Below are 43,637 nucleotides of genomic sequence, written 5' to 3' on the forward strand. Positions count from 1 at the left end.
GCAAGGAAACGGTAGCTTCGGTGAGAGCCGCCGCGCGGGCCGAAGAACTCGGCAAGCAGGACTATGTCGTGCTGGCGCTGAAGGCGCATTCGCTGGCGCCGGCGCTCCAGGAAATCGCGCCGTTGCTGGGCGAGGGGACGGCGGTCGTCACCATGCAGAACGGCGTGCCCTGGTGGTATTTTTACAAGGCTGGCGGCGCGCTCGAGGGCGCGCGGCTCGATGCGGTCGATCCCGACGGCAAGATCTGGGAAGCCATCGGGCCGGAACGCGTCATCGGCTCGGTCGTCTATCCGGCCGTCGAGGTCGACGCGCCGGGCCTGATCCGCCATGTCGAGGGCACGCGCTTTTCGCTCGGCGAGCCTTCGGGCGAAAAGAGCGAGCGCGTCATCGCCCTTGCGCGCGAAATGGTCAAGGCCGGGCTGCAGGCGCCGGTCCGCGAGGACATCCGCTCGGAAATCTGGGTAAAGCTCTGGGGCAATCTCTCCTTCAACCCGATCTCGGCGCTGACCGGCAGCACGCTTGCGGCCATCGTCGCCGATGAAGGCACGCGGGCCGTCGCCCGTTCTATGATGATCGAGGCGCAGGCGATCGGCGAGAGCCTCGGCGTGCGTTTTCCTGTTTCCGTCGACCGGCGCATCAAGGGCGCCGGCGATGTCGGCGAGCACAAGACCTCGATGCTGCAGGATCTCGAACGCGGCCGTCCGATGGAGATCGACGCGCTGGTGAGCGCCGTGCAGGAGCTCGGCCGCCTCACCGGACAGCCGACGCCGACCATCGACAGCGTGCTGGCGCTCGTGCGGCGCCTGGCGATCCAACGCGGCTGTTATCGGGAAGGTTGATCGCAACCGTCGATCCATCCTGACACGAAGTGTCAGCTACCAGCGGGCTGGCGGTGGCGGGCCAGCGGGCGGCACCCTACTTGAAGTCTCGTCTCGAACGGGAGGAAGTCATGACCACTGCGGATATTGCCAAGGATTTCACCGAGCTCCTCAAGCGGGGCGACAGCCACAGCGCTGCCGCGAAGTACAATGCCGACGACATCGTCAGCTACGAAGCGATGGAAGGCCCGATGGCCGTTTGCAACGGCAAGGAAGCCGTGAAGCAGAAGGGCGAATGGTGGGAAGCGAACCATGAGGTTCACGGCGGCTCGGTCGAGGGCCCCTATGTCAATGGCGACCAGTTCGCCTTGCGCTTCAGCTTCGACGTTACGCCCAAATCTACCGGCGAACGCGTCAAAATGGATGAGGTTGGCCTCTATACGGTCAAGAACGGCAAGATCAGCGAAGAGCGCTTCTATTATTGAGGCCGATTGGCCTGAGGCATCTCGCTTCTTTGCCGCATGATTCGAACATCAGAGATGGCGACCGGGCCGATATTCCGGCCGCCATGCCAGCTTTTCAAATCGTCTTCACATAGTCCGCCAGCTGGTCGGCCACCGTGCCCCAGCCGTCGAAGAACCCCATCTCTTCATGGCTGTTGCGCGTCGCCTCGTCGCGGTGGATGGCGGTGGCGGTGTAGCGCGTGCCTTTGCCTTCGGGCGAGAGAGCGATGACCGCGGTGATGAAGGGTTCGCCGGACGGCCGGTAGCCCGGCAGCAGCGCGTCGGTCCACACCAGGCGCTCGTTCGGCACGATTTCCAGATAGCAGCAATGGCGGTCGCTCACCTCCTTGCCGTCGGGCGACTGCATGCGCGTGCGGAACAGGCCGCCCGGCCTGAGATCGATCTCGCAGTCGGTGATGATCCACGGCTTCGGCGTGAACCATTGCTTGACATGCTCCGGCGTCGTCCAGGCGCGCCACAGCAACTCGCGCGGCGCATCCAGGAAGCGCTCCAGCGTCAGGTCCAGCTTCGGATTAGGCTTGAACGGATAGCTCACTTTTCTGTCTCCTTGAGGTTCATCACATAGGCGTCGAACTGGTCGAGCCGGCTCTCCCACAGAGCGCGCTGTTCGGCGAGCCAGTTCTCGGCAAGCTTCAGCGGCTCGGGCGAGAGCCGGTAGGTCCTGACGCGACCGGCCTTTTCAGACTGCACCAGCCCGCAGCCTTCCAGCACCTTCAGGTGCTCGACGAAGGAGGGCAGGGCCATCTCGAAGGGCTCGGCCAGCTCGCTGACCGAGGCCGGGCTTCTGTTCAGCCGCTCCACCACACGGCGCCGCGTCGGGTCGGCGAGCGCGCGGAAGATGCCGTCTATGGGCGGGGCGCTTGCGGTCTGCAGGGTCATCATTGGCCACTGACTCCTTGGGGCTTAGGATAATACTTAGGAAAAAACCTTAGTATTGGCAAGCGCCAAAATCCGTGGTGCCGCAATGCGCTGGCAAAGCGGGCACGGCGAGCCTAGGGTTCGGCCAAATTCGCAATCCATCCGCCCGAGGTCTGAATTGACGATCACCATGTACGGCATCACCACCTGCGACACGATCAAGAAGGCGCGCGTCTGGCTGGAGAGCCATGGCGTCCCGTATCGCTTCCACGACTACCGGGCCGAAGGCATCGAGGCGGAGAGGCTGAACGGCTGGGTCGGCAAGGTCGGCTGGGAAAAGCTGCTCAACAAGGGGAGCACGACGTTTCGCGAGTTGCCGGAGAAGGACAAGGGAGCGCTCGATGAGAAGAAGGCGAAGAAGCTGATGCTCGCCAAGCCGACCATGATCAAGCGGCCGGTTCTGGAAGTGGGTGAGCGCATCTTGGTTGGGTTTAAGGCGGAGGCATATGAGGAGACGGTGAGCGGGAAATAGGAGGCAAGCTTCCTACGCCGCGTTCCTTCGCGCCCCCCTCTGTCCTGCCGGACATCTCCCCCTCAAGGGGGGAGATTGGCAGCTTCGGCGATCTGCTCATTCCTTCGACGATGGCGATTGGCGAAAGCCGTCGCGACATCTGATCTCCCCCCAGGAGGGGGAGATGTCCGGCAGGACAGAGGGGGGCGCTGTCCCGCCGGCATCTCAAAGTTTACGAACGGCCGCGGCAAACGGGAGTGTGCTCGCTCAACCCTTCTCCCGCAAATACCCCATTAGCGCCACCGCATTGTTGTGCGCCTCATCATGCGCGCCATAGAGCAGCGTCACCTTGCCCTCGCGCAGCAAGCCACGCAGTTGCGCCACCGCCTCCTTGTTCCGCTCTAACTCAACGCGGTACCGCTTCTGGAACTCCGCCCAGCGCTCGGGATCATGCTCGAACCATTTGCGCAGCTCGTCGCTCGGCGCGATTTCCTTCAGCCAAATGGTGAGAGCGGCGTCCTTCTTGGCAACGCCGCGCGGCCAGATGCGGTCGACCAGCACGCGCTGGCCGTCTGTCTTCTCAGGCGCCTCGTAGACGCGCTTCACCGCTAAGTCGAAGGCCACTATGCCTCCTTTGGCTGAACCTGTTAGGCCCATTCGCCCTTGCGCATCACCGGCACGCGGCTGCCGTCCTTGGCCACACCGTCGATGTCGATCCTGTCGGAGCCGATCATCCAGTCGATGTGGATAAAGCTCTTGTTGCCGCCGCGCTGCGCAATCTCGTCTTGGCTGAGCGAGGCGCCGTTGACGAAGCACTTCGAATAGCACTGTCCGAGCGCGATATGGCAGGCGGCATTCTCGTCGAACAGCGTGTTGAAGAACAACAGCCCGCTCTTCGAGATCGGCGAGGAATGCGGCACCAGCGCCACCTCGCCGAGGCGTCTCGCGCCCTCGTCGGTGTCGAGCACCTTCTTCAACACGTCCTCACCCTTCGAGGCCTTGGCCTCGACGATCCGCCCGCCCTCGAAGCGCACCGAGATCTCGTCGATCAGCGTGCCCTGGTAGGAGAGCGGCTTGGTCGAGGAGACATGGCCTTCGACCCGCCAGGCATGCGGCGTGGTGAAGACTTCCTCGGTCGGGATGTTCGGGTTGCAGGTGACGCCGTTCTTCGCCGTCGACGCCCCGCCCATCCACTCATGGCCCTCCGCCAGTCCGACGGTCAGGTCGGTGCTGGGACCGGTGAAATGCAGGGAATGGAAATTGTGCTCGTTCAGCCATTTCGTGCGCTCGGCCAGCGCCGCGTTATGCGCCTTCCAGTTGCCGATCGGATCCTCGACATCGACCCGCGAGGCCGAGAAGATGGCGTCCGCGAGCTTCGCCACCGCGACGTCGTCGGACTCGCCCGGAAACACTTGGCGAGCCCAGGCGAGATCGGGATAGGCGACGATGTTCCAATTGATGTCGAAGCCGGTGATCTTCTCCAGCGCTGGCTGGTAGGCCATCGAGTTCGCCTTGTTGGCGCGCGCCACTTTGGCAGGGTTCTGCGCCGATAAGAGCGACGGATCTTCGCCGCGCACCGCAAGCCGCGCGGCGTTGTTGGCGAAGGCTTTCGCCATGCCTTCATAGAGCCAGCCGGCGGCGCGGTCGAAGCCGGCGTCGGCGCCATAGCGGAAGCGCGCCAGTGTGATCTCGTCGTCGTTGAAGATCGGCGTCACCAGCCCGGCGCCGGCCTTGTAGGCATGCTCGACGATGCGCCGGGTCAACGGCAGCGCCGCGATCGACGAGGTCAGCACCAGATCCTGTCCCGGCTGCAGCTGCAGCCCGACCTTGACGGCCACCTCTGCCAGCCTGTCGAGCTTCACCGGGTCGATTGTTGCCGAGACGCCGCGCGAATGTGTGGTCATGATCCTGCCTGCCATTATGTTGGGGTCTGGTTCTTACATAGACCGCTGCGGCTGGCCTTTCCACCGCCATCGACTGGGCCTGTTTTCAGGCCGCGCTGTCCAACGCCCGGAATTGCGCCATGGTCGCCTCGATCTCCTCGCGGATCCAGACCTTGAAATCGCGCACCTTGCGACTTTCGCTCTTCGCCTGCGATGTCACCAGCCAATAGCCAAGCCCGCTCTGCGCCCGCACGCTGAAAGGCGCGACCAGCCGACCGTCGGCCAAAGCATCTGCGGTGAGCAATTGCCAGGCAAGCATCACGCCATGGCCGGCGATTGCGGACTCCAGGCAAAGCATCGGATCGGTAAAACGCGCCCCCTTGAGGAAGGTGACAGGCTTCACCCCCGCCGCCTCGAACCAGCTGTCCCAGCTGATCATCGACCGTTCGTCGGTGATGGCGCAGGTCTGCGCCAGATCCTCGATCGACCTGAGCTTGGCCGCGATCGACGGTGCGCAGACTGGAAACATTTCCTGTGCCAGCAGCAGTTCCGCGCGCACATCCGGCCATTTGCCATCGCCCATCCGTATGCCGACATCGATGTCGGAATGATCGAGATCGGCGATCCGGCCCGATGCGTCGATGCGCAGCAGCACGTTGGGGTGACGGGCGAAATGCCGCGACAGCCTTGGCAGCAGCCATTTCGAGGCGAAGGCCGGCGCCACCGACACCACCAGCGTGCACTCGCTTGCCTCGCCGGCCAGCGCCACCGCTTGCGCGAGCTCACGGAAACCTGCGCTCAGCCGCGCCGTGAAGGCGGTGCCGAATTCCGTCAGGACCAGTCCGCCGGGCGTGCGTTCGAACAGCGCCTGTCCCAATTGCTTTTCCGTGCGTTTGATCTGTTGGCTGACCGCGCTGACCGAGACATTGAGCTCGGCGGCCGCGGTGGCGAGCGAGCCCAACCGGGCGACGGTTTCGACGGCACGCAGGCCGTTCAAATGGACGCGGTTCAGCAAAGCCATTCAGTTTTTCTAAACCGGTGGGGCCGAAATCTCAATTGAAACTTGGCAAGAAAAGGCTGATTTTAGCCGGGCGAGGTAGAGCTTGGAGGCAAATCCAATGAAGATTTTATCTTTGCTGAAGAGGCTTTCCAACACCGAGCCCAAACAGGGCCGGTATGGCGAGGACGAGATCGCCCGCTGGGTCGTCGACCCGCTGTCGCACCCCGTGCTCGACACCATGTCGGAGCGCGAGCTCGGCGACATGCCGTTCCGGCTGACGGCTGGTCGCACGGCATACGAGACGGCGGGAGCGGGCTGCCGCTGAATCGCCGACGGCACCGATAATTCCCGCAGAAGCGGATGGTGCCAAATATCGTCGTTGGAAGTTTCAAACTTCAAGAGCTAAGGCGTTCGACGCGGAGGGCGCCACCGAACTGGCCCAACGCAAGCGCGTTGTTTCGCCTGCGCACACATCTATGTTGCGCTGCAATGAACGCCGCGTCGCCGTCCCCTTTGCGTCTTGCCGTCGCCGGCATGGTGGCGCTCGCCGTTGCCATGGGCATTGGCCGCTTCGTCTACACGCCGATCCTGCCCGGCATGATGGAGGAGCTGCATCTGACGCCGGCCGATGCCGGGTGGATCGCCTCCGCCAACTATTTCGGCTATCTCATCGGCGCGCTTGCAGCTGCCGGCGGCTGGGCGCACGGCCGCGAGCGCCTGCTGATGTTTTCCAGCCTCGCCGCCAGCGCAGTGCTTGCGGCTTCGATGGGTCTGAACGAGACGATGGCGGCATTCATCGTCATCCGCTTCCTTGCCGGGCTCGCCAGCGCCTTCGTCATGGTGTTCATGTCGTCGATCGTCTTCAGCCATCTTGCCGCGTCCGGCCGTGGCCACCTGCAGGCGCTGCATTTCGGCGGGGTCGGCCTGGGCATCGCGGCTTCCTCGGCGCTGTTGGCCATTCTCGTTACCGAACATGCCGGCTGGGCCGCCGGATGGCTTTGGTCGGGAGCGCTTTCGGCGGCTGGCCTGCTCGTCGTCGCGCTGCTCGCAGGGTCGGCCACGCCGGCCAACGGCGTCGACGGTCCCGAGCCGGCCTTGCCGAAGGACAGGTCGCTGACGAAGATGATCCTTGCCTACGGGCTGTTCGGCTTCGGCTATGTAGTGACGGCCACTTTCCTGGTCGCCATCGTTCGCCAGGGCGGCGGCGGACGCGTCTTCGAGGCCACCGTCTGGATGGTCGCCGGCCTTGCCGGCTTTCCGTCGACCTGGTTCTGGCAGAAGCTCGCCGGCAAGATCGGGCTTTACACCGCTTATGTCGTGAGCTGCCTGGTCGAGGTGGTCGGGGTCACCGCCAGCGTCGTCGTGAAAGGTTTCACCGGGCCGCTGCTCGCCGGCGTCCTGCTCGGCGGCACCTTCATCGCCATCACGGCGCTTGGCCTGCAGGCGGCGAGGCAGCTTGCGCCGCAGGCGCCGCGCCGCATCTTCGCGGTGATGACCGCCGCCTTCGGCCTCGGCCAGATCATCGGTCCGATCGCCGCCGGCCTGCTCGCCCAGGCGTCGGGCAATTACGTGCTCGCCTCGGCCATGGCGGCGGCCGCATTGCTGGTTTCCGGCGTCATTGCCTGGTCGGCTGCACCAAAATCGCCATGATTTGTGGTCTTGCTCTGTGCCGGGCACCGGGCAGGGCATTTTCTTTCCCACTAATGTGTGACCTTATGCCCGCCAAACAGCAACGCCGCTGATTTGCGGTCAGACCGAGGAAACCCGTCACAGTGTTCGTATCCTTCTTCCCGCAGCCGAAGCTTTTCTTCACCTCGGCCGCCGTCTGGAGCCTTGCGGGGATCCTGTTTTGGTTCTTCGGCGGCGAGCAGCTGGGCGCTTTGATCGGCTTGCCGCCGGCAGTGGCGGGTGCCCCGCCGATTATCGGCATCGCGGTGCTTTGGTCGAAGCCGTTCCTGTGGTTCTACATCTACTTTGCGGCCTGCGTGGCGATCTTCTACGCGTTCTGGAGCTGGTATGCCCCACATCCGTGGCAGAACTGGTCGATCCTGATGACGGCCGTCATCCTGTTCTTCATCTATTTCAACGTGCAGGTCAGCGTCGCCGTCAATGCCTGGTACGGCCCGTTCTTCGACTATGTTCAGGGTTTGATGTCGGGCACGGGACAGTCGACCGATAGCGAGTTTTATATCGGATTGGCCGACTTCTCGTGGCTGGCGCTGGTCGGCATGAATGTGCAGGTGGTCAACGCCTTCATCGTCAGCCACTGGATTTTCCGCTGGCGCACGGCGATGAACAACTATTTCATCGAGAATTGGAGCCGCCTGCGCCATATCGAGGGCGCCTCGCAACGCATCCAGGAAGACACGATGCGCTTTTCGCAGATCATGGAGGATCTGGGATCGAGCTTCGTCCAATCGATCATGACTCTGATCGCGTTCCTGCCGGTGATGATTCAGCTGCAGGCGCACATCAGCGAACTGCCCATCGTCGGTGCCATACCGCAGCCGCTTGTCGTCGCAGCGCTTGCCTGGTGCCTGTTTGGAACGGTCTCGGTGATGGTTGCGGGTCTGAAACTGCCGGGCCTGCAGTTCCGCAACCAGCGTGTCGAGGCTGCCTATCGCAAGGAACTCGTCTATGGCGAAGACCACGCCGACCGGGCTCAGCCGGCGACCACGGCCGAGCTGTTCGCCAATGTCCGCCACAACTATTTCAGGCTATACTTCCACTACATCTATTTCAACGTCGTCCGTTACACCTACCTGCAGGCCGACAACATCTTCTCGCTGCTGATCCTCGGACCCTCGCTGGTTGCGCACAAGATAACCTTCGGCGCGCTGAACCAGATCTCGAACGCCTTCGGCAAGGTGACCGGGTCGCTGCAGTTCCTGCTCACCTCGTGGTCGACCATCGTCGAGCTGCAATCCGTGCATAAACGACTGCGCGCCTTCGAGGCGACGCTGCAGGGCGAGCCGCTGCCCGATATCGACCAGCGTTATCTGGCAAGACAGGGCGCCGAGGATCCGGCCTGATCAAGGTGTCGGCGGCTCAACCGCCTACGGCGACCTGTCTGTCGCCGGCGCGTTGCCGCGCGACATAATCGCGGAAGCTGATGCACTCGACATCGGCCTTCCCGCAGACCTCGCCGGCAAAGCGCTCGAGCGCATTCCAGTAGGCGCCGTCGTTCATCTGGGTGAAGTGGAAGCCGAGTTCCAGCGGCAGGCGCTTGCCGTTGTACTGCGCATCGAAGGCGGTGCGGAACGTATGGTAGGCGCGGTCGGCAAACTCGTCCGCCTTGGCCGGCATTTCGAAGCCGCCGGAATGGCGGACATAGAGGTTGTAGTCCATGGCGACCACAGGCTTCGCTTTCGGCCCTTCCGGTATCAGCGGCAGCGCAAAATGCATGACGCCGTTCTTCGTCGGCGGCAGGGCAGGGCCGTTCGAGACACCGCTCGCGTCGTAGTGGAAGCCGGCTTCCGGCAGCGCTTCGTAAAGCGCCTTGTCGGTCGACAGATACGGCGCGCGAAAACCGGTCACGGCATGGCGCGCGAACGCGCGCCAGCCGGACGGCTCGGGTGAAATGCCGTTGATCGCATAGGCGTTTTCGAGGATGTGCCGGAAGGCGCCGAACTCGGCCAGCCAGTCGGCCTTGCTCCAGTCCTTGCCGTCGAAATGGCCGCAGGCATGGCTGCCGATGTCGTGGCCTTCGCTTGCCGCTAGCCCGATCTGCTCCAGCCGGTCCGTCACCTCCTGCTTCGAGGCGGCGAAGCCGATATTGGATTTGCCGGCACCCTTGCCGGGCGCGACGTATTGTCCGCGCGTCTCCGGCGAGAGCAGGAAGACGCAGGACAGAAAATAAGTGAAATGCGCGCCGGTGCGCTTCGCCAGCGCGCGGCTGCGTTCCCACTGCGAGATCTCGCGCGCGCTGTCGAAGGAGATCAGCACGATCTGCTTTGGCTTCGCCGATATGGGCTGCGGCGATTTGGGCGGATCGGCGAAAGCCGCGGCGACGGAGGTTGCAAGCGAAGCGAGACCGAGCGCAAGGACGCGGAACGGATGTGGCACTGGCAGCCTTTCACGGTGATCTTTCGGACTATTGCAAAGCCGGCTATCGGCCAAATGTGGCACCGGTGCGTTCCGGCTGTCTTGATGTCTTGCCCGGACTGTCCCGCCGATTTTCCGCCCGGACCCCTTCCATGCCGACAAAATTTCGCTAAAACGCGGGGCTCAAGAAGCGCCCCGGCCGGGGCTGCAGTGGTTTTTGATTGATGTCGGACGACAGTTTTATCCGCGAAGTAAACGAAGAGATTCGTCGCGAGCAGGCGCAGGCGCTGTGGGACCGTTTTGGCCCGGCGCTGCTCGGCCTGGCGATCCTGGTGGTGGTCGGCACGGCCGCCGTCGTCGGCTACCGCTATTGGGACGAGACCCGCGCCAATCGCTCGGGCGATGCGTTCTCGCAGGCGCTCAAGCTTGCCAATGACGGCAAGAACGACGAGGCGATCGCCGCTCTGGACCAATTGGAAAAGGATGGCTACGGCGCCTATCCGCTGCTCGCCCGCATGCGCGCCGCGACCGTCAAGGCCGACAAGGGCGACGTCGACGCCGCCGTCAAGGATTTCGACGAGGTTGCCGCCGACACTGCCATTCCGACCGGCATCCGCGACATGGCCCGCCTGAGGGCGGCGCTGTTGCTGGTCGATCACGGCTCCTTCGCCGATGTCTCCAGCCGTGTCGAGGCGCTGACCGCCGACACCAACCCGCTGCGCAGCTCGGCGCGCGAGGCGCTCGGCCTTGCCGCCTGGAAGGAAGGCAAGTCGGCGGATGCGCTGAAACTGTTCGACCAGATCTCTTCGGATGACGGCGCCCCGCGCAATGTGCGCCAGCGGGCGACACTGATGTCCGAACTGATCCGCGGGTCGGGCAACGCTTCGTGACCCCGGATGTCGTTCAAAGTCGCCATCATCGGCCGGCCTAACGTCGGCAAATCGACTCTTTTCAATCGGCTGGTGGGAAAGAAGCTGGCGCTTGTCGACGACACGCCGGGGGTGACGCGCGACCGTCGCGTCCACGCCGCCAAGCTCTATGATCTCCATTTCGATGTCATCGACACCGCCGGCTTCGAGGATGCGGCGGCTTCCACGCTGCCCGGCCGCATGCGCCAGCAGACCGAGATCGCGATCCGCGAGGCCGACCTGATCTTCTTCACCATCGACGCCAAGTCGGGCCTGATGCCGGATGACCGGACCTTTGCCGAGGTGGTGCGCAAGTCCGGCAAGCCGGTGGTGGTGGTCGCCAACAAGGCGGAAGCCCGCGGTGCTCAGGGCGGCATGCTGGAAGCCTGGGAGCTCGGCCTCGGCGAGCCGATCCCGGTCTCGGCCGAGCATGGCCAGGGCATGCCCGATCTGCGCGACGCGGTGATCGCGGCCATTGGCGAGGAGCGCGCCTTCGGCGAGGACGAGGAAGAGCCGAGCGACGAGATCGCCGTCAGCGAGGTGCTGATCGGCGAGGACATCGCCGATCCAGATGCCGACCCTGCCTATGACGACACCAAGCCGCTGCGCATCGCCGTCGTCGGCCGCCCCAATGCCGGCAAGTCGACGCTGATCAATGCGCTGATCGGCGAGGAGCGGCTGCTGACCGGTCCGGAAGCCGGCATCACCCGGGATTCTATCTCGGTCGACTGGGACTGGCGCGGCCGCCGGATAAAACTCTTCGACACCGCCGGCATGCGGCGCAAGTCGAAGGTCCAGGAAAAGCTCGAGAAGCTTTCGGTGCAGGACGGGTTGCGCGCCATCCGCTTCGCCGAGATCGTCATCATCGTGCTCGACGCCACTATCCCCTTCGAGAAGCAGGATCTGCAGCTCGCCGACCTGATCATCCGCGAGGGCCGCGCGCCGGTGATCGCCTTCAACAAATGGGACCTGATCGACAACCCGCAGGAGCTGCTGGCCGAGCTGCGCGAGAAGACCGAACGCCTGCTGCCGCAGGTGCGCGGCATCCAGGCGGTGACGGTCTCGGCCGAGACCGGGCGCGGCCTCGACCGGCTGATGGATGCCGTCACCAAGACGCACAAGGTCTGGAACAGCCGCGTCTCGACTGGCAAGCTCAACCGCTGGCTGGAGGGCATCCTTGCGCATCACCCGCCGCCCGCCGTCGCCGGCCGCCGGCTGAAGATCAAATATGTCACGCAGGCAAAAACCCGCCCGCCGGGCTTCGTAGTCTCATGCTCGCGACCCGACGTGATGCCGCAATCCTATGTCCGCTACCTGTCGAACAGCCTGCGCGAAGCCTTCGATCTGCCCGGCGTGCCGATCCGCATGGCGCTGCGCACCTCGGACAATCCTTTCGCGGGTCGCGCGAAGAAGCGCTGACCTCTGGGGGAGCAGCGTCAACGCTGATCCTTCGTCATCCACGGGTCTACGCTCCGCTTCGCATCGCTCCGCCCGTGGATGACGAACACTGTGGGTGCTAAGCGACCTCTCGCAGCGCTTGATCCGCCTGCGCGCTCTTAGGCAGCGCCTCGAAAGCCGACTGCAGCAGAATCTCCGCCAGCCGCGCCGCCACCGGATCGAGCTCGGCATCCCTCTGGTGTAGATGCAGCGCCATCTTCGGCAGGGCGGGCAGCCCGAGCACCCCAGGCGCGAGCGCCCTGACATTGGCGGGCAGGCCGATATCCGTGCGGATCGTCAACCCAAGGCCAGCCGCCACCGCCGCCCAGATGCCGCCAAGGCTGGGACTCGAAAACGCCATGCGCCAGGCGAGGCCGGCGCGGTCGAGCGTCTCGGTCGCCACGGTTCTGAGCAGGCAGGGCGCCTCGAACACCACCAGCGGCAGCGCCTCGCCGTCGTGGGCACCTGCTGCAACCGGTTTCGCCGGGCCGATCCAGCGCGCCTGCACATCGGCGACATGCCGGCTGTAGGGCAGCGTCGTGCCGTCGTGCCAGGCGAGCGCGATGTCGAGGCTGCCTGAAAGGACGCGCTCGGCAAGCTCGTGGCTGCGTCCGATCCGCGCTTCGATCCGAACTTTTGGATGCGCGCGGGCGAAGCGGCCGAGCACTTCCGGCAGCACGGCTTCGCCGAAATCCTCCTGCAGGCCGAGCCGCACCCAGCCTTCCAGCTCGACGTCACGGATGGCGGAGGCCGCCTCGTCGTTGAGCTCGATCAAGCGCCGCGCATGGCCGAGCATGGTCTCGCCGGCTTCGGTGAGCGCCAGGCCGCGCCCCGCCTTACGGAAGATCGGCGTCGCCGCCTGTTCCTCCAGCTTCTTCAGCTGCGCGCTGACGGCGGAGGTCGAGCGGCCGAGCCGCTCCGCCGCCTTGGCGAAGCTGCCTAGTTCCATGCCGGTGACGAAGGTCCTGAGGACGTCGAGGTCGAATGTGACGCGTCGCATGAGACTGTCCTTATTTTCAGGATTATCGATCAAAAACTTCCTGATTTTTTGGATGAAGCTATGGCGCTACATCCATCCCGTCAAGGCCGGTCGACCGGCATCACGGGAATGGAATCATGTCAGCAATCGTCACCCGCAACGACTGCCAACCGCCTGCGCGAGATACCGGAGTTTCGACCGGCCGGCGCTTCGGGCCCAATCATCGCTGGAAAGTGCTGGGCATCGGTGTCGCCGCCAATGCCGGCTTCTCCGCGACCTTTTCCGGCATACCGGCAACCGCGGTGGCGATGCGCCAGGGCTATCATCTCGGCAATGCCGAACTCGGCCTGGCGCTCGGTCTTCTCGGCCTCGGTGTGGCGCTCAGCGAGCTGCCCTGGGGCGTGCTCACCGACCGCTGGGGCGACCGCCGTGTGCTTCTGACCGGGCTCGGCGCCACGGCGGCATGGCTGTTCATACTGGCGATGCTCGTCGTGCCGACGAAAACAGCCGTTCCGGGCGTCATGCTGCTTTCGGCGAGCCTGCTCGTTGCCGGCCTGCTCGGCGGCAGCGTCAACGGCTCGAGCGGCCGCGCCATCATGGGCTGGTTCGGCGAAGGCGAGCGCGGCTTTGCCATGAGCATCAGGCAAACGGCGGTGCCGCTCGGCGGCGGGCTTGGCGCGCTTGTCCTGCCTTCGCTGGCGCTCACCCTGGGCTTTGCCGCGGTGTTCGGCCTGCTGGCGGCTCTATCCGCGCTCTCGGCTTTCTTTGCCTGGCGCTGGCTGCACGAGCCGCCGACGCAAGGCGACGCTCACGCCAACGCCGCAGCGAGCGGTCCGGCGCCGCTGCTCAACATCGAGGTCTGGCGCATCTCGACAGCCATCGGCCTGCTCTGCTTCCCGCAGGTGGCGGTGCTCACCTTCGCTTCCGTCTTCCTGCACGACTTCGCCGCCATGGGAACCTGGGTGACCAGCGCCAGCCTTGCCGCCGTGCAGACCGGCGCCATGGCGATGCGCGTCTGGAGCGGCCGCTTCACCGACCGCCACGGCAACCGCCGCCCGTTCCTGAGGCTCTGCGCCGCGCTCAGCGCGCTGGCCTTCCTGGTCCTCTGGCTGTTGGCGATCGCGGCGGCCGGGCAGCCGGCGCTGATGGTGTTCCTGCCCGTCATGGTGGTCGTGGCCGGCATCTCAGTTTCGGCCTGGCATGGCGTTGCCTATACCGAGCTTGCCACGCTCGCCGGCGCCGGACATGTCGGCACCGCGCTCAGCCTCGCCAACACCCTTGTCTTCGTCGGCTTCTGCCTGGTGCCGATCGCCATTCCTTGGCTCTTGATTGTCTTCGCATGGCCGGGCGTGTGGCTGGCGGCCGCGATTTGCGCGGCGATCGCCTGGCCGATCTTCCTGCGCCCTGCCTGATTCAACCAGCCTGATTCTTGGCCGGCTTGCCTTCAACATGAAAAAAACACGATCGATGCCGTTAACCCCGCATCAAGGTTAATGGTTCATTTTGGCTCTCCGGGGTCAGTAGCGTTTCTGGAGAGTTCCGTGCATCGACGCGTTTTAAAGCGGCTCGTCGCCGCCGCCGTTGCGAATAAACCTTCCTTCCTTACTCCCTTGGTTCTGGGGCTCGGGTTCTGGGTCGGCTTTCCGTCAGTCGTCGCCTATCAGGACATGGCGAGCCTCGTTTCCGGGCTGGAGTCGCCCAGCCATCGCTGGAACGCCTATGTCGAAAAATCCGTCGCGGGTTCGGTGCATGCCGCCGAGATGCCGTTCGTCGATTCGGCCGCCACGGGCTCGATCTCCGGTTCCGGCGTGGCATTGCCTGGCGTCGGCACGGTGGCGTTTCGAGGCAAGGGCAACGTCGCCGGCGCCACGCCCGACGAGGACCGCGTCGTACGCGCCGACAAGAAGGGCCGCCTTGTCCAGGTGTCGCCAGTGGCCCCGCCGAAGAATTTCAGCGCCGGCTCGATCTTCGAGCGCACCTCCTCGCTGCTCCGTCCCGCGATGGACAGCAACCTGAAGCTCACTTTCGCCAAGCCTGAGATCAAGGGCAAGGAAGTCCAGATCGCCCAGGCCTTCCATATCCGCGAGGACAAGAAGCCGGATCCCGGCCTGCCGGCGGCTCTCGTCGCTCTCGTCAACAACGACAAGCCGGATATCCTTGCCACCGCCTATGCCCAGTCGGCACCGGACTATGCCAAGGCCTCGCCCTTCGAGGCGCTGCTACAGGACGATCCGAACGACGGACGCTTCATCCCGCCGATGGGCAAGGGTGACCACGCGTGGATGCAGAACCCGCTGCCGGCGGCCGTCTTCTCCAAGCCGGAACAGGAATGCCTCGCCAAGGGCATCTATTTCGAGGCGCGGAGCGAGCCTGTGCGCGGCCAAGCGGCGGTGGCGCAGGTGATCCTCAACCGCGTCCGCAACCCGGCCTATCCGAAGACGATCTGCGGCGTCGTCTACCAGAACGACAACTGGTTCAACCGCTGCCAGTTCTCCTTCGCCTGCGACGGCAGGAAGAAGCGCATCACCGACCCTGCCTCCTATAAGACCGCGCAAGAAGTCGCCATGGCGGTGACTGCCGGCAAGATCTTCATTCCCGAGGTCGGCTCCTCGACGCATTACTACGCCAACTACGTCCATCCCGGCTGGGCGCGCGCCATGCAGCGCATGACCAGGATCGGCCTGCATATCTTCTACCGCACCTATGGCGGCGGCTGGAGCTGAGCCGTTTAACCGGTGCCTCCGTCAACACCCTTTATCGCTCGCCGCGCGCACCAATCGGCGCGGCTTGCCGCGCGGATTCGCGCCGAGTCCCCGCGCGGGCATAACGGGCACGATGTCGCACCTGAATAAGTCATTGATTCAAAAAGCAAAAATACAGCACTTCGAAGTTCGGCCCGTGGCTTGACGGGCGCGGACCCTCTAACTATGTTGCCGGCGACTTTAGAAGCGGACGGACGGTGACAGTCTGCCCGGGCAGGGGGGTTGCGATGGCCAACAAAAACGGGCCAGACGGAACCGGAGAAACCGGCCGCGGCAAACAGCATGACGCCGCCATCCGCGACGACGAACTTGAGCGCCGCCGGCGCGAGCTTGAAGCATCGCTTGCGACAAGACGCACGGACCGGCTCGAGGGGAAAGACGAAGCGAAAGCTGCGACCGGTTACGGTCAGGCACTGAAGCTGTCCAGCGAGTTCATCGCAGGGATAGTAGTTGGTGTCGGCTTGGGCTGGATCATCGACCGCGTGGCGGGAACCGCGCCATGGGGTCTGATCGTCGGCCTGCTGCTGGGCTTTGGCGCCGGTATACTCAATGTCCTGCGTTCGGCGGGACTTGCGTCGGAATTCGGCCAGGGCGACAAGCCGCGCGAGCCGAAGGAATGAGATGAGGCGCCGAAAGGCGCGAAAGCGAACTTAAGAAGCCGGTTGTGGCTTTGACGGGGATTAAAAGTGGCTGCTGCTGACAAGGTCGATCCGATCCACCAGTTCCAGATCCATCCGATCATCCCGATTCACATCGGCGGCTACGACATCTCTTTCACCAATTCCTCTCTGTTCATGGTCGCGACGATCATCGTCGCTTCCGCCTTCCTCTACATGAGCACCGCCAGCCGCAGCCTCATTCCGGGCCGCCTGCAGTCGATCTCTGAAATGGCGTACGAGTTCGTCGGCAACATGCTGCGCGACGCGGCGGGCAAGCAGGGGATGCAGTTCTTCCCGCTGGTGTTCTCGCTGTTCATGTTCGTGCTGGTCGCCAACCTCATCGGCCTGTTCCCCTATTTCTTCACCGTCACCAGCCACATCATCGTCACCTTCACGCTGGCGATCCTGGTCATCGGTACCGTCATCGTCTACGGCTTCGCCCAGCACGGCCTCGGCTTCCTCAAGCTGTTCGTGCCGCATGGCGTGCCCGGCTACCTTCTGCCGCTGGTGGTAGCGATCGAAATCATTTCATTCGTCTCGCGTCCCGTCAGCCTCTCGGTTCGTCTTTTCGCCAACATGCTGGCCGGCCACATCACGCTGAAGGTGTTTTCGGGCTTCGTCGTCAGCCTCAGCGCGCTGGGCGCCGTCGGCGTCGCCGGCTCGGTTCTGCCTTTGGCCATGGCCGTCGCGCTGACGGCGCTGGAACTGCTGGTCGCCTTCCTGCAGGCCTACGTCTTCGCGGTGCTGACCTGCATGTATCTGAACGACGCTCTGCACCCGAGTCACTGATCGATTTTCACCGGCGCCCCGGCGCCAGCATACCCAACATACCAACCGCAACGATTACGAAAAACCACAGGAGTTTTGAAATGGACGCAACTGCAGCAGCTGCTATCGGTGCTGGTATCGCCTGCATCGGCATGGGCGGCGCCGGCATCGGCCTCGGCAACATCTTCGGCAGCTACCTCTCGGGCGCGCTCCGCAACCCGTCGGCCGCTGACGGCCAGTTCGGCCGCCTGATCTTCGGCTTCGCCGTGACCGAAGCTCTGGGCATCTTCTCGCTCCTCATCGCGCTGCTCCTGGTCTTCAAGTAAGAAGCACGCGCTGACGAAAGGGGCCGCATGGTGCGGCCCCACCGTATGGACAGGGGAATGAGATGTTCGTGACATCTGCCTTTGCGCAAGAGTCCGCGCCGGCTGCGGCCGAGGGCGATACGCATGCCGGCACCGCCGTGCCTGCCGAGGCGCATGAAACGTTCCCGCCGTTCAATGCCGAGACCTTCCCGTCGCAGATCCTGTGGCTGGTCATCACCTTCGGGCTCTTCTATCTGTTCCTGAAGCGGGTTGTGATGCCGCGCGTCGGCGGTATCATCGATGTCCGCAACGACCGCATCACCCAGGATCTGGACCACGCCGCCAGGCTGAAGGGTGAGGCCGATGCGGCCGTTGCCGCCTATGAGCAGGAGCTGGCGGAAGCCAAGGCCAACGCCAACAAGATCGGCCAGCAGGCGAACGACGCCGCCAAGAGCGAAGCCGAAAGCACGCGCAAGAAGCTCGAGGCGGAACTCGAGAAGAAGCTCGGCGAGGCCGAGGCGAGCATCGCCTCGATCAAGGCCAAGGCCATGAAGGAAGTCGGCACGATCGCCGAGGACACCACGTCGGCCATCGTCGAGGCGCTGGTCGGCGGCAAGACCGACAAGGCCGAGATTTCGGCCGCGGTCAAATCCGCGACCCGGTGAGGAGGGCATCATGGACGCCACATCACTCGCGACGCTCTGGGCAACGATTGCCCTGATCATCTTCCTCGGCGCCGTCATCTATCTGAAGGTGCCGGGCATGCTCGCCAAGTCGCTCGACACCCGTGCGGCCAAGATCAGCAGCGAGCTGGAGGAAGCGCGCCGCCTGCGCGAGGAGGCCCAGCAGCTGCTCGGCCAATACCAGCAGAAGCGCAACGAAGCCGAGAAGGAGGCCGCCGACATCGTGGCCGCCGCCAAACGCGAGGCTGAGCTGCTCGCTTCGGAAGCGCACAAGAAGACCGAGGACTATGTTGCCCGGCGCACCGCTTTGGCCGAACAGAAGATCAGCCAGGCCGAGCGCGAAGCCATCGGCGAGGTGCGCGCCAGTGCCGTCGACATCGCCGTCGAGGCCGCCCGCGCGCTGCTTGCCGCCAAGGTCGATGCCAAGGCAGGCGCCGATCTGTTCAAGTCCGCGCTGCAGGACGTGAAGGCCAAGCTGAACTGAGCGAGTTTCGCGATTGCGAAATCCAAAAGCCGCCTGGGCAACCCGGCGGCTTTTTTGTTGTTGCGCGGATAATCTCCCCCCTCGAGGGGGAGATGTCGCCGAAGGCGACAGAGGGGGTCGTTGCGCGTAGAGCTCGACGCTTTGTGCAACTAAAGAGGGCGTCGGCGCTTCACGCGCGGCGACCCCCTCTGCCTGCCGGCCATCTCCCCCTCAAGGGGGGAGATTATTCCAGCTCGATCAGGCTTTCCTCTTCCTCGACAACTTCGACCCCACCCAACCTGAACGGTGCAAACGAGGCGCGGTGCAATCGTGCCACCGGGCCATGCGCCTCGATCGCGGTGCGGTGCCGGACCGTCGCATAGCCCATATGCACCTCGAAGCCGTAGTGCGCGTGATGGCCGCCGCAGCCGCACATCATGCGGTCGCGCATCACCTTGGCGACGATCGAGGCGGCGGCGATCGACTGCGAGCGCTGGTCGCCCTTGATCAGCGCGCGGCCTTCGCAGGCGAGACCGGGCGGCACGTCGCGGCCGTCGGCCAAAGCCAGTTTCGGCTGCAGCGACAGGCCGGCGGCGGCGCGGCGCATCGCTTCCAGGCTGGCTTTCAAGATGTTGCTGTTGTCTATGCCTTCGGCGCTGATCGAGGCCATCGAGACGCTGAGCGCCGAGCTGAGGATCTTGAGGAACAGCGCTTCGCGCTGCAGGTGGGTGAGGCGCTTGGAATCGTCGAGGCCCTCCGGAATGTTGGCGGGATCAAGCACTACCGCGGCTGCCACAACCGGACCGGCGAGCGGCCCGCGGCCTGCCTCATCCATGCCGGCGACCGGCCACAGCCCGTCGGCCATCGCCTTCGTCTCAACGGAGAAGTCGGGCTTCTCGACTATTTCAAAGAGAAGCGGAGAATCGGAACGCGCGCGAGCCATGGTGCGGCGAGGTTCGCATCGGCTCCGATTCTCCGCAAGTCCCTCCGGGTCGGATGGGGCGTCGGACCAGGGAGGGCACCGTCTCACGGCCGGGGGGACAAGGGCCGGACGGGATTCTTGAGAGCGGATCGCAATCCGGGCGGAAAACCGTGTCTCCCGAATTGCTTAGCGCCGGCCTCCTATGGCCGGCACAGTTATCAAAGCAGCATCAGCTGCTCGCCGGCGCCGGAGCCTGCGACGAATTGGTCGGTCCGAAGCTGCCGCCGCTCGACGTTGAGTCCGAGCCGCTTGGCGGCGATCTCGAAGCGCCGGCCGATCTGCCAGGCATAAGGACCGGCGCCCTTCATGCGCTTGCCCCATTCCGAATCGTAGTCCTTGCCGTCGCGCATCGAACGGATCAGCGACATCACATGCCGGTAGCGGTCCGGATAATGCCGCAAGAGCCAGTCCTTGAAGATCGGCGCCACTTCCAGCGGTAGCCGCAGCACGACATAGCCTGCTTCCCTGGCGCCGGCGGCGCGTGCCGAATCGAGGATGCGCTCCATCTCCGGATCGTTGAGGCCCGGAATGATCGGCGCCACCATCACCGAGGCAGGGATGCCGGCATCCGAAAGCTGCCTTATCGCTTCCAGCCGCTTCGTCGGCGTCGACGCGCGGGGTTCCATCGTTCTCGCCAGCATGCGGTCGAGCGTCGTCACCGACAGCGCCACCTTGGCAAGGCCGCGCTCGGCCATGCGCGACAGGATGTCGATGTCGCGCGTCACCAGCGCCGACTTGGTGACGATGCCGACCGGATGGCCGCGCGCCTCCAGCACCTCCAGGATCTCGCGCATGATCCGGTACTGCTTGTCGATTGGCTGGTAGGGATCGGTGTTGGTGCCGATGGCGATGGTGCGCGGCTGGTAGCCGGGCTTCGACAATTCCCTGTCCAGCATGCGTGCTGCGTCCGGCTTGGCGAACAGCTTCGATTCGAAATCGAGCCCCGGCGACAGCCCCATGAAGGAGTGCGTCGGCCTGGCGAAGCAGTAGACGCAGCCATGCTCGCAGCCACGGTAGGGATTGATCGAGCGGTCGAAGGAAATGTCCGGCGACTCGTTGCGGGTGATGATGGTGCGCGGCTTTTCGACCTGCACTTCTGTCTTGAACGGCGGCAGCTCTTCCAGCGAGTTCCAGCCGTCGTCGAACACATGCCGGCTGACCGGCTCGAAGCGGCCCGACGGATTGATGCCGGCGGAGCGTCCACGGTTGCGGTCCGGCCGCACGCGCATGCCGCTCTGTTCGATCATGGCATTCGCCATCTCGGCTCTGCCTGCTCCGAAGGCGGCAATGTCGGCGCGGACGATCTGTTCCATTTTCGCCCTCTCCCAGGGACTGTCGGCAGGCTGTCGAATCGCTCTGTTCATGAAACTATTCCTATTTTGTCGATGAGAACAAAGCAAGAACTTTTTCGGTTCGGACGCGCATCTGGCACATCGCTTGGCTTTCCGCTATTCGGCTAGGGATGCTCAGCGTTCTCATCGAAACCCGGAACGACGAAGAGGGCCTTGCCCGCACGCTCGCCTCGCTGATCGGCGGCGCAGTCGAAGGCGTGGTGCGCGACGTCATCGTCTGCGACACCGGTTCGACCGACCTGACTCATTACGTCGCCGAGCATGCCGGCTGCCACTATATGGCCGGCGGCATCTCCGACGGCATTGGCCAGGCCAAGGGCGACTGGCTGCTGCTGCTCGAGCCGGGCGCGCGGCTGGCCGAAGGCTGGATCGAGGAGGTCGCCGCCCACACGGCCAGGCAGACGATGCCGGCGCGTTTTTCCCGCGCGCGCGCCAATCGCGCGCCGTTCCTGGCCCGGGTCTTTTCAGGCAACCGGGCGCTGGCCGAAGGCCTCGTCATCAGCAAGCGCCAGGCCGCGGCGCTCGCGAAAAGCGCGCGCAGCGCCGAAGCCCTGGCGCGCGGCCTGGCCACCAGAAGGTTGAATGCCGAGATCTGGGTCGCGCCGCCGAAGTGATGCCTGCGCCCGCAAGAGGAAAAGCCGGGCAGCTAAATCAGCCGTCGCTTTATTGTGCATTGCACAAAATCGAAGGTGAGGTTAGCATTCTTCCCATGCGGGACAATCGGGATTGGGTAGTGCCGAAGCGATAGGCAACTGTCGTTTCGTCAGACGCATGCATATGAGGACCCGATGAATCTTACTCCCCCAGACAATTCCGGCGCGGCCAGCCTGGAGGCCATCGCCCGCGACGGCAGCCTGTTCAAGCGCATCGCCGTGCGCATCCCGACCTATCTGAAGGACCTGCGCGAAAACCCGGCCTGGCTGCCGATGTTCGTGCTGGCGCGCACCATGCCGGGGCGCCGCATGCATTGGCTGGGTGCCAAGCGAGCCCGTCCACTCGATGATGCGGGAAAGACGATGTTCACCGGCATCGAGCGCAAGGCCGTAGTCGAGGCTTTGCGCTCCGATGGGTTGTTTTCAGGCTTCATGCTGCCGAAAGAAATCCATGAGGAGATAGCCGCTTTCGCGCAGGGCACGCCCTGTTTCGGCAATTTCGACCGCCGCCTCGAATTTGTGCCGGGCGAGCATGACGAGGCGGAAAAGCGATTCGGCCGCTCGCTGCTCAGCGGCCACTATTTCGAGCGCATCCTGGATTGTCCGGCGGCCCTTGCCATCCAGAAGGATCCGCTGCTGCTCGACGTCGCCCGGCATTATCTCGGCGGCCAGGCGAAGCTGATCACGACGCGCGTCTGGTGGAGCTTCCCGACCGGCAAGGCTTCCGACGTCGACAAGAACCTCGCCTCGCTCGGCAAATACCATTTCGACCTCGACGACTGGCGCATGCTGAAGTTCTTCTTCTATCTGAAGCCCTGCGATGCCGGCACCGGCCCGCATGTCTATATCCGCGGCAGCCACAGGCGCCGCGCTCTCAAGCACCAACTGACGCTTCTGGTAGGCCACGCCGCGGATGAGGTGCTGGACGTCTACGGCCAGGAAAGCCCTGTGACGCTGACGGGCGAGGCGGGCCTCGGCTTCGTCGAGGACCCGTTCGGCTTCCATATGGGAACCGTGCCGGCGCACACGCCGCGCCTGATGATGGAAATCGGCTTCGGCGTGTCGCGGCCGTCGCGCCGTCGCTTCCACGGCGAGCCCGTCATCCGCTGAGCAAGGCCGCTCAGATCCCCTTGATCTCGACCGGCATCCAGGCGGTGCGGCGTCTGGCCAGACGTTGCTCCCGGCTTTCGGCGTCGTAGCGGACCGGGATCGGTTCGCGGGAGAATTGCCCGCGATCGTCGAGCGCGTTGACGATGACGATCGCCCTGGCCTCGGCGCCGTCGCCGGCGATCGCGGCGACATAGACGCCGCACTCGCGGCAGAGGAGATAGTCGGCGGTGCGCAGTCCGAAGCGATAGACCTGCAGCTTTGCTCTGTTCTCGACTGAAATGGCCAGACGGCCGTTCGGATCGGCGGCAGCGCGCGAGCCGTGCCGGGTGCAAAACGAGCACTGGCAGGCACGGATTTCCATGCTGGCAGGATCGAGCGTTGTGGAGAAGCTCAGGCGGATGTTGCCGCAATGGCATCCGCCGCTGTGAACGGTCACGGCATCGTCCCTTGTTGGCTAGAGCAGTTCACCGTTTCATGGAAACGCCGAACTGCTCTAACTATTTGTTTCTAAAGCATGTCTCCCGAAAGTGGGCCCGGTTTCGGGACGAAGACATGCTTAAAATCAAGAACCTAAAGCAGGTCGCGTGAATCCTTTTTCACGCGACCTGCTTTAGGCAATTCCGGACGGAAAACCGTTTCACACTTTTCCTGGAATTGCTTCAGCACAAGGTACTTTGCCGGCGTCGGCTTCGGAATGGCGCCTCGAAGGCGAGGGCGCCATTCCGCCTGCAAACCGAATGCCGATCACGTGCTGTGCCTATGCTTTACGAGGCAGGCTTGCCGCCGCGCCTGAGATGCTCGTCGAGGCGCGGCATGATCTCGACGAAGTTGCAGGGCATGTGCCGGTAGTCGAGCTGTGCCTTGATGATGCCGTCCCAGGCATCCTTGCAGGCGCCGGGCGAGCCCGGCAGCACGAAGACGAAGGTGGCATTCACGACGCCGCCGGTCGCCCGGCTCTGGATCGTCGAGGTGCCGATCTTGTCGTAGGAGATGCGGTGGAAGACTTCCGAAAACCCGTCCATGCGTTTTTCGAAAATCGGCTCCAGCGCCTCCGGCGTCACGTCGCGGCCGGTGAATCCGGTTCCGCCGGTGGTGATGACGACATCCACCGCTTGATCCTTCGACCAGCCGAGCACTTTCTCGCGGATCTTTTCGCGGTCGTCGGTGACGATATCGCGAGCGGCCAAAATATGGCCGGCTTCCGCGATCCGGTCGGCCAGCGTCTGGCCGGATTTGTCGTCGGCGAGGCCGCGCGTGTCGGAAACCGTCAGCACCGCGATGCGCACCGGAATGAAGGGACGGCTCTCGTTGGCCATTAATCAGCCTCCATGCTGCGCGTCGCGGCGACGAACCAGTCGGGATGGCGGCCGCGGATGTCGATTGCCGCGCGCTTGGCGACATTGCCGGTCTCGAACAGGCCGAAGCAGGTGGCGCCGGAGCCGGACATGCGGGCGAAGGCAGCGTCTGCCTTTTTGAGCGCCGCAAGCGCTTCGCCGACGGCCGGCTGGATGGCGCGCGCGGCAGGTTCGAGATCGTTGCGGGTCGTATCGAGCCAATTGCGGATGGTGTGGAAATCCAGACGGCTGGGCAGGGGCGGCAATGCCTCATTGTCACGCCTGGAAAGCGCCTTGAATACGTCTGGCGTCGAAACCGCCACACCCGGATTGACCAGAACCAGGGCCAGCGCGGGAAAGCCTGCCAGCGGCGATAATTCATCGCCAATGCCGCGCGCAATCAGCGGCTTTGCCTTGAGGCACATCGGCAGGTCGGCGCCGAGCGTCAGCCCGATCCGCGCCAGTCCGGCCTCCTCGATGTCGAGCCCCCAGAGGCGCGAAAGGCCGTTGAGCGCGGCCGCCGCGTCGCCCGAGCCGCCGCCGACGCCGGAAGCGATCGGCAGGTTCTTTTCCAGCCGGACGGCGACGGGCGGTGTCCGCTGCGCGCCGGCTTCCCGTCGCAGGGCCTCGCGCGCCTTGACGACCAGATTGTCGCCATCGAGCGGCACGCCGGCGGCGAAGGGGCCCGACACCGAGAACTCGTCGCGCTCCGCCAACTCGATCTGCAGCCGGTCGCCAAAACGGCTGAACACGGCAAGGCTGTCGATGAGATGATAGCCGTCGGCGCGCCGTCCGGTGACATGCAGCGCCAAATTGATCTTGGCAGGCGCAAGCCATGTCCGGGACCTGGCCTCGGACTCCAGAATGTCGGCTGCTGGCGAGATGGCTTCAGTCCTTGGCCAGACGGTATTCGCCGGTCTTCGGATCCTTGACCAGCGTGCCCATCGTGCCGTTGGCCGCCTGTTTCTCGGTCCGCCGGATCTTGGCCGTCACGCGCTCGGCCTCTCGCACGAAAGCGCGGTAGCCGAAATAAGCGGCGGCGCCGACGACGGCAAAGAAAATGATCTGCGGCATCCTAAAACTCCTCCCGCATTTCTCGCGGCAAGGCCGGCCGTACAGGTCGGTCAAGCGATTATGCTAGACGCTTTCAGCACTTTTTCAAAGCCCGAAGCGCGCCCACAGCGCGCGCTCTTCCGCCGCATCGATGATGCCGCTGGCCGCCGCCGCGGCGATGTCGGGCGCCGAAAAGCGCGAGCCGAACAGGCCGAAACGGCCGAAAAGCCCGCGCGGCGCGGTGATCAGCTTGAGCTGCGTCTTTTCGCCGAAACGGGTCTTGAGCACGCTGCGCATGTCGCCCAGCGCATCGACGAGGCCGAGTTCCAGGCCCTTCTTGGCAGTCCAGAACAGGCCGGTGAACAGATCCGGATCGTCCTTGAGCTTGGTGCCGCGCCGCTCCTTGACCAGATCGATGAAGGTCTCGTGCACTTCGAGCTGCAGCGCCTTCAGCCGCTCGACGTCTTCCTTCTTCTCCGGCCTGAACGGGTCGAGCACGGCCTTGTTCTGGCCGGCGGTGTGGACGCGCCGCTCGATGCCGATCTTCTTCAACAGTTCCGGGAAACCGAACGAGGCCGAAACGACGCCGATCGAGCCGACGATCGAAGAGGGGTCGGCGAAGATCTCGTCGCCGGCGATCGCGATCATGTAGCCGCCGGAGGCCGCCACGTCCTCGACGAAGACCAGCACCTTCTTGTTCTTTTCCACGGCCAGATCGCGGATGCGCTTGAAGATCAGCCGCGACTGCACCGGCGAGCCGCCGGGCGAGTTGATCGAAATCGCAATCGCCGGCGCGTCGAAGCCGAACGCCTTTTCGATAACGCCGGCCGTCGAAGCGAGCGACAGGCTCGGCCGGAACTGGCCGCCGCCGGGCAGGATGGTGCCATGCAGCCGGATAACGGGAATGGTGACGACTGTCGAGCGCCAGGATTTCGGCAGCAGGCGGTTGAAGAGGCGTTTCACGAAAGCTTGTCTCCGGAAGAGGTGCAAGGAGCAAGGTGAGGCCTCATCCTTGCCCTCGGCATGTAGGAATTCCACAGCCAACGGCAATGCCGTATCGCCGGCCTTTGATCAATCGCCGAACAGCGACGCCAGCCCATTGTTGATCATCTCGGTCCGCTCGGTCGGCCCGTTGCCCGATGGGCCATGCAAGGTGAGCGGCGGCCGGATCGACAGCTTGCCGCGCACGCCGAGCACCGCCCTGACGATGATGCGGATCGCCGCCGCGTCCGGGCGCGGGTGCACGCACAGCATCTCGGCATCGCCGAAGCGGCCTTCGATCGCATCGAGGATCGCGACAAGCTGCTCGGGCCGGGCGATCACCGCAAGCCCGCCGCGCGGTTTGACGACGGCGGCAGCGCTCCTGATCCAGCGCTCGAACAGCCCGTCCTCCGCGACATGCGCCTCCCTGCGCAACGCGTTCGGCGTCGAGCGATCCTCGGTGGCGTTGAAGGGCGGATTCATGATGACGAAGTCGAAGGAATTGTCGGCAAGTCCGGCCTCGGCCCGCGCGCGACCGGCAAGCGTGACGTCGGCCTTAAGCGCCGAGGCGCGGCCGCCCAGATGCGCATTGCCCGGATGCGCAAGCGTGGCGGCGGCAAACGCCGCCATCTCGGCGGAGCGCTCGACCAGCACTGCCTGCACCTCAGGGCAGCGCGACAAAACGGCGAGCGCCGCAGCGCCTGCGCCGGCGCCGAAATCGGCGAGCCGGCCGGAAAAGTCGGATGGAACGGCAGCGGCCAGCATCATGGCGTCCATGCCGGCGCGATGGCCTTGCCGTGGCTGCACCAGCCAGAAGCGCCCGCGATGGAAGGCATCGACCGTGTGGGCCGGCGTGTCCGGGGCAAGGGCGGTTGAAGCTGCCATTATTTCCGGCGGATTTCGTTCTCGATGCCCGCATCCTTCAGGATGCGGCGCGCCGCGTCGGCTTTGTCGGCGTCGACCATGATGCGTCTCGGCAGGATGCCGATCGATCCGTCGAGCACGCTCATGTTCTGGTCGGCGACGAAGCAGGCGATGCCGGCGTCGCGCATCAGCGATTCGACGAAGGAGATAAGGACGGCGTCGTTGGTGCGGACGAGTTCAATCATGGGAATGAAAATCGCAGGTTGCGGCGTTCATGTAAACGTTGAGGCAAGTCCGTTCCAGTCAAGCCGCGCCAATTCGCCTCTTGCCGTGCCCGGTTGTACCGACCTAGAGTCCCACCGGGACCAGGGTGTTGTCGTGCGCGTCAATAGACGGGAGTGATCGTGGTGGGTGTCGTTCTGAATATCGAAGGCAAGCGGGAACCCGCTTCCATCAAGGATCTCATCGACCTGACGGCAGCCGACATGGGACGCGTCAACGAGCTGATCCTGTCCAAGGCCGGCTCCGACGTCGAGATGATCCCGGAGGTCGCCAACCACCTGATCTCGTCCGGCGGCAAGCGGCTGCGGCCGATGCTGACGCTCGCCGCCGCCCAGATGTTCGGCTATGCGGGCGAGGGCCACGTCAAGCTCGCGACCGCGGTCGAGTTCATGCACACCGCGACGCTGCTCCATGACGACGTCGTCGACGAGAGCGCGCTTCGCCGCGGCAAGAAGACGGCGCGCATGATCTGGGGCAACCAGGCAAGCGTGCTGGTCGGCGATTTCCTGCTCGGCCAGGCTTTTCGCATGATGGTTGAGGTCGGCTCGCTGGAGGCTTTGGACATCCTGTCGAGCGCCGCCTCCATCATCGCCGAGGGCGAGGTGATGCAGCTTGCCGCCGCCAAGAACCTGGAGACCACCGAGGACGAGCATTTCGCCGTCATAAAGGCCAAGACCGCCGCCTTGTTCTCGGCCGCCGCCGAGGTCGGCCCGGTGATCGCCCGGGCCTCCCGCACCGACCGCGTCGCGCTGCGTTCCTACGGCATGAATCTCGGCCTTGCCTTCCAGCTCATCGACGATGCGCTCGACTATGGCGGCTCCAGCCAGGACCTTGGCAAGAATGTCGGCGACGATTTTCGCGAGGGCAAGGTGACGCTGCCGGTGATCCTCGCCTATCGGCGCGGCACCAAGGCCGAGCGCACCTTCTGGAAGCGCGCCATTGAGGACAATGTCGCCGACGATGCCGGGCTCGAAAAGGCGATCGGCCTGATGACCCGCCACGGCGCCATCGCCGACACGATCGGCCGCGCCCGCCACTTCGGCGAGATCGCCCGCGACGCGCTGGCGCCGCTGGAGGCGACGCCGCAGAAGTCGGCGCTGATCGACGTCATCGATTTCTGCATCAGCCGCGTCAACTGAGCCGCCTCGCCCCGGTGCCGGCTACTTCGTTTTTGCCGGCAGGACCATTGCGGCAAGCAGACTGATCACGATGCCCGCGGCCGCGAGCCAGAAGGCAAGCTGTATACCCTCGGTTATGGCGGTTTTCAGCGCATCGCCCGTCGGCCCGTCAATGTAGCTGTTGGCGACCGCGATCAATGCCGCCATGCCGATCGCGTTGCCGATGTTGAGCGTCGTGCAGGCCATCCCCGAGGCAACGCCCTGTTCGTCATGCGCGACTCCCGAAGCGGCCGCAATCCACATCGCGGTCCAGACGATGCCCTGTCCAATGCCGGAGATGATCAGGCCGGGAACGATGGCGGCAAAACTGCTCTCCGCTGATGCGCCAAAAACCATCAGGACTGTGCCGGCTGCGCCGATGATCATGCCGGCGACCAGGGTCGAACGCGTGGAAAAGCGCGTCGCTAGGCGCTCACCGAGCTGGGTGCCGGTGGCGATGGCGATCGATGGCACGAGGAATGCCAGACCGGTCTGCAGGGCGGTGAAGCCATGCACGGTCTGCAACAGGACGGTGAGGAAATAAGGCAGGGCTCCGAACGTTCCCATGTAGAGAAAGGTGATCGTCATGCCGGCGACAAGACTGCGCTTGCGGAACAGCCGCAAGGGCATCAGAGGGTCGGTGCTCCTCGCCTCGAGCACGATGAAGACGATCAGGAACAGGGCTGCCAGCGCGGCGCTGGCAAGGATCGCCGGTGAGGTCCAGCCATAATCAGGTCCCTGGACAAGGGTGAAGACTAGCAGTGTGGCGCCGGCGGTGACGGTCAGTGCGCCGGGCAGGTCGAAATTGCGATGCGCGTGCCGCTTCGGATCACGCGGAATGATGGCAAAGGCTGCAACGATGGCGAGTCCCGCCAGCGCCACATTGACATAGAACACGGCCGGCCAGCCAAAGGCGCTGGTGAGGAAGCCCCCTGCCAGCGAGCCAAGTGTCAAGCCGCTAGCCCCTGCACCACCCCAGACCGCGAGCGCGCGGTTGCGCTCGCGGCCTTCGGCGAACAGGCGATTGATCAGCGACAATGTCGCCGGAAACAGGAAGGCCGCTCCGATGCCTTGCACGGCACGGGCGCCGATGATCACCGCCGGTGACCACGCAAAGCCGCCAATCAAGGACGAAAGCGCATAGAGCCAGAGCGCGAAGATGAAGACGCGGCGTTGGCCGACAAGGTCGGCGGCACGGCCGCCAAACAGCAGGAAGCCGCCGGTGAAGACGGTGTAGGCGCTCACCGCCCATTGCAGTGTCTGGCCGGAAAAGCCGAGGCCGGAGCCGATCTCCGGCAGTGCCACGAAGACGATGTTGAGGTCGAGCGCGATGATAAGCTGTGCGAAGGCGAGCAACGCCAGCGTGATGCCGCGTCTGGTGCCGGTCACTCCAGTCGCCACGACATTGAGTGGTGCGCCTTGGTCCAGTGTACTCATGTCAGTCTCCGGGTTCGCGATTCTTTATCGATCAACAAAGAATTGGGATTTGCAATCCGGAGTCAAGCGGATTATTTGTTGATCGATAAAAAATGGAGGGTCCTATGGCGGGCAGACCAAGGGAGTTCGATCGCGACAAGGCGCTGGAGAAGGCGCAGGACGCCTTCTGGACACGCGGTTATGAAGGGACTTCGATGGCCGATCTCGTCTCGGCGCTGGGCATCGCATCGGCGCGCATCTATGCGGCTTTCGGTTCGAAGGAGGATTTGTTTCGGGAAGCGGTCGGGCTCTACGAGGCCAATGAAGGCGGCTTCGCCACCCGTGCACTGGCCGAAGAGCCGACCGCCCGGCGCGTCATCGAACGAATGCTGCGCGAGGCGGTCGAGACCTATACGAGGCCCGGGCGGCCTCAGGGCTGCATGGTTGTATCGGCCGCCACCAATTGCGCCGTCGAGAATGATCGCGTGCTGGAGTGGCTGGCGCAGCACCGCCGCGCACGCACGGTGTCGATCGTCAAGCGGTTGAGTGAGGCTGTCCGGGATGGCGAGTTGAAGCCGGATGCGGATGCCGATGCGCTCGGCGACTACTACGCCACGCTCATGCACGGCCTGTCCGTGCAGGCACGCGATGGCGTGCCGAAAAAGCGCCTGCACGATCTCATTACCGTGGCCATGCAGGCGCTTGATGCAAGACTTGCAGGTCCCTGAACTTCACCGGCTTTTCGACAAGCAGTTGTAAAACCCGATCCCGCTATCTCGACAAACGGCCGCTCTGCAAATTATCTATAAAATATGACCAACACAGAGGACACGATCGCCGTCCGCATCAGCAAGGAACTGGCGGACCGCATCATTTCGGGCGTCATCGAGCCCGGATCGCGGCTGCGCCAGGACCATGTCGCGGAGGAATTCGGGACCAGCCACGTCCCGGTGCGCGAGGCTTTCCGCCGCCTCGAGGCGCAAGGCCTGGCGATCAGCGAGCCGCGCCGCGGCGTGCGCGTTGCCGCTTTCGACCTCGGCGAGGTCAGGGAAGTGGCCGAGATGCGCGCGGCGCTCGAGGTGCTGGCGCTGCGTCACGCCGCGCCGCATCTGACGCCGGCGATCCTCCATCAGGCCGAGGAAGCGACCAAGGCGGGCGACAAATCCCGCGACGTCCGTTCCTGGGAAGAGGCCAATCGTACCTTCCACCGCTTGATCTTGGCGCCCTGCAACATGCCGCGCCTGCTTTCCACCATCGACGATCTGCATGCCGCAAGCGCCCGCTTCCTGTTCGCGGCCTGGCGTTCCGAATGGGAAACCCGAACCGACCAGGATCACCGGGCAATTCTCAGCGCTCTCCGGCAAGGCAATACTGAATCGGCCGCCGCCACGCTTGGCCGGCATGTGCAATGGATCGGCCAGAAACCGGTCAAGACCGCCTCCGGCAGGACCCGCGACGCCTTCGCCATCGTCGGCTAACGCAGTTCCAGGAAAAGTGTGAAACGGTTTTCCGTCCGGAATTGCGTCAAAACAAAGAGATAGAGCGGTTCGCCGTTTCCGCGAAACGGTGAAACGCTCTAGAGAGAACGCAGATACAGCTGCGCTTCTGCGCTCCATCGAAGCCAAATGTCGGTTTTGGGCACCCTAACGACCCTTGAATGGCTCAGCCTCATCGCACGTCGATCTATGTTTCCGAGAGGGATCGCTTGCCATCTCTGCCAAAATATGGATTCGATAATAGATCGAATGCAGAAATTATCTATAATTTCAAACCAGCTAGGGACATCACCGTGACAAACATCGTCGTTTCGACCCGCAAGCCCTCCTTCAGCCCGCTAAGACTGGATAGTCGCTCCGTCGCCTGGAAGGCCGGCGCCGTCATTCTCGGCTCGCTGTTCCTGGCGCTGTCGTCCTATATCGAGGTGCCGATGGTGCCTGTGCCGGTGACCATGCAGACCTTCGCCGTGACGCTGGTCGGCGCGCTTTACGGCTGGCGGTTCGGCGCGCTCACCATCGCGGCATGGCTCGTCGAGGGCGCGGCCGGCTTCCCGGTTCTGGCGGGCGGCGCCGCCGGCGTGCAGCATTTCGTCGGTCCGACCGGCGGCTATCTCTTCTCCTTCCCGATCGTCGGCGCTGTCGTCGGCTGGCTGGCCGAGCGCGGCTGGAACGGCAATCGGGTAATGCTCGCCTTCGCCGCCATGCTCATCGGCAATCTTCTGTGCCTGGTTCTCGGCACGGCCTGGCTTGCCATCATGATCGGCGCCGAGAAGGCGATCACCTTCGGCTTCCTGCCCTTCATCGTCGGCGGCCTGCTGAAGTCGGCGCTCGGCGCCGCGACGCTGAAGCTCTTTTCCACCTATCGGGCCGAACCGCGCGAGCGCTCGTCCGGGACGCGATGACCGTCAGTCTGCGCGCCCATCATCTGCTCTGCCTGCTGACCTATGTCGGCAAGGGTTACTCGTACGCTTTCACCGCCAATTACGACAAGGTGGTGAGGCGGCTGGGCGAGGGCGAGGCGGTCCTGATTGTTTCCGGGCCGGACGACATCTGCGCCCCGATGCTCGACGAGCCCGAGCCCCACTGCTTGGGCGAGGGCGCGGCCGAGCGGGACGGGCTTGCCGCGCGCGATGTCGGCGCTCTCCTCGGCCGGCCGATCCAGGCCGGCGACCGGCTTATGCTGGATGCCTCCAGCCTGGCAAGGATGCGCAAGGCGTTTTCCTCCGGCCTGACGCGCCAGGCGTGCTCAGGCTGCGAATGGTCCGACCTGTGCAGCGCGGTTGCCGGCGGCGGATTTCACGACACGCGCCTTTAGGCAACCCCCTGTCGGTTGCGCCGGACTTTTTGCCCGCGCGGCATCGTTTTTTAAGCCGGATGATTGCATTGTGATTCGCGCCGGATTGAAGCCTGTCCCCAAAAAGGCCATGCTTTGTCTGGAAAAGGTCAAGTCTGTGGGCGGTCCGCCGAGGGCGGGATCCCGTCTGGCTGAAAGGGATAAGATGCAGCAAAGACGTGCGCGCTGGCTGACAAGGCTGGCATTTTTGACGGGTGTGGCGCTTTCGGTGCTGCCTGCCCATGCCAAGGAAAACGCCCAACCGATCCAGATCAGGTCCTTCTCGGGCGCCTATCTCGCTGCCCACATCGCCGAAAGCGACAACGATCTCGACAATGCCATCGCCTACTACAAGCAGGCGCTGGCCTTTGCCCCCAACGACACCGAACTGCAGCAGAGCCTGATGCTGGCGCTGGTCGCGCAAGGCCGCTTCGAGGAATCGCTGGTCTATGCCGACAAGCTCAAGGAAGTGCCTGATGTCGAGCGCTTCTCGCGCCTGGCGCTTGCCGTCGATTCCTTTCACAAGAAGGACTACGCCAAGGCCCAGTACTGGCTGAAGCTCTCGCTCGAATCCGATCTCGACCGGCTGCTCTCCGGCGTCATGGACGGCTGGGCCAAGGAAGGCGCGGGCGATGCCTCCGAGGCCATGGCTTCGATCGACAAGCTCAAGGGGCCGGACTGGTTCGGCCTGTTCAAGTCCTACCACCGAGCGCTGATCGCCGACGCCGCCGGCCTCACCGACAAGGCCGATGAAATCTACGCCGCCACTCTGGCCGATACCGCCGCAGGCAGCTCCGCGCCCGAGACATGGATGCGCAACGCCCAGGCCTATGCCTCCTTCCTCGCCCGCAAGGGCGACAAGTCGAAGGCGCTTGCCGTGCTCAACCAGGCCGAAGCCTTCGCGCCGGGCAAGCTGGAAATCACCACGCTGCGCGACCGGATCAACAAGGGCGACAAGATCGAGCCCCTGGTCGCCACTCCGGCGGACGGCGCCTCGGAAATCCTGCTCGACCTCGCCACCGCGCTCAATCGTGGCGGCGGCGAGCCTTTCGTCCGGCTCTATCTGCAATATGCGCTGGCGCTGAAGCCGGACAGCGACGCCGCCCTCGTGCAGCTTGCCGCCGTCGCCGAGCAGCTGAAGGACGGTGAAGGCGCGATCGCGCTCTATCGCCGCATTCCGAACGCCTCGCCATTGAAAGAGCTTTCGGAGCTGCAGCTTGGCCTGAACCTTGCCGACATCGACCGCCACGATGAAGCCATCGCGCACCTCAAGGGCTATGTCGATGCGCATCCGACCGACATGCGCGGCTATCTGGCGCTCGGCGGCGTCTACTCCTCCAAGGAGGATTTCCGTTCGGCCGCCAATCTCTACGACAAGGCCGTCGCGGAGCTAAAGACGCCGACCGCCGCCAACTGGAACATCTTCTACCAGCGCGGCATCGCGTATGAGCGGGTAAAGGAATGGCCGAAGGCCGAGCCCAATTTCCGCAAGGCGCTGGAGCTGCAGCCCGAGCAGCCTCAGGTTCTGAATTATCTCGGCTATTCCTGGGTCGACATGAACATGAACCTCAAGGAAGGCCTGGCGATGATCCAGAAGGCCGTGGATCTGCGGCCGAGCGACGGCTACATCGTCGATTCGCTGGGCTGGGCCTACTACCGCCTCGGCCGCTACGACGACGCCGTGCGCGAAATGGAGCGCGCCGTGTCGCTGAAGCCGGAAGATCCGGTCCTCAACGATCATCTGGGCGATGCCTACTGGCGCGTCGGCCGCAAGCTGGAAGCGACCTTCCAGTGGACCCAGGCGCGCGACCTGAAGCCGGACCCGGACGTGCTTGCCACCCTGCAGCAGAAGCTGCTCAAGGGCCTGCCGCCGATCGAATCCAACACGGCGCAGGAAACCCCGAAGGTGAAGCCGGTCCCGCCGACAGCGCCGCCGAAGGGCTGAGATTTCGCAATCATCCATTTTTTTGCGGGGCCCGAGGGCCCCGCAATTCTTTCAGCAGCTCTGTCAGAACAGCTTTCGGTAGACGACGAACCCCGAGCGCTCGCCGATCTTGTCGTAGAGCTGCATGGCGGTGTGGTTGGTTTCGTGCGTCAGCCAGTAGACGCGGCCCGCGCCCGCAGCCCTGGCGCGCTCATAGACGCCTTCGATAAGCGCCCTGCCGACGCCCTGGCCACGCGCGGCCTCCGATGTGAAAAGGTCCTGCAGGTAGCAGTTGGGCGCGATCGCCGTGGTCGAGCGATGATAGAGATAGTGGACGAGGCCGAGAAGCCTGCCGTCGCGCTCGGCCACCAGCGCATGCACCGGCTCATAGGCATCGAAGAAGCGCGACCAGGTCATCCCGGTGATCTCGCCGGCAAGGGCTGTCGCGCCCGAACGGCCGTAGAAGGCGTTGTAGCCGTCCCAGAGCGGCAGCCACTGTTCGTAGTCCTGCCGGGTGACGGGACGGACGGTGAGTTGACCGGGCATGGCGGGACCTTTGTCGTTGCGGCTTATCCGAGCAAACGGCGAGCGCGATCGCCCGGCAATGGGCCAGCCGGCCGCAAAGCGTTCAACCTCTCGGAGCTGTGGCGCAAGGCGCTGCCTTGACGCTCGCCGGCCCGGCAACTAGGGAATGCCCAATCCCAGCGCTTTCCGAGGCCGCCGTGACCATCGAGATTCCTGCCCACATGCATCCCAGCCGCTCCTTCCAGGGGCTGATCCTGACCCTGCACAATTACTGGGCGGCTTATGGCTGCGTCATTCTGCAGCCCTACGACATGGAGGTCGGCGCCGGCACCTTCCATCCGGCGACCACCTTGCGCGCGCTCGGTCCGCGTCGCTGGAACGCGGCTTACGTGCAGCCGTCGCGGCGCCCGAAGGACGGCCGTTATGGCGAGAACCCGAACCGTCTGCAGCATTACTATCAATACCAGGTGATCCTGAAGCCGAACCCGCCGAACCTGCAGGAGCTTTATCTCGGCTCGCTCGAGGCGATCGGCGTCGATCCGCTGCTGCATGACATCCGCTTCGTCGAGGACGACTGGGAAAGCCCGACGCTCGGCGCCTGGGGCCTCGGCTGGGAGTGCTGGTGCGACGGCATGGAGGTCTCGCAGTTCACCTATTTCCAGCAGGTCTGCGGCATCGAATGCGCGCCGGTGGCGGGCGAGCTCACTTACGGGCTCGAGCGCCTCGCCATGTATGTGCAGGGCGTCGACAATGTCTACGATTTGAACTTCAACGGCCGCGAGGGCGCCGAGAAGGTCACCTATGGCGACGTCTTCCTGCAGGCCGAGCAGGAATATTCGCGCCACAATTTCGAATTCGCCAACACGGCGATGCTGCTTCGGCATTTCGAGGATGCCGAGGACGAGTGCAAGGCGCTGCTCAACGCCGGTGTGCCGGCGTCGAACGACAATCTGGCGGCGCACCGTATGGTCTTCCCGGCCTATGACCAGTGCATCAAGGCAAGCCACGTCTTCAACCTGCTCGACGCGCGCGGCGTGATCTCCGTCACCGAGCGCCAGAGCTACATCCTGCGCGTGCGCAACCTGGCCAAGGCTTGCGGGGAGGCGTTCCTGAAGACGAAGGCGGGCGGCCTGGCGGCTTAGCTCAAAACAACTTTTGCGATCTCAACGGTTGCGACCGGCAAAGCACTTTGGCTGATGGCGCCATCGATGGTGCGCAGCGCCTGTCTCACCCCTGGCATCGTGATCGTGCCATGCGCCTGGGCGGCGAAGCAGGCGCTCAGCGCCAGGATCTGCAGGGTTCTCGATGCCGTCTTCATCGTCGTTCAGCCAATAGTTCTCTGCCTGAGCGTGGGTCGCTTCAGCGCTGCGTTCGGTTCATGGGAATTTCTGCTCCAAGGACGGACGGGTATGACCCGTCCCGACAGCCGGCTGAAAAATTTCCGGAAATCGATCGAAGAGGCGATCTGCCTGCGGGGTGACAGCGGCCAGTCGAGTTGCTATTTCCCGCGCATTCGTGACACCGGCGCTACGCGCCGACCCTCCCCATGATGGGGAGGGTAGGGAGCCAACCTATGCCCGACTTGCTTCTCGAACTTCGCTCCGAGGAAATCCCCGCGCGCATGCAGCGCAAGGCTGCCGGCGATCTTCGCAAGATGCTTACCGACGGCCTGGTCGAAGCGGGTTTGACCTATGAGGCGGCGCGCGAATACTGGACGCCGCGGCGCCTGGCGCTCGACATCCGCGGGCTGACCGCGCGCTCCAAGGATATTCGCGAGGAGATCAAGGGTCCCTCGACCACGGCGCCCGAGCAGGCGGTGCAGGGATTCCTGCGCAAGGCCGGCCTTTCATCGATCGCCGAGGCGCATGTTCATTCCGATCCGAAGAAAGGCGACTTCTACGTCGCCCATATCTCGAAGCCGGGCAGGGCGGCGGAAGAAATCATTGCCGAACTGGTGCCGGGCATCATCAAAAACTTTCCCTGGCCGAAGTCGATGCGCTGGGGACCGGCCTCGGCCAAGCCCGGCTCGCTGCGCTGGGTGCGGCCGCTGCAGTCGATCGTCTGCACCTTCGGCCCGGAGACCGAGGAGCCGGTGGTGGTCGATTTCGAGATCGACGGCATTCGCTCCGGCAACGTCACCTACGGCCACCGCTTCCACGCGCCAGGCCCGATCACCGTGCGCCGCTTCGACGACTACACGGCCAAGCTCGAGGCGGCCAAGGTCGTGCTCGATGCCGACCGGCGCAAGGAGATCATCCTCGCCGACGCCCGCAACATCGCCTTTGCCAATGGCCTCGACCTCGTCGAGGACGAAGGCCTGCTCGAAGAAGTCTCCGGCCTGGTCGAATGGCCGGTCGTGCTGTTGGGCGAGTTCGAACAGGATTTCCTCACCATTCCGGCCGAGGTCATCCGCCTCACCATCCGCGCCAACCAGAAGTGCTTTGTCACCCGGCCGCATGGCGCGGCCGAGGACCTCTCCAACCGCTTCGTCCTGGTCGCAAACATCGAGGCGTCGGATGGCGGTAAGGAAATCGCATACGGCAACGGCAAGGTGGTGCGGGCTCGCCTTTCCGACGCGCTCTATTTCTGGAAGACCGACCAGGGCGACCTGCCGGACCTCGACCAGCTCGTGGAATCGGCTGCAAACTTCGATCTGAACCTGAAGAAGCCGCTCGATCAGCGCATGGCGCGGCTCGATCATCTCAATGTCACCTTCCATGCCAAGCTTGGCACGCAGGGCGGAAGGGTCGCGCGCATCAAGCGCCTGGCCGAGGAACTGGCGCCGGTCGTCGGCGCCGATCCCGCGCTCGTCACCCGCGCCGCGGTGCTCGCCAAGGCCGATCTGCAGACCGAAGTGGTCGGCGAGTTCCCGGAGCTGCAGGGCGCCATGGGCCGCAAATATGCACTGCTGCAGGGCGAGCATCCGTCCGTGGCAGCTGCCGCCGAGGAGCACTACAAGCCGCAAGGCCCGTCCGACCGGGTGCCGACCGACCCGGTGTCGGTTGCCGTCGCGCTCGCCGACAAGCTCGACACGCTCACCGGCTTCTGGGCGATTGACGAGAAGCCAACTGGCAGCAAGGACCCGTTCGCGCTCCGGCGGGCGGCGCTTGGCGTGGTCAGGATTTTGGTCGAGAACCGCATTCGCCTGGGGCTGACCTCGATCTTCGCCAAGGCTTTTGCTAATTTCGCCGGCGGGGCCGGCCAGATCTCGGATCTGCTCGCCTTCTTCCACGACCGTCTGAAAGTCTATCTCCGCGACCAGGGCGCACGTTACGATCTGATCGATGCCGTCATCACGCCGCGGTCCGACGACCTTCTGCAGATCGTTCGCCGCGTCGAGGCGCTGGGCTCCTTGCTCGACACCGAGAATGGCAAGAACCTGCTCGCCGGCACCAAGCGCGCCGCTAACATCCTGGCCGCCGAGGAAAAGAAGAAAACGCTGGTCGCCGAAACTGTTGAGCCGGCGCTGTTCCGCGAAGACGCGGAAAAGAAGCTGTTTGTTGCGGTGAATCAGGCCGAGAAGGAAGCCGGCCAAGCGATTCAAAACGAAGATTTTTCCACCGCCATGCTGACGCTTAGCGTGTTGCGTGAGCCGGTTGATTCATTCTTTGAAGGCGTTCTCGTGAATGATGAGGACCAGGCGGTGCGCGCCAACCGCCTGGCGCTGCTCGCCCGCATCCGCGCCGCCACCGACCAGGTCGCCGATTTTTCAAAAATCGTCGGCTGACGACGCAAAAATCGCAAGCTCCGAAGCTGCCTGCGCCTCATAAGACGCGGGCGTGCTTCGACAATTTCATGGCCCAAATTTAATGCGCCGGAGCCGGCTTACAGTCATATGGCGATGACCTCCACGTGGGAGAACCAATGCATGTCGCCCAGAAGTGTGCAGCGGTTCTGGGACAACGACATGCATCAAGCAAAAGAGTCCCTAACCACGGAGGCATGCCATGAATTCCGTTCACGATATCGAATTGACTGAAGAAACCTCGGCCGCCGCCGAGGCCATCGAAACCGCTTCCGACAACATCCTCGACCATGCCGCCGCCGCGGCGATCGAAGCCGCCGAACCGTCTGAAGACGACGAGGAAGAGGCCGAAGAAGCCGACGGCGACGACGAAGACGCCGATGAGGAAGACACTGCCTCGGACGAACACGAGGATGGCGAGGACGGCGACGAAGACGAAGATGATCAAGACGCCGACGAAGCCAAGGCATCGGCCGACGACAAGGATGAAGACGGCGAGGACGACGAGTCCGACGATGACGACAAGGAAGAAGCGGCCTGAGCCGTTTTTCGCCGCTTGAAGAGAAAGAGGGGCGACGCGGCAGGCGTCGCCCCTTTTCTGTCAGTCCTCACGCCGCTGCGGCGGTAGCCTACATTGCCTTGCTGAAGCGCGGCAATATCGGGGCTTCTTGCGGTTGAGCTTGTGGCTGAGCTTGCGGCTGCGCCTGGTCGTCCGACGCATCCGCCGTCGCGGCGGCCTTGTTGTCGGTCGCTTTGGCGTCGCCGTTGGGGGCAGCCGCGGCTGTGCCGTCGGGAGGTGTGGCCGCAGCAGGCGCGGTGCCGTTTGCCGGTGTCGCGGCCGCGGGCGCGGTGGACTTGGCCGAGGCGGTCGCCGCTGGCGTCGCGGGGGCACCGCCGACGATGCCGCCGCGAATGATCATCGGCGCCTGCGCGTGTCTCTGCCCCGATTTCTCCGGGATCGCGGCCACCTTCTCATCGGTGACGGCTGGCACCGGTTCGCCGAGCGCCACCACGGATGGCGTGGAAGCCGCGGAGACCCTGCCTGGCTCGATCGCGGCCGGCCTGACTACGGATGGCGTCGATGTCGAAACGCCAAGCACCACGATGGACGAAGCCTGCGCCAGACCGGCCGTCGCCAAAAGGCCGATACCGACCGCTGCTAGAGCAATTCCAGGAAAAGTGCGTAGCGGTTTTCCGTCTGGAATTGCGTAAAAACAAAGAGATAGAGCGGTTTGGCGTTTCCGTGAAACGGTGAACCGCTCTAAAGCAATTCCAGGAAATGTGTGTAACGGTTGGGCTCGACGACTTCGCCGTAGCCTTCCATACGGAATTGCGTCATAGCAAAGCATACGCATCACGATAACTCCCCGTGCCCAACAACCGGAAATCCGCAGCCTAGTGATGGCGAATTGATGCCGGCTTGCGTCGAAACTTAACATTTTAGGGATTGATAAATCGCCAATACCCGCCCTTGCCCCTCGTTCCATGCCGTATTACGGGACCCGCGTGTTCAGGAACGGTGGTGAATTTGGCTGAGATACTTGCCGTCGGCGAGGCAATGGAGCGGGCGCTGGCGCTGCTCGAATGCGGCGATGTCGTCGCCATCCCGACCGAGACCGTCTACGGGCTGGCGGGCGACGCCACCAACGGCGTTGCCGTGGCGCGTATCTTCGAGGCCAAAGGCCGCCCGCGCTTCAACCCGCTGATCGCCCATGTCGCCGACCTCGCCATGGCAGGCCGCATGGCCGACTTCGATCCGCTGTCGACAAGGCTGGCCGAGGCCTTCTGGCCCGGTCCGCTGACGCTGGTGCTGCCGCAGCGCGCGGAAAGCGGCATCCATCCGCTGGTCACTGCGGGGCTGGACACCATCGCGCTGCGCATGCCGAGAGGCTTCGGCGGCGAGCTGATCGCGAGGCTCGGCCGGCCGCTGGCCGCCCCCAGCGCCAATTCCTCCGGCAGGCTCAGCGCCACGACGGCCGAAGCCGTGGCAGTCGATCTCGGCGACAGGATCAAGCTGGTGGTCGATGGCGGCGCGACGCCGGTCGGTCTGGAATCGACTATCATCAAGATCGAGGACGGCAAGCTGAGGCTGCTCAGGCCCGGCGGCATTGCCGCCCATGAGATCGAAGCTGTTGCCGGCGTAAAGATGATGCGCGGCGCCGCCGGCATCCAAGCGCCCGGCATGCTCGCCTCGCATTACGCGCCGGGCGCAGCGATGCGGCTCAACGTCGGCAAGATCGCCAGCGGCGAGGCGCTGCTCGCCTTTGGCCGCGATCGCGCCGAAGGCTGGCGGGATGCGGTAGCGATGCGCAATCTTTCCGAGGCGGGCGATCTGCGCGAGGCGGCGACCAATCTCTTCGCCTATATGCAGGCGCTCGACCGCAGCGGCGCAGCCGTCATCGCCGTCGAGCCTATTCCGTTTGACGGGCTGGGCGAGGCAATCAACGACCGGCTCGTCCGCGCCGCCGCCCCGCGTGACAAGATCGCCTGAGCCTATCTCTTTGTTTTGACGCAATTCCGGGCGGAAAACCGCTTCACACTTTTCCTGGAATTGCTCTAGGTTTGGCCTCATGAACGACCAGCCCTTCGATCTCGATCCCGCCCTCATCGACCGCTTCGCGGCCATTGTCGGCGACAAATACGCGCTGCGCGATCAGCCCGATATCGCGCCCTACATCACCGAGCGGCGCGGCCTCTGGCATGGCCGGACATCGCTGGTGCTGAGGCCTGGCAGCGTCGAGGAAGTGAGCCGCATTATGCGTCTGGCGACCGAGACCGGAACGCCGGTCGTGCCGCAAAGCGGCAACACCGGCCTGGTCGGCGCCCAGGTGCCGGACAAGTCCGGCCGCGACATCGTGCTGTCGCTGTCGCGGCTGAACCGCATCCGCGAAATCGATGTGCTGTCGAACACGGTCACCGCCGAGGCCGGCGTCATCTTGCAGACGCTGCAGGAAGCGGCCGACGCCGCCGGCCGGCTGTTTCCGCTGTCGCTCGCCGCGCAAGGCTCTTGCCAGATCGGCGGCAATCTTTCTTCGAACGCCGGCGGCACCGGTGTGCTTGCCTATGGCAATGCGCGCGAGCTCTGCCTCGGCGTCGAGGTGGTGCTGCCAACGGGGGAAGTATTCGACGATCTGCGCAAGCTGAAGAAAGACAACACCGGCTATGATTTGAAGAACCTTTTCGTCGGCGCCGAGGGCACGCTTGGCGTCATCACCGCCGCGGTGCTCAAATTGTTTCCCAAGCCGAAGGGCAGGGAGGTTGCCTTCGCCGGCCTGTCTTCGGCTCAAGCGGCGCTTTCGCTGTTCACACTGGCCATGGACCGCGCTGGCGCGGCGCTCACCGCTTTCGAATTGATCGCCAGAAGGCCTTACGATTTCACGCTGAAGCATGGTCAAGGCATCACACGGCCGCTGGCCGACGACTGGCCGTGGTATGTCTTGATGCAGGTTTCTTCCGGCCGTTCCGAAGAAGACGGCAGGGCGCTGATCGAGGAAATTCTTTCGGCCGGTCTCGAGCAAGGCATCGTCGGCGATGCGGTGGTCGCCGCAAGCCTTGCCCAGGGCGATGCTTTCTGGAATTTCCGCGAGACGCTCCCCGAGTGCCAGAAGCCGGAGGGCGCTTCGATCAAGCACGACATTTCCGTGCCGATCGCCGCGATCCCGGACTTCATCGAGAAGGCAGCCAGCGCCGTCGCGTCCGTCAGCCCCGGCGCGCGCGTCGTCTGCTTCGGCCACATGGGCGACGGCAATTTGCACTATAATATTTCGCGCCCCGAAGGCGGCGACGACGAAGCGTTCCTCGGTCTCTACCGCCCGATGAACAACGCCGTGCACGAGGTCGTGCGCTCCTTCCACGGATCGATATCGGCCGAGCACGGCATCGGCCAGTTGAAGCGCGACGAGCTGATCGCCACCGCGCCGCCGATTGCGATCGACCTGATGCGCCGCGTCAAAGCGGCGTTCGATCCGGCCGGCATCATGAATCCCGGTAAGGTTATCTGATCCTTCCAACATCTGGTGGCTGGTCGCATTCCGATAACCATCGGCTCCGATCAGCAAAATTTAACCGACTTTCTTAAGCGCGGCGGTAAGAAGCGAGCGCTAATGTTTCTGCCCATAACGAGGCCGGAAAAACCGGCCCGGAGAGAACCGGAAAACGGCCCTCAGGAGAAACAGGAAGGCATTCGATGAACACTGGACTGAAGCCAGTCTGGGCGGGGCGCAACATGCGTCTCGACCCGTTTCGCCTGCCGCAAATGGTAAGCTATGCCACGCGCGACGACTATGGCGATGTCACCTTCACCATCGACCAGCGCGGCGCCGTCATCCGCCGTATGCTGGAGATGAGCGGCGTGCCGGCGATCATCGCGCTGCCCGCCAACGCGTTCCGCGGCGTTGCTGCCCGTGCCATGGAAGATCCGGACGGCAACGTCACGGTGACGCTGGAACTTCTGCACAATGATCCGATGCTGTCGGTGCCGCTGCTTGTCGCCGACGATCTCGACGATGTCGCCGCCGACTGGCGCGCCTGGGCCGACGCCTATCGCCTGCCGATGCTTCTGATCGAGGCCGACGGCATTGCCCGCACGCTGGAGGAATCGCTCGGCGCCGCCATCAAGGCGCTGCCGCCGCAGGAACGCCGCAAGGGCCGTGTCTCCAACATGCGCCGCCCGCGCTTCCTCGCCCGCCGCAGGGCCGGAAATCTCGGCCTGCGCCTCGTCATCGGCGGTGAGGAGATTATCGCGCGGGAGTAACTGGCTTCCCCTTCTCCCCTTGTGGGAGAAGGTGGATCGGCGCGCAGCGCCGAGACGGATGAGGGGTGTTCCAGC

49 protein-coding genes (1 of these 49 running past the window's edge) are annotated in these 43,637 nt (G+C 64.3%); 29 read left to right on the forward strand and 20 right to left on the reverse strand.

Annotated features, from left to right (window positions below; all coding sequences use genetic code 11):
• Together RFM40_RS22905 and RFM40_RS22910 are read left to right on the forward strand one after the other, a co-directional pair.
• Positions 1 to 839 carry the 3' portion of a 2-dehydropantoate 2-reductase gene (locus RFM40_RS22905; RefSeq protein ID WP_320224213.1) on the forward strand. Its footprint begins 148 nt before the window's first position, so 839 of the gene's 987 nt are visible here — the last part of the coding sequence; its start codon lies off the left edge, out of view; it ends in the stop codon at positions 837 to 839.
• 110 nt (positions 840 to 949) lie between these two features.
• Complete coding sequence (locus RFM40_RS22910) at positions 950 to 1,303, forward strand: SnoaL-like domain-containing protein (protein WP_320224212.1); 354 nt, start codon at positions 950 to 952, stop codon at positions 1,301 to 1,303.
• Between the two features lie 94 nt (positions 1,304 to 1,397).
• Here RFM40_RS22910 and RFM40_RS22915 read toward each other — a convergent pair whose 3' ends face one another.
• Together RFM40_RS22915 and RFM40_RS22920 are read right to left on the reverse strand one after the other, a co-directional pair.
• Positions 1,398 to 1,877 carry an SRPBCC family protein gene (locus RFM40_RS22915; protein ID WP_320224211.1) on the reverse strand — a complete coding sequence of 160 codons (480 nt, stop codon included), beginning with the start codon at positions 1,875 to 1,877 and terminating at the stop codon, positions 1,398 to 1,400.
• On the reverse strand, positions 1,874 to 2,221 hold the full coding sequence (locus RFM40_RS22920; protein ID WP_320224442.1) for an ArsR/SmtB family transcription factor: 348 nt from the start codon (positions 2,219 to 2,221) through the stop codon (positions 1,874 to 1,876). Before RFM40_RS22920 ends, RFM40_RS22915 begins: the two co-directional genes overlap by 4 nt.
• Positions 2,222 to 2,378: 157 nt before the next feature.
• On the opposite strand from RFM40_RS22920, the gene RFM40_RS22925 reads away from it, so the two are divergent.
• Positions 2,379 to 2,732 (forward strand): ArsC family reductase, encoded by a 354-nt coding sequence (locus RFM40_RS22925; RefSeq protein WP_320224210.1) that lies wholly within the window; start codon positions 2,379 to 2,381, stop codon positions 2,730 to 2,732.
• A gap of 246 nt (positions 2,733 to 2,978) precedes the next feature.
• Here RFM40_RS22925 and RFM40_RS22930 read toward each other — a convergent pair whose 3' ends face one another.
• The 3 genes from RFM40_RS22930 to RFM40_RS22940 form a co-directional block, all read right to left on the reverse strand.
• Positions 2,979 to 3,335, reverse strand: coding sequence for a DUF488 domain-containing protein (locus tag RFM40_RS22930; protein ID WP_320224209.1), 357 nt, complete (start codon positions 3,333 to 3,335; stop codon positions 2,979 to 2,981).
• A 23-nt stretch (positions 3,336 to 3,358) separates the two neighbouring features.
• Positions 3,359 to 4,615, reverse strand: coding sequence for an aminopeptidase (locus RFM40_RS22935; RefSeq protein WP_320224208.1), 1,257 nt, complete (start codon positions 4,613 to 4,615; stop codon positions 3,359 to 3,361).
• 85 nt (positions 4,616 to 4,700) lie between these two features.
• Positions 4,701 to 5,615: a LysR substrate-binding domain-containing protein gene (locus RFM40_RS22940; protein WP_320224207.1), complete on the reverse strand. Its 915-nt coding sequence runs from the start codon at positions 5,613 to 5,615 to the stop codon at positions 4,701 to 4,703.
• A gap of 97 nt (positions 5,616 to 5,712) precedes the next feature.
• Between RFM40_RS22940 and RFM40_RS22945 the strand changes: the two genes are divergently transcribed.
• From RFM40_RS22945 to sbmA, 3 genes are all read left to right on the forward strand, one after another.
• Positions 5,713 to 5,919 carry a hypothetical protein gene (locus RFM40_RS22945; RefSeq protein WP_320224206.1) on the forward strand — a complete coding sequence of 69 codons (207 nt, stop codon included), beginning with the start codon at positions 5,713 to 5,715 and terminating at the stop codon, positions 5,917 to 5,919.
• Positions 5,920 to 6,083: 164 nt separating this feature from the next.
• Positions 6,084 to 7,244, forward strand: coding sequence for a YbfB/YjiJ family MFS transporter (locus tag RFM40_RS22950; RefSeq protein WP_320224205.1), 1,161 nt, complete (start codon positions 6,084 to 6,086; stop codon positions 7,242 to 7,244).
• A gap of 122 nt (positions 7,245 to 7,366) precedes the next feature.
• Complete coding sequence (sbmA, locus tag RFM40_RS22955; protein WP_320224204.1) at positions 7,367 to 8,626, forward strand: peptide antibiotic transporter SbmA; 1,260 nt, start codon at positions 7,367 to 7,369, stop codon at positions 8,624 to 8,626.
• A 16-nt stretch (positions 8,627 to 8,642) separates the two neighbouring features.
• Here sbmA and RFM40_RS22960 read toward each other — a convergent pair whose 3' ends face one another.
• Positions 8,643 to 9,659 (reverse strand): polysaccharide deacetylase family protein, encoded by a 1,017-nt coding sequence (locus RFM40_RS22960; protein ID WP_320224203.1) that lies wholly within the window; start codon positions 9,657 to 9,659, stop codon positions 8,643 to 8,645.
• Between the two features lie 203 nt (positions 9,660 to 9,862).
• On the opposite strand from RFM40_RS22960, the gene RFM40_RS22965 reads away from it, so the two are divergent.
• A complete protein-coding gene (locus RFM40_RS22965) occupies positions 9,863 to 10,528 on the forward strand; it encodes a tetratricopeptide repeat protein (RefSeq protein WP_320224202.1) in 666 nt (221 codons plus the stop codon).
• 6 nt (positions 10,529 to 10,534) lie between these two features.
• Entirely contained in the window at positions 10,535 to 11,965 is a 1,431-nt protein-coding gene (gene der, locus RFM40_RS22970) for a ribosome biogenesis GTPase Der (protein ID WP_320224201.1), read from the forward strand.
• A 97-nt stretch (positions 11,966 to 12,062) separates the two neighbouring features.
• On the opposite strand, the gene RFM40_RS22975 is transcribed toward der, so the two are convergent.
• Positions 12,063 to 12,983, reverse strand: coding sequence for a LysR substrate-binding domain-containing protein (locus tag RFM40_RS22975; protein ID WP_320278268.1), 921 nt, complete (start codon positions 12,981 to 12,983; stop codon positions 12,063 to 12,065).
• A gap of 116 nt (positions 12,984 to 13,099) precedes the next feature.
• On the opposite strand from RFM40_RS22975, the gene RFM40_RS22980 reads away from it, so the two are divergent.
• From RFM40_RS22980 to RFM40_RS23010, 7 genes are all read left to right on the forward strand, one after another.
• Positions 13,100 to 14,374: an MFS transporter gene (locus RFM40_RS22980; RefSeq protein ID WP_320224199.1), complete on the forward strand. Its 1,275-nt coding sequence runs from the start codon at positions 13,100 to 13,102 to the stop codon at positions 14,372 to 14,374.
• A 129-nt stretch (positions 14,375 to 14,503) separates the two neighbouring features.
• On the forward strand, positions 14,504 to 15,685 hold the full coding sequence (locus RFM40_RS22985) for a cell wall hydrolase (protein WP_320224198.1): 1,182 nt from the start codon (positions 14,504 to 14,506) through the stop codon (positions 15,683 to 15,685).
• Between the two features lie 266 nt (positions 15,686 to 15,951).
• A complete protein-coding gene (locus RFM40_RS22990; RefSeq protein WP_320224197.1) occupies positions 15,952 to 16,344 on the forward strand; it encodes an AtpZ/AtpI family protein in 393 nt (130 codons plus the stop codon).
• Positions 16,345 to 16,410: 66 nt separating this feature from the next.
• Positions 16,411 to 17,172, forward strand: a complete 762-nt coding sequence (locus tag RFM40_RS22995) for a F0F1 ATP synthase subunit A (protein WP_320224196.1) — start codon at positions 16,411 to 16,413, stop codon at positions 17,170 to 17,172.
• An 80-nt stretch (positions 17,173 to 17,252) separates the two neighbouring features.
• On the forward strand, positions 17,253 to 17,477 hold the full coding sequence (locus tag RFM40_RS23000) for a F0F1 ATP synthase subunit C (protein ID WP_027164582.1): 225 nt from the start codon (positions 17,253 to 17,255) through the stop codon (positions 17,475 to 17,477).
• A gap of 62 nt (positions 17,478 to 17,539) precedes the next feature.
• Positions 17,540 to 18,121, forward strand: coding sequence for a F0F1 ATP synthase subunit B (locus RFM40_RS23005; RefSeq protein WP_126101527.1), 582 nt, complete (start codon positions 17,540 to 17,542; stop codon positions 18,119 to 18,121).
• A 10-nt stretch (positions 18,122 to 18,131) separates the two neighbouring features.
• Positions 18,132 to 18,623, forward strand: coding sequence for a F0F1 ATP synthase subunit B (locus RFM40_RS23010; RefSeq protein WP_320224195.1), 492 nt, complete (start codon positions 18,132 to 18,134; stop codon positions 18,621 to 18,623).
• A gap of 223 nt (positions 18,624 to 18,846) precedes the next feature.
• On the opposite strand, the gene rnhB is transcribed toward RFM40_RS23010, so the two are convergent.
• Together rnhB and RFM40_RS23020 are read right to left on the reverse strand one after the other, a co-directional pair.
• A complete protein-coding gene (rnhB, locus tag RFM40_RS23015) occupies positions 18,847 to 19,545 on the reverse strand; it encodes a ribonuclease HII (RefSeq protein WP_320224194.1) in 699 nt (232 codons plus the stop codon).
• Between the two features lie 197 nt (positions 19,546 to 19,742).
• The gene (locus RFM40_RS23020) at positions 19,743 to 20,897 is read right to left on the reverse strand and encodes a PA0069 family radical SAM protein (RefSeq protein WP_320224193.1); all 1,155 of its coding nucleotides are present in this window, start codon (positions 20,895 to 20,897) and stop codon (positions 19,743 to 19,745) included.
• Between the two features lie 149 nt (positions 20,898 to 21,046).
• Between RFM40_RS23020 and RFM40_RS23025 the strand changes: the two genes are divergently transcribed.
• Positions 21,047 to 21,550, forward strand: a complete 504-nt coding sequence (locus tag RFM40_RS23025; RefSeq protein WP_320224192.1) for a glycosyltransferase — start codon at positions 21,047 to 21,049, stop codon at positions 21,548 to 21,550.
• Positions 21,551 to 21,724: 174 nt separating this feature from the next.
• Positions 21,725 to 22,699, forward strand: a complete 975-nt coding sequence (locus tag RFM40_RS23030) for a hypothetical protein (protein ID WP_320224191.1) — start codon at positions 21,725 to 21,727, stop codon at positions 22,697 to 22,699.
• Positions 22,700 to 22,709: 10 nt separating this feature from the next.
• Here the strand turns inward: RFM40_RS23030 and RFM40_RS23035 are convergent, their stop codons facing one another.
• The 7 genes from RFM40_RS23035 to RFM40_RS23065 all read right to left on the reverse strand — a co-directional run bounded on the left by RFM40_RS23035 (position 22,710) and on the right by RFM40_RS23065 (position 27,176).
• A complete protein-coding gene (locus tag RFM40_RS23035) occupies positions 22,710 to 23,135 on the reverse strand; it encodes a GFA family protein (RefSeq protein ID WP_320224190.1) in 426 nt (141 codons plus the stop codon).
• 328 nt (positions 23,136 to 23,463) lie between these two features.
• A complete protein-coding gene (gene moaB, locus RFM40_RS23040) occupies positions 23,464 to 24,015 on the reverse strand; it encodes a molybdenum cofactor biosynthesis protein B (RefSeq protein WP_320224189.1) in 552 nt (183 codons plus the stop codon).
• Complete coding sequence (locus tag RFM40_RS23045) at positions 24,015 to 24,896, reverse strand: 4-(cytidine 5'-diphospho)-2-C-methyl-D-erythritol kinase (RefSeq protein WP_320224441.1); 882 nt, start codon at positions 24,894 to 24,896, stop codon at positions 24,015 to 24,017. Before RFM40_RS23045 ends, moaB begins: the two co-directional genes overlap by 1 nt.
• A 25-nt stretch (positions 24,897 to 24,921) precedes the next feature.
• Positions 24,922 to 25,107, reverse strand: coding sequence for a membrane protein (locus tag RFM40_RS23050; protein ID WP_027164591.1), 186 nt, complete (start codon positions 25,105 to 25,107; stop codon positions 24,922 to 24,924).
• 84 nt (positions 25,108 to 25,191) lie between these two features.
• The gene (locus RFM40_RS23055; RefSeq protein WP_320224188.1) at positions 25,192 to 26,049 is read right to left on the reverse strand and encodes a S49 family peptidase; all 858 of its coding nucleotides are present in this window, start codon (positions 26,047 to 26,049) and stop codon (positions 25,192 to 25,194) included.
• A 108-nt stretch (positions 26,050 to 26,157) separates the two neighbouring features.
• A complete protein-coding gene (locus RFM40_RS23060; protein ID WP_320224187.1) occupies positions 26,158 to 26,952 on the reverse strand; it encodes a tRNA1(Val) (adenine(37)-N6)-methyltransferase in 795 nt (264 codons plus the stop codon).
• Positions 26,952 to 27,176 carry a putative signal transducing protein gene (locus RFM40_RS23065; RefSeq protein ID WP_059186744.1) on the reverse strand — a complete coding sequence of 75 codons (225 nt, stop codon included), beginning with the start codon at positions 27,174 to 27,176 and terminating at the stop codon, positions 26,952 to 26,954. Before RFM40_RS23065 ends, RFM40_RS23060 begins: the two co-directional genes overlap by 1 nt.
• 162 nt (positions 27,177 to 27,338) lie before the next feature.
• Between RFM40_RS23065 and RFM40_RS23070 the strand changes: the two genes are divergently transcribed.
• Positions 27,339 to 28,352, forward strand: coding sequence for a polyprenyl synthetase family protein (locus tag RFM40_RS23070; RefSeq protein ID WP_320222364.1), 1,014 nt, complete (start codon positions 27,339 to 27,341; stop codon positions 28,350 to 28,352).
• Between the two features lie 21 nt (positions 28,353 to 28,373).
• Here the strand turns inward: RFM40_RS23070 and RFM40_RS23075 are convergent, their stop codons facing one another.
• Positions 28,374 to 29,807 (reverse strand): MFS transporter, encoded by a 1,434-nt coding sequence (locus tag RFM40_RS23075; RefSeq protein ID WP_320224186.1) that lies wholly within the window; start codon positions 29,805 to 29,807, stop codon positions 28,374 to 28,376.
• 104 nt (positions 29,808 to 29,911) lie between these two features.
• Between RFM40_RS23075 and RFM40_RS23080 the strand changes: the two genes are divergently transcribed.
• From RFM40_RS23080 to RFM40_RS23100, 5 genes are all read left to right on the forward strand, one after another.
• Positions 29,912 to 30,514 (forward strand): TetR/AcrR family transcriptional regulator, encoded by a 603-nt coding sequence (locus tag RFM40_RS23080; protein WP_320224185.1) that lies wholly within the window; start codon positions 29,912 to 29,914, stop codon positions 30,512 to 30,514.
• Between the two features lie 84 nt (positions 30,515 to 30,598).
• A complete protein-coding gene (locus RFM40_RS23085) occupies positions 30,599 to 31,264 on the forward strand; it encodes a GntR family transcriptional regulator (RefSeq protein ID WP_320224184.1) in 666 nt (221 codons plus the stop codon).
• Between the two features lie 311 nt (positions 31,265 to 31,575).
• The gene (locus RFM40_RS23090; protein ID WP_320224183.1) at positions 31,576 to 32,184 is read left to right on the forward strand and encodes a biotin transporter BioY; all 609 of its coding nucleotides are present in this window, start codon (positions 31,576 to 31,578) and stop codon (positions 32,182 to 32,184) included.
• Entirely contained in the window at positions 32,181 to 32,597 is a 417-nt protein-coding gene (locus RFM40_RS23095) for a DUF1284 domain-containing protein (protein WP_320224182.1), read from the forward strand. The genes RFM40_RS23090 and RFM40_RS23095 overlap by 4 nt, the downstream gene beginning before the upstream one ends.
• Before the next feature lie 184 nt (positions 32,598 to 32,781).
• Entirely contained in the window at positions 32,782 to 34,560 is a 1,779-nt protein-coding gene (locus RFM40_RS23100; RefSeq protein ID WP_320224181.1) for a tetratricopeptide repeat protein, read from the forward strand.
• A 63-nt stretch (positions 34,561 to 34,623) separates the two neighbouring features.
• On the opposite strand, the gene RFM40_RS23105 is transcribed toward RFM40_RS23100, so the two are convergent.
• Positions 34,624 to 35,085: a GNAT family N-acetyltransferase gene (locus RFM40_RS23105; RefSeq protein ID WP_320272848.1), complete on the reverse strand. Its 462-nt coding sequence runs from the start codon at positions 35,083 to 35,085 to the stop codon at positions 34,624 to 34,626.
• Positions 35,086 to 35,261: 176 nt separating this feature from the next.
• On the opposite strand from RFM40_RS23105, the gene RFM40_RS23110 reads away from it, so the two are divergent.
• Positions 35,262 to 36,206, forward strand: coding sequence for a glycine--tRNA ligase subunit alpha (locus tag RFM40_RS23110; protein ID WP_320224179.1), 945 nt, complete (start codon positions 35,262 to 35,264; stop codon positions 36,204 to 36,206).
• On the opposite strand, the gene RFM40_RS23115 is transcribed toward RFM40_RS23110, so the two are convergent.
• On the reverse strand, positions 36,203 to 36,382 hold the full coding sequence (locus RFM40_RS23115) for a hypothetical protein (RefSeq protein ID WP_320224178.1): 180 nt from the start codon (positions 36,380 to 36,382) through the stop codon (positions 36,203 to 36,205). The genes RFM40_RS23110 and RFM40_RS23115 overlap by 4 nt on opposite strands.
• A gap of 255 nt (positions 36,383 to 36,637) precedes the next feature.
• Here RFM40_RS23115 and glyS point away from each other — a divergent pair, with 255 nt between their 5' ends.
• Together glyS and RFM40_RS23125 are read left to right on the forward strand one after the other, a co-directional pair.
• Positions 36,638 to 38,791 (forward strand): glycine--tRNA ligase subunit beta, encoded by a 2,154-nt coding sequence (glyS, locus tag RFM40_RS23120; RefSeq protein WP_320224177.1) that lies wholly within the window; start codon positions 36,638 to 36,640, stop codon positions 38,789 to 38,791.
• A 220-nt stretch (positions 38,792 to 39,011) separates the two neighbouring features.
• Complete coding sequence (locus tag RFM40_RS23125; protein ID WP_320224176.1) at positions 39,012 to 39,350, forward strand: ATPase; 339 nt, start codon at positions 39,012 to 39,014, stop codon at positions 39,348 to 39,350.
• An 88-nt stretch (positions 39,351 to 39,438) separates the two neighbouring features.
• Here the strand turns inward: RFM40_RS23125 and RFM40_RS23130 are convergent, their stop codons facing one another.
• Positions 39,439 to 39,948, reverse strand: a complete 510-nt coding sequence (locus RFM40_RS23130) for a hypothetical protein (protein ID WP_320224175.1) — start codon at positions 39,946 to 39,948, stop codon at positions 39,439 to 39,441.
• Positions 39,949 to 40,337: 389 nt separating this feature from the next.
• On the opposite strand from RFM40_RS23130, the gene RFM40_RS23135 reads away from it, so the two are divergent.
• From RFM40_RS23135 to RFM40_RS23145, 3 genes are all read left to right on the forward strand, one after another.
• Positions 40,338 to 41,300, forward strand: coding sequence for an L-threonylcarbamoyladenylate synthase (locus RFM40_RS23135; protein ID WP_320224440.1), 963 nt, complete (start codon positions 40,338 to 40,340; stop codon positions 41,298 to 41,300).
• A 79-nt stretch (positions 41,301 to 41,379) separates the two neighbouring features.
• On the forward strand, positions 41,380 to 42,810 hold the full coding sequence (locus RFM40_RS23140; RefSeq protein WP_320224174.1) for an FAD-binding oxidoreductase: 1,431 nt from the start codon (positions 41,380 to 41,382) through the stop codon (positions 42,808 to 42,810).
• A 185-nt stretch (positions 42,811 to 42,995) separates the two neighbouring features.
• A complete protein-coding gene (locus RFM40_RS23145) occupies positions 42,996 to 43,562 on the forward strand; it encodes a DUF6101 family protein (protein WP_320224173.1) in 567 nt (188 codons plus the stop codon).
• Positions 43,563 to 43,637 lie beyond the last annotated feature (75 nt).

It is taken from the genome of Mesorhizobium captivum, assembly GCF_033977165.1.
In the GTDB taxonomy this organism is placed as follows: Bacteria; Pseudomonadota; Alphaproteobacteria; order Rhizobiales; family Rhizobiaceae; genus Mesorhizobium; species Mesorhizobium captivum.

Coding starts and splice junctions, on each gene's coding strand:
- RFM40_RS22910 (WP_320224212.1), top strand. CDS start 950: ATGACCACTGCGGATATTGCCAAGGATTTCACCGAGCTCCTCAAGCGG.
- RFM40_RS22920 (WP_320224442.1), bottom strand. CDS start 2,221: ATGACCCTGCAGACCGCAAGCGCCCCGCCCATAGACGGCATCTTCCGC.
- RFM40_RS22935 (WP_320224208.1), bottom strand. CDS start 4,615: ATGACCACACATTCGCGCGGCGTCTCGGCAACAATCGACCCGGTGAAG.
- RFM40_RS22940 (WP_320224207.1), bottom strand. CDS start 5,615: ATGGCTTTGCTGAACCGCGTCCATTTGAACGGCCTGCGTGCCGTCGAA.
- RFM40_RS22945 (WP_320224206.1), top strand. CDS start 5,713: ATGAAGATTTTATCTTTGCTGAAGAGGCTTTCCAACACCGAGCCCAAA.
- RFM40_RS22950 (WP_320224205.1), top strand. CDS start 6,084: ATGAACGCCGCGTCGCCGTCCCCTTTGCGTCTTGCCGTCGCCGGCATG.
- RFM40_RS22965 (WP_320224202.1), top strand. CDS start 9,863: ATGTCGGACGACAGTTTTATCCGCGAAGTAAACGAAGAGATTCGTCGC.
- der (WP_320224201.1), top strand. CDS start 10,535: ATGTCGTTCAAAGTCGCCATCATCGGCCGGCCTAACGTCGGCAAATCG.
- RFM40_RS22975 (WP_320278268.1), bottom strand. CDS start 12,983: ATGCGACGCGTCACATTCGACCTCGACGTCCTCAGGACCTTCGTCACC.
- RFM40_RS22980 (WP_320224199.1), top strand. CDS start 13,100: ATGTCAGCAATCGTCACCCGCAACGACTGCCAACCGCCTGCGCGAGAT.
- RFM40_RS22990 (WP_320224197.1), top strand. CDS start 15,952: ATGGCCAACAAAAACGGGCCAGACGGAACCGGAGAAACCGGCCGCGGC.
- RFM40_RS23000 (WP_027164582.1), top strand. CDS start 17,253: ATGGACGCAACTGCAGCAGCTGCTATCGGTGCTGGTATCGCCTGCATC.
- RFM40_RS23005 (WP_126101527.1), top strand. CDS start 17,540: ATGTTCGTGACATCTGCCTTTGCGCAAGAGTCCGCGCCGGCTGCGGCC.
- RFM40_RS23010 (WP_320224195.1), top strand. CDS start 18,132: ATGGACGCCACATCACTCGCGACGCTCTGGGCAACGATTGCCCTGATC.
- rnhB (WP_320224194.1), bottom strand. CDS start 19,545: ATGGCTCGCGCGCGTTCCGATTCTCCGCTTCTCTTTGAAATAGTCGAG.
- RFM40_RS23020 (WP_320224193.1), bottom strand. CDS start 20,897: ATGGAACAGATCGTCCGCGCCGACATTGCCGCCTTCGGAGCAGGCAGA.
- RFM40_RS23025 (WP_320224192.1), top strand. CDS start 21,047: ATGCTCAGCGTTCTCATCGAAACCCGGAACGACGAAGAGGGCCTTGCC.
- RFM40_RS23030 (WP_320224191.1), top strand. CDS start 21,725: ATGAATCTTACTCCCCCAGACAATTCCGGCGCGGCCAGCCTGGAGGCC.
- moaB (WP_320224189.1), bottom strand. CDS start 24,015: ATGGCCAACGAGAGCCGTCCCTTCATTCCGGTGCGCATCGCGGTGCTG.
- RFM40_RS23050 (WP_027164591.1), bottom strand. CDS start 25,107: ATGCCGCAGATCATTTTCTTTGCCGTCGTCGGCGCCGCCGCTTATTTC.
- RFM40_RS23060 (WP_320224187.1), bottom strand. CDS start 26,952: ATGGCAGCTTCAACCGCCCTTGCCCCGGACACGCCGGCCCACACGGTC.
- RFM40_RS23065 (WP_059186744.1), bottom strand. CDS start 27,176: ATGATTGAACTCGTCCGCACCAACGACGCCGTCCTTATCTCCTTCGTC.
- RFM40_RS23075 (WP_320224186.1), bottom strand. CDS start 29,807: ATGAGTACACTGGACCAAGGCGCACCACTCAATGTCGTGGCGACTGGA.
- RFM40_RS23080 (WP_320224185.1), top strand. CDS start 29,912: ATGGCGGGCAGACCAAGGGAGTTCGATCGCGACAAGGCGCTGGAGAAG.
- RFM40_RS23085 (WP_320224184.1), top strand. CDS start 30,599: ATGACCAACACAGAGGACACGATCGCCGTCCGCATCAGCAAGGAACTG.
- RFM40_RS23095 (WP_320224182.1), top strand. CDS start 32,181: ATGACCGTCAGTCTGCGCGCCCATCATCTGCTCTGCCTGCTGACCTAT.
- RFM40_RS23100 (WP_320224181.1), top strand. CDS start 32,782: ATGCAGCAAAGACGTGCGCGCTGGCTGACAAGGCTGGCATTTTTGACG.
- RFM40_RS23105 (WP_320272848.1), bottom strand. CDS start 35,085: ATGCCCGGTCAACTCACCGTCCGTCCCGTCACCCGGCAGGACTACGAA.
- RFM40_RS23115 (WP_320224178.1), bottom strand. CDS start 36,382: ATGAAGACGGCATCGAGAACCCTGCAGATCCTGGCGCTGAGCGCCTGC.
- glyS (WP_320224177.1), top strand. CDS start 36,638: ATGCCCGACTTGCTTCTCGAACTTCGCTCCGAGGAAATCCCCGCGCGC.
- RFM40_RS23125 (WP_320224176.1), top strand. CDS start 39,012: ATGAATTCCGTTCACGATATCGAATTGACTGAAGAAACCTCGGCCGCC.
- RFM40_RS23140 (WP_320224174.1), top strand. CDS start 41,380: ATGAACGACCAGCCCTTCGATCTCGATCCCGCCCTCATCGACCGCTTC.
- RFM40_RS23145 (WP_320224173.1), top strand. CDS start 42,996: ATGAACACTGGACTGAAGCCAGTCTGGGCGGGGCGCAACATGCGTCTC.